This window comes from Pradoshia sp., assembly GCF_051873915.1.
GTDB lineage: Bacteria > Bacillota > Bacilli > Bacillales > Pradoshiaceae > Pradoshia.
The window spans coordinates 1-57,671 of the sequence record NZ_JBJEFJ010000065.1 but is presented as its reverse complement, the minus strand read 5'-3'; the positions used below and the strand labels follow the sequence as shown (position 1 = coordinate 57,671).

Annotated in this window: 57 protein-coding genes, 1 pseudogene and 1 riboswitch (1 of these 59 running past the window's edge); of the genes and pseudogenes, 19 read left to right on the top strand and 39 right to left on the bottom strand. The window is 42.0% G+C overall.

What is annotated here, in order from left to right; translation table 11 throughout:
* Nucleotides 1-599 carry the 3' portion of a nitroreductase family protein gene (locus ACI35L_RS06430; RefSeq protein ID WP_049671934.1) on the top strand. Its footprint begins 19 nt before the window's first position, so 599 of the gene's 618 nt are visible here — the last part of the coding sequence; its start codon lies off the left edge, out of view; the stop codon is at nucleotides 597-599.
* A 52-nt stretch (nucleotides 600-651) separates the two neighbouring features.
* On the opposite strand, the gene thiT is transcribed toward ACI35L_RS06430, so the two are convergent.
* The 3 genes from thiT to ACI35L_RS06415 form a co-directional block, all read right to left on the bottom strand.
* Entirely contained in the window at nucleotides 652-1,233 is a 582-nt protein-coding gene (gene thiT / locus ACI35L_RS06425) for an energy-coupled thiamine transporter ThiT (protein ID WP_049671935.1), read from the bottom strand.
* 110 nt (nucleotides 1,234-1,343) lie between these two features.
* Nucleotides 1,344-1,446: riboswitch (TPP riboswitch) on the bottom strand.
* Between the two features lie 68 nt (nucleotides 1,447-1,514).
* On the bottom strand, nucleotides 1,515-2,756 hold the full coding sequence (locus tag ACI35L_RS06420) for a dicarboxylate/amino acid:cation symporter (RefSeq protein WP_049671936.1): 1,242 nt from the start codon (nucleotides 2,754-2,756) through the stop codon (nucleotides 1,515-1,517).
* A 276-nt stretch (nucleotides 2,757-3,032) separates the two neighbouring features.
* Nucleotides 3,033-3,194 carry an Lmo0850 family protein gene (locus ACI35L_RS06415; protein WP_439802481.1) on the bottom strand — a complete coding sequence of 54 codons (162 nt, stop codon included), beginning with the start codon at nucleotides 3,192-3,194 and terminating at the stop codon, nucleotides 3,033-3,035.
* Nucleotides 3,195-3,771: 577 nt separating this feature from the next.
* Here ACI35L_RS06415 and ACI35L_RS06410 point away from each other — a divergent pair.
* A complete protein-coding gene (locus ACI35L_RS06410) occupies nucleotides 3,772-5,157 on the top strand; it encodes a hemolysin family protein (protein WP_049671937.1) in 1,386 nt (461 codons plus the stop codon).
* Between the two features lie 67 nt (nucleotides 5,158-5,224).
* On the opposite strand, the gene ACI35L_RS06405 is transcribed toward ACI35L_RS06410, so the two are convergent.
* The 7 genes from ACI35L_RS06405 to ACI35L_RS06375 form a co-directional block, all read right to left on the bottom strand.
* The gene (locus tag ACI35L_RS06405) at nucleotides 5,225-6,328 is read right to left on the bottom strand and encodes an AI-2E family transporter (RefSeq protein ID WP_439802480.1); all 1,104 of its coding nucleotides are present in this window, start codon (nucleotides 6,326-6,328) and stop codon (nucleotides 5,225-5,227) included.
* A gap of 132 nt (nucleotides 6,329-6,460) precedes the next feature.
* A complete protein-coding gene (locus tag ACI35L_RS06400; RefSeq protein ID WP_049671939.1) occupies nucleotides 6,461-7,687 on the bottom strand; it encodes an aminopeptidase in 1,227 nt (408 codons plus the stop codon).
* 102 nt (nucleotides 7,688-7,789) lie between these two features.
* A complete protein-coding gene (gene modB, locus ACI35L_RS06395) occupies nucleotides 7,790-8,458 on the bottom strand; it encodes a molybdate ABC transporter permease subunit (protein WP_049671940.1) in 669 nt (222 codons plus the stop codon).
* A gap of 3 nt (nucleotides 8,459-8,461) precedes the next feature.
* Nucleotides 8,462-9,241, bottom strand: a complete 780-nt coding sequence (gene modA, locus ACI35L_RS06390; protein WP_049671941.1) for a molybdate ABC transporter substrate-binding protein — start codon at nucleotides 9,239-9,241, stop codon at nucleotides 8,462-8,464.
* A 129-nt stretch (nucleotides 9,242-9,370) separates the two neighbouring features.
* Entirely contained in the window at nucleotides 9,371-10,261 is an 891-nt protein-coding gene (locus ACI35L_RS06385; RefSeq protein ID WP_049671942.1) for a cation diffusion facilitator family transporter, read from the bottom strand.
* A 161-nt stretch (nucleotides 10,262-10,422) separates the two neighbouring features.
* Nucleotides 10,423-11,361, bottom strand: a complete 939-nt coding sequence (locus ACI35L_RS06380) for a magnesium transporter CorA family protein (protein WP_049671943.1) — start codon at nucleotides 11,359-11,361, stop codon at nucleotides 10,423-10,425.
* A 286-nt stretch (nucleotides 11,362-11,647) separates the two neighbouring features.
* The gene (locus tag ACI35L_RS06375) at nucleotides 11,648-11,998 is read right to left on the bottom strand and encodes a KGG domain-containing protein (RefSeq protein WP_439802479.1); all 351 of its coding nucleotides are present in this window, start codon (nucleotides 11,996-11,998) and stop codon (nucleotides 11,648-11,650) included.
* Between the two features lie 165 nt (nucleotides 11,999-12,163).
* On the opposite strand from ACI35L_RS06375, the gene ACI35L_RS06370 reads away from it, so the two are divergent.
* Entirely contained in the window at nucleotides 12,164-15,502 is a 3,339-nt protein-coding gene (locus ACI35L_RS06370) for a hypothetical protein (protein ID WP_439802478.1), read from the top strand.
* 61 nt (nucleotides 15,503-15,563) lie between these two features.
* Here ACI35L_RS06370 and ACI35L_RS06365 read toward each other — a convergent pair whose 3' ends face one another.
* Nucleotides 15,564-16,067 (bottom strand): YusW family protein, encoded by a 504-nt coding sequence (locus tag ACI35L_RS06365; protein WP_049671945.1) that lies wholly within the window; start codon nucleotides 16,065-16,067, stop codon nucleotides 15,564-15,566.
* A gap of 207 nt (nucleotides 16,068-16,274) precedes the next feature.
* Here ACI35L_RS06365 and ACI35L_RS06360 point away from each other — a divergent pair, with 207 nt between their 5' ends.
* The 3 genes from ACI35L_RS06360 (at nucleotide 16,275) to ACI35L_RS06350 (ending at nucleotide 19,619) form a co-directional block, all read left to right on the top strand.
* Nucleotides 16,275-18,410 carry an MMPL family transporter gene (locus ACI35L_RS06360; RefSeq protein ID WP_439802477.1) on the top strand — a complete coding sequence of 712 codons (2,136 nt, stop codon included), beginning with the start codon at nucleotides 16,275-16,277 and terminating at the stop codon, nucleotides 18,408-18,410.
* A gap of 126 nt (nucleotides 18,411-18,536) precedes the next feature.
* Nucleotides 18,537-19,136 (top strand): tetratricopeptide repeat protein, encoded by a 600-nt coding sequence (locus tag ACI35L_RS06355; protein WP_049671947.1) that lies wholly within the window; start codon nucleotides 18,537-18,539, stop codon nucleotides 19,134-19,136.
* 105 nt (nucleotides 19,137-19,241) lie between these two features.
* Nucleotides 19,242-19,619, top strand: coding sequence for a GtrA family protein (locus ACI35L_RS06350; protein ID WP_049671948.1), 378 nt, complete (start codon nucleotides 19,242-19,244; stop codon nucleotides 19,617-19,619).
* A gap of 42 nt (nucleotides 19,620-19,661) precedes the next feature.
* On the opposite strand, the gene ACI35L_RS06345 is transcribed toward ACI35L_RS06350, so the two are convergent.
* The 3 genes from ACI35L_RS06345 to hpaB form a co-directional block, all read right to left on the bottom strand.
* Nucleotides 19,662-20,225, bottom strand: coding sequence for a GNAT family N-acetyltransferase (locus tag ACI35L_RS06345; RefSeq protein WP_049671949.1), 564 nt, complete (start codon nucleotides 20,223-20,225; stop codon nucleotides 19,662-19,664).
* A 133-nt stretch (nucleotides 20,226-20,358) separates the two neighbouring features.
* Nucleotides 20,359-21,333, bottom strand: coding sequence for a class II fructose-bisphosphatase (gene glpX / locus ACI35L_RS06340; RefSeq protein WP_082197175.1), 975 nt, complete (start codon nucleotides 21,331-21,333; stop codon nucleotides 20,359-20,361).
* A 226-nt stretch (nucleotides 21,334-21,559) separates the two neighbouring features.
* A complete protein-coding gene (gene hpaB, locus ACI35L_RS06335) occupies nucleotides 21,560-23,005 on the bottom strand; it encodes a 4-hydroxyphenylacetate 3-monooxygenase, oxygenase component (RefSeq protein WP_439802476.1) in 1,446 nt (481 codons plus the stop codon).
* 243 nt (nucleotides 23,006-23,248) lie between these two features.
* On the opposite strand from hpaB, the gene ACI35L_RS06330 reads away from it, so the two are divergent.
* The 3 genes from ACI35L_RS06330 (at nucleotide 23,249) to ACI35L_RS06320 (ending at nucleotide 26,970) form a co-directional block, all read left to right on the top strand.
* Nucleotides 23,249-24,499 carry an esterase/lipase family protein gene (locus tag ACI35L_RS06330; RefSeq protein WP_197089945.1) on the top strand — a complete coding sequence of 417 codons (1,251 nt, stop codon included), beginning with the start codon at nucleotides 23,249-23,251 and terminating at the stop codon, nucleotides 24,497-24,499.
* A 172-nt stretch (nucleotides 24,500-24,671) separates the two neighbouring features.
* Nucleotides 24,672-25,940, top strand: a complete 1,269-nt coding sequence (locus ACI35L_RS06325) for an MDR family MFS transporter (protein WP_049671951.1) — start codon at nucleotides 24,672-24,674, stop codon at nucleotides 25,938-25,940.
* A 595-nt stretch (nucleotides 25,941-26,535) separates the two neighbouring features.
* Entirely contained in the window at nucleotides 26,536-26,970 is a 435-nt protein-coding gene (locus tag ACI35L_RS06320) for a DMT family transporter (protein WP_231589543.1), read from the top strand.
* 54 nt (nucleotides 26,971-27,024) lie between these two features.
* Here the strand turns inward: ACI35L_RS06320 and ACI35L_RS06315 are convergent, their stop codons facing one another.
* From ACI35L_RS06315 to ACI35L_RS06300, 4 genes are all read right to left on the bottom strand, one after another.
* Entirely contained in the window at nucleotides 27,025-27,732 is a 708-nt protein-coding gene (locus tag ACI35L_RS06315; RefSeq protein WP_049671954.1) for a TVP38/TMEM64 family protein, read from the bottom strand.
* A gap of 200 nt (nucleotides 27,733-27,932) precedes the next feature.
* Entirely contained in the window at nucleotides 27,933-28,790 is an 858-nt protein-coding gene (locus ACI35L_RS06310; RefSeq protein WP_049671955.1) for a DUF421 domain-containing protein, read from the bottom strand.
* Between the two features lie 29 nt (nucleotides 28,791-28,819).
* Entirely contained in the window at nucleotides 28,820-28,999 is a 180-nt protein-coding gene (locus ACI35L_RS06305; protein ID WP_049671956.1) for a hypothetical protein, read from the bottom strand.
* 103 nt (nucleotides 29,000-29,102) lie between these two features.
* Entirely contained in the window at nucleotides 29,103-29,798 is a 696-nt protein-coding gene (locus tag ACI35L_RS06300; protein WP_049671957.1) for a Crp/Fnr family transcriptional regulator, read from the bottom strand.
* 254 nt (nucleotides 29,799-30,052) lie between these two features.
* On the opposite strand from ACI35L_RS06300, the gene ACI35L_RS06295 reads away from it, so the two are divergent.
* The 3 genes from ACI35L_RS06295 to ACI35L_RS06285 all read left to right on the top strand — a co-directional run bounded on the left by ACI35L_RS06295 (nucleotide 30,053) and on the right by ACI35L_RS06285 (nucleotide 31,860).
* Nucleotides 30,053-31,237: a NupC/NupG family nucleoside CNT transporter gene (locus tag ACI35L_RS06295; protein WP_049671958.1), complete on the top strand. Its 1,185-nt coding sequence runs from the start codon at nucleotides 30,053-30,055 to the stop codon at nucleotides 31,235-31,237.
* 94 nt (nucleotides 31,238-31,331) lie between these two features.
* Complete coding sequence (locus tag ACI35L_RS06290) at nucleotides 31,332-31,460, top strand: YpzI family protein (protein ID WP_439802475.1); 129 nt, start codon at nucleotides 31,332-31,334, stop codon at nucleotides 31,458-31,460.
* Nucleotides 31,450-31,860 (top strand): putative ABC transporter permease, encoded by a 411-nt coding sequence (locus ACI35L_RS06285; RefSeq protein ID WP_082197177.1) that lies wholly within the window; start codon nucleotides 31,450-31,452, stop codon nucleotides 31,858-31,860. The genes ACI35L_RS06290 and ACI35L_RS06285 overlap by 11 nt, the downstream gene beginning before the upstream one ends.
* 37 nt (nucleotides 31,861-31,897) lie before the next feature.
* Here the strand turns inward: ACI35L_RS06285 and ACI35L_RS06280 are convergent, their stop codons facing one another.
* The 7 genes from ACI35L_RS06280 to ACI35L_RS06250 form a co-directional block, all read right to left on the bottom strand.
* On the bottom strand, nucleotides 31,898-32,896 hold the full coding sequence (locus ACI35L_RS06280) for a BRCT domain-containing protein (protein WP_049671959.1): 999 nt from the start codon (nucleotides 32,894-32,896) through the stop codon (nucleotides 31,898-31,900).
* A 137-nt stretch (nucleotides 32,897-33,033) separates the two neighbouring features.
* Nucleotides 33,034-33,264, bottom strand: coding sequence for a hypothetical protein (locus ACI35L_RS06275; RefSeq protein ID WP_049671960.1), 231 nt, complete (start codon nucleotides 33,262-33,264; stop codon nucleotides 33,034-33,036).
* A 197-nt stretch (nucleotides 33,265-33,461) separates the two neighbouring features.
* On the bottom strand, nucleotides 33,462-33,884 hold the full coding sequence (locus tag ACI35L_RS06270; protein WP_049671961.1) for a VOC family protein: 423 nt from the start codon (nucleotides 33,882-33,884) through the stop codon (nucleotides 33,462-33,464).
* A 103-nt stretch (nucleotides 33,885-33,987) separates the two neighbouring features.
* Entirely contained in the window at nucleotides 33,988-36,123 is a 2,136-nt protein-coding gene (locus ACI35L_RS06265; protein WP_049671962.1) for a heavy metal translocating P-type ATPase, read from the bottom strand.
* A complete protein-coding gene (locus tag ACI35L_RS06260; RefSeq protein WP_049671963.1) occupies nucleotides 36,101-36,484 on the bottom strand; it encodes an ArsR/SmtB family transcription factor in 384 nt (127 codons plus the stop codon). The genes ACI35L_RS06265 and ACI35L_RS06260 overlap by 23 nt, the downstream gene beginning before the upstream one ends.
* A 521-nt stretch (nucleotides 36,485-37,005) precedes the next feature.
* Nucleotides 37,006-38,553, bottom strand: coding sequence for a class I adenylate-forming enzyme family protein (locus tag ACI35L_RS06255; RefSeq protein ID WP_439802474.1), 1,548 nt, complete (start codon nucleotides 38,551-38,553; stop codon nucleotides 37,006-37,008).
* Nucleotides 38,554-38,566: 13 nt separating this feature from the next.
* Nucleotides 38,567-39,745 carry an acyl-CoA dehydrogenase family protein gene (locus ACI35L_RS06250; RefSeq protein WP_049671964.1) on the bottom strand — a complete coding sequence of 393 codons (1,179 nt, stop codon included), beginning with the start codon at nucleotides 39,743-39,745 and terminating at the stop codon, nucleotides 38,567-38,569.
* A gap of 331 nt (nucleotides 39,746-40,076) precedes the next feature.
* On the opposite strand from ACI35L_RS06250, the gene ACI35L_RS06245 reads away from it, so the two are divergent.
* Nucleotides 40,077-40,415 carry a zinc ribbon domain-containing protein YjdM gene (locus tag ACI35L_RS06245; RefSeq protein ID WP_049671965.1) on the top strand — a complete coding sequence of 113 codons (339 nt, stop codon included), beginning with the start codon at nucleotides 40,077-40,079 and terminating at the stop codon, nucleotides 40,413-40,415.
* A gap of 59 nt (nucleotides 40,416-40,474) precedes the next feature.
* Here ACI35L_RS06245 and ACI35L_RS06240 read toward each other — a convergent pair whose 3' ends face one another.
* Together ACI35L_RS06240 and ACI35L_RS06235 are read right to left on the bottom strand one after the other, a co-directional pair.
* The gene (locus ACI35L_RS06240; RefSeq protein WP_231589545.1) at nucleotides 40,475-41,086 is read right to left on the bottom strand and encodes an MEDS domain-containing protein; all 612 of its coding nucleotides are present in this window, start codon (nucleotides 41,084-41,086) and stop codon (nucleotides 40,475-40,477) included.
* A 162-nt stretch (nucleotides 41,087-41,248) separates the two neighbouring features.
* Nucleotides 41,249-42,007 (bottom strand): SDR family oxidoreductase, encoded by a 759-nt coding sequence (locus ACI35L_RS06235; RefSeq protein ID WP_049671967.1) that lies wholly within the window; start codon nucleotides 42,005-42,007, stop codon nucleotides 41,249-41,251.
* A gap of 184 nt (nucleotides 42,008-42,191) precedes the next feature.
* Between ACI35L_RS06235 and ACI35L_RS06230 the strand changes: the two genes are divergently transcribed.
* A complete protein-coding gene (locus ACI35L_RS06230; protein ID WP_439802473.1) occupies nucleotides 42,192-42,770 on the top strand; it encodes a TetR/AcrR family transcriptional regulator in 579 nt (192 codons plus the stop codon).
* A gap of 30 nt (nucleotides 42,771-42,800) precedes the next feature.
* On the opposite strand, the gene ACI35L_RS06225 is transcribed toward ACI35L_RS06230, so the two are convergent.
* The 6 genes from ACI35L_RS06225 to ACI35L_RS06200 form a co-directional block, all read right to left on the bottom strand.
* Entirely contained in the window at nucleotides 42,801-43,538 is a 738-nt protein-coding gene (locus ACI35L_RS06225; RefSeq protein WP_439802472.1) for a DUF975 family protein, read from the bottom strand.
* A gap of 187 nt (nucleotides 43,539-43,725) precedes the next feature.
* On the bottom strand, nucleotides 43,726-44,442 hold the full coding sequence (locus tag ACI35L_RS06220; RefSeq protein WP_439802471.1) for a DsbA family oxidoreductase: 717 nt from the start codon (nucleotides 44,440-44,442) through the stop codon (nucleotides 43,726-43,728).
* Nucleotides 44,443-44,526: 84 nt separating this feature from the next.
* Nucleotides 44,527-45,309 carry a Cof-type HAD-IIB family hydrolase gene (locus tag ACI35L_RS06215; RefSeq protein WP_439802470.1) on the bottom strand — a complete coding sequence of 261 codons (783 nt, stop codon included), beginning with the start codon at nucleotides 45,307-45,309 and terminating at the stop codon, nucleotides 44,527-44,529.
* Between the two features lie 29 nt (nucleotides 45,310-45,338).
* Nucleotides 45,339-46,298, bottom strand: a complete 960-nt coding sequence (locus ACI35L_RS06210; protein WP_439802469.1) for a LacI family DNA-binding transcriptional regulator — start codon at nucleotides 46,296-46,298, stop codon at nucleotides 45,339-45,341.
* A 160-nt stretch (nucleotides 46,299-46,458) separates the two neighbouring features.
* Complete coding sequence (locus tag ACI35L_RS06205; protein ID WP_049671972.1) at nucleotides 46,459-46,803, bottom strand: hypothetical protein; 345 nt, start codon at nucleotides 46,801-46,803, stop codon at nucleotides 46,459-46,461.
* Nucleotides 46,804-46,868: 65 nt separating this feature from the next.
* On the bottom strand, nucleotides 46,869-47,333 hold the full coding sequence (locus ACI35L_RS06200) for an NUDIX hydrolase (RefSeq protein WP_049671973.1): 465 nt from the start codon (nucleotides 47,331-47,333) through the stop codon (nucleotides 46,869-46,871).
* A gap of 160 nt (nucleotides 47,334-47,493) precedes the next feature.
* Between ACI35L_RS06200 and ACI35L_RS06195 the strand changes: the two genes are divergently transcribed.
* The gene (locus ACI35L_RS06195; RefSeq protein WP_049671974.1) at nucleotides 47,494-47,715 is read left to right on the top strand and encodes a hypothetical protein; all 222 of its coding nucleotides are present in this window, start codon (nucleotides 47,494-47,496) and stop codon (nucleotides 47,713-47,715) included.
* 96 nt (nucleotides 47,716-47,811) lie between these two features.
* On the opposite strand, the gene ACI35L_RS06190 is transcribed toward ACI35L_RS06195, so the two are convergent.
* The 4 genes from ACI35L_RS06190 to ACI35L_RS06175 all read right to left on the bottom strand — a co-directional run bounded on the left by ACI35L_RS06190 (nucleotide 47,812) and on the right by ACI35L_RS06175 (nucleotide 53,318).
* Nucleotides 47,812-48,546 (bottom strand): glucose 1-dehydrogenase, encoded by a 735-nt coding sequence (locus tag ACI35L_RS06190; RefSeq protein WP_439802482.1) that lies wholly within the window; start codon nucleotides 48,544-48,546, stop codon nucleotides 47,812-47,814.
* A 263-nt stretch (nucleotides 48,547-48,809) separates the two neighbouring features.
* Complete coding sequence (locus ACI35L_RS06185) at nucleotides 48,810-49,604, bottom strand: acetamidase/formamidase family protein (protein ID WP_439802468.1); 795 nt, start codon at nucleotides 49,602-49,604, stop codon at nucleotides 48,810-48,812.
* A 131-nt stretch (nucleotides 49,605-49,735) separates the two neighbouring features.
* On the bottom strand, nucleotides 49,736-51,562 hold the full coding sequence (locus tag ACI35L_RS06180) for an ABC transporter ATP-binding protein (RefSeq protein ID WP_439802467.1): 1,827 nt from the start codon (nucleotides 51,560-51,562) through the stop codon (nucleotides 49,736-49,738).
* Nucleotides 51,552-53,318: an ABC transporter ATP-binding protein gene (locus tag ACI35L_RS06175; protein WP_049671977.1), complete on the bottom strand. Its 1,767-nt coding sequence runs from the start codon at nucleotides 53,316-53,318 to the stop codon at nucleotides 51,552-51,554. The genes ACI35L_RS06180 and ACI35L_RS06175 overlap by 11 nt, the downstream gene beginning before the upstream one ends.
* Nucleotides 53,319-53,478: 160 nt before the next feature.
* Between ACI35L_RS06175 and ACI35L_RS06170 the strand changes: the two genes are divergently transcribed.
* The gene (locus ACI35L_RS06170; protein ID WP_049671978.1) at nucleotides 53,479-54,012 is read left to right on the top strand and encodes a TetR/AcrR family transcriptional regulator; all 534 of its coding nucleotides are present in this window, start codon (nucleotides 53,479-53,481) and stop codon (nucleotides 54,010-54,012) included.
* 82 nt (nucleotides 54,013-54,094) lie between these two features.
* Complete coding sequence (locus ACI35L_RS06165; RefSeq protein ID WP_197089946.1) at nucleotides 54,095-54,247, top strand: hypothetical protein; 153 nt, start codon at nucleotides 54,095-54,097, stop codon at nucleotides 54,245-54,247.
* A gap of 33 nt (nucleotides 54,248-54,280) precedes the next feature.
* On the opposite strand, the gene ACI35L_RS06160 is transcribed toward ACI35L_RS06165, so the two are convergent.
* Complete coding sequence (locus ACI35L_RS06160) at nucleotides 54,281-55,174, bottom strand: patatin-like phospholipase family protein (RefSeq protein ID WP_049671979.1); 894 nt, start codon at nucleotides 55,172-55,174, stop codon at nucleotides 54,281-54,283.
* A gap of 158 nt (nucleotides 55,175-55,332) precedes the next feature.
* Here ACI35L_RS06160 and ACI35L_RS06155 point away from each other — a divergent pair.
* Nucleotides 55,333-55,797 (top strand): annotated as a pseudogene (locus ACI35L_RS06155) (cytochrome P450); the annotation flags it as partial.
* 35 nt (nucleotides 55,798-55,832) lie between these two features.
* Here ACI35L_RS06155 and ACI35L_RS06150 read toward each other — a convergent pair.
* Nucleotides 55,833-56,417 (bottom strand): TetR/AcrR family transcriptional regulator, encoded by a 585-nt coding sequence (locus tag ACI35L_RS06150; RefSeq protein ID WP_439802466.1) that lies wholly within the window; start codon nucleotides 56,415-56,417, stop codon nucleotides 55,833-55,835.
* A 156-nt stretch (nucleotides 56,418-56,573) separates the two neighbouring features.
* Between ACI35L_RS06150 and ACI35L_RS06145 the strand changes: the two genes are divergently transcribed.
* Complete coding sequence (locus ACI35L_RS06145; RefSeq protein WP_049671981.1) at nucleotides 56,574-57,308, top strand: glucose 1-dehydrogenase; 735 nt, start codon at nucleotides 56,574-56,576, stop codon at nucleotides 57,306-57,308.
* Nucleotides 57,309-57,671 lie beyond the last annotated feature (363 nt).

Genomic DNA, 57,671 nt, shown 5'->3' with positions numbered 1-57,671 from the left:
TAATCAAACAGCGTAAATCTGTCCGAAGCTATAATTCGGAATTCAAGATGGATAAAGAGGAAATTCTGGAACTATTAAGTCTGGCATCCGAGGCTCCATCTTCTAGCAATTTGCAGCCATGGCGCTTTATCGTCATCCACAATAAAGAGCTTCAAAAAGAAATAAGAGCACTTGGCTTCAATCAGGCACAGATTGAAGACTCCTCTGCTATCGTTGCTGTTATAGGTGATATTGAAGCATATAAGAACGTCGAAAAAATATACAGCCTTAATGTTGAGAAGGGTTATATGGACCAAAGCATTGCTGATCGTACGATTAAACAAACATTGAACGCATACCCATCCATGCCGAAGGAAGCATTAATGCAAATTGCAGCCTATGATGCTGGCTCCATTGCCATGCAATTCATGCTGCTTGCCAAGGAACGCGGCTACGATACTATCACAATGGGCGGTTTCGACAAAGCTGCTTTTGCTAAGCGCTTTGACTTGCCTGACAATCATTTCCCAATCACCCTGATTGCTATTGGTAAAGCTGCAGCACCGGCATTCAATACAACACGCCTGCCTATTGAAACATTGACAACATATATCGACTAACAAAAAGCCGCCCAACTACAAGTGGGGCGGCTTTTTTCTATTCTATCATACATTAATGGGCCGGCTTCTTTAAGACTAATTGCGGAGCCGAAGATGAAAGTAGAAGAATGACTCCTCCAGAAACAATCACGCTCGGCAGCAAATAGGATAAATTATAAAGCAAAGAAAACACGATAACAGACTGACCATCTGCCGCGCCAGACCCAAAGAATACGACTCCCGCAATAAAGTGAGCAAGAAACCGCAAAGAGCTTCCAAGGAGAATACCCCCAACAACAAACATCATATTCCTCTTTCGATTCTTTCCATTGTCTGTTTGAATCTGACTGAACAGGATGCCTGCCAGACCAACCGCCGAAAAGGCGACGATATAGTCAAGAAACCCTTGTACAGGCGTCAATATATAAGCTGTTCCTGATACGATTTGCAGTAAGCCTAATAGCAGCCCTGTCACAACACCGCCTTTTACACCCCAGCGGATTGCCATAAGAAAGATTGGCACCATCGCAATAGAAATACTGCCCCCTTGTGCCCATAAACTAAGCGACATAATATTCCCCAGAAAATCAAATACAAATGCCAATGCTGCAAAAATAGCCACCTCTACCAAATACAATAACCGGTTGTTTCTCATCTTTTTCCCCTTTCTTTTTGGAGGAGTACCGAAGTCTCTCGAGAAAGCGGGCTAAAAAAATGCAAAAAAGCAATGTGCGTCAAAAAATGGCACACATTGCTTTACACAATCGCATTTATCCGCCACATTCCTACGCTAGAATTAACTAACAGGTTCGAAGGGTCAGAATTCGAACATTCACTCTCAGCCTCACAGGCTCCCCTTGTGGAATAATCTATATTCATGTACTTTCATGTTACTAGAATGGCTTTCCAATAGCAAGGAAAGTATACATCTGTTTCTTATGCAATCATTTCGTTTGCTTCTTGGTTTACTTCACGTTTTTTCTCTGATTCAGCAATAATAACCGCACAGGAAGCGTCCCCTGTGATATTTACAGCTGTTCTTGCCATATCAAGCAAGCGGTCAATTCCGAGAATCAGGCCAATCCCTTCAACCGGCAACCCAACTTGCTCAAGCACCATCGCAAGCAAGATCAACCCTGCGCCTGGTACGCCTGCTGAACCAACGCTTGCCAAAACAGCCGTAAAAATAACGGAAATCAGCTGAGGTGTCGTTAAATCAACTCCGTACGTTTGGGCAATAAAGACTACAGCGACTCCTTGAAGGATTCCTGTTCCGTCCATATTTATGGTAGCACCAAGCGGCTGAACAAAGCTTGAGATATTTTTCGGAACATTTAAGGCTCTTTGGGCAGTATCCATCGCTACAGGAAGCGAAGCACTGCTTGAAGATGTACTAAATCCTACAGCCATTGCAGGAGCAAAGTTCTTAAAGAAATCAATTGGATTTCGGCGGCCAAGAACGGCAATCGCTCCTCCATATACAAATACGGTATGGATGATTAACGCTAGGATAACAACCACCATGTATAGGCCCATACTCTTAATAGCAGACACCCCTTGGCTTCCTACAGCTGTTGCTACCAAGGCAAATGTCGCATATGGTGCCGTCTTCATGATGAAGTTAACAAGGTAAACCAGCACTTCTTGACCCTGCTCCAATAAATGGACCAGACCTTTTGTTTTAGAACCAAGTGCACTAATTCCAATACCGAAGAATATAGACATAACAATTACTTGAAGCATATTGCCTTCAGCCATGGCTTGGATTGGGTTTTTAGGAATGATATTGATGAGAGTTTCAATTACTGAGGGGGCTTGACTTGCCGTATATTCAGCAGCAGATAAGTTAACATGAGCGCTCGCACCCGGCTTGATAAGCAAGGCAAGACCTAATCCGATGGTGATAGCAAAAGCAGTCGTAGCCAAGAAATACAGCATGGTTTTCCCGCCAATGCGTCCGAGCTTTTTCGGATCGCCGAGTCCAGCAGTTCCTAATGTGATGGATATCAATACAATCGGCACGACAAGCATCGTGATTGCATTAATAAATAATGAACCAATTGGATCGAAGATATACATATCAAAGATGCCAAATAGTTCAGGGGAAAATTGATTCAGACCTAAACCAACCAATACACCTGTAATTAAACCTATAATAATTCTTATGGTAAGCTTCATTGATGACCTCCTCTAAATTCAAGCAAACGATTGTTTCCCTAACTATTGCAAGCCATAAAAAATTCCTCAAACGAGGATAATAGAAAAGAAATATTCAATCTTTTTAGATATCAACAATTACTTTTCTAATATAATAATAGACAAGTTTTTAAGAAACAACAATGGTAAGAATTACACGCATCAATCAATTCACTTTATGTAGACACAAAAAAGACGCTTCAACAGGAGCGCCTTAGGTTATCACCTTATTTAAAAACATAGCTTGTATGTTTTACATTAATGACTCTTCACTTCTACTTGTTTCTTTAAAGAATATGGGTTCTGTAACAATTCGCTGAATGTTGACTCAGAACATACTAAGCTAGAGAAGATTTCATTACGGGATTTTGTTTTTTCAATCTTTACGCCCTGTATCTTAAATTTAGATACGATATCCATTCTCACATTCTCCACCTTCTGATTTTTTGCTAACCAGTATTTCATTTACCCGAAAATAATGCAGCGAAACATCGTTTGAGCAAAATACTTGACTGTTTCAAACGATGATGTTCTATTCGAGATTTCTAATAGCCAATTAGTCAAAGAGAGCTTTTATTGCTTGTCATCATGCGTTCAGGCACGAATTCACTTCAATGCCAATCATCCAAGGCGGTGGGGGAAACGCCTCATAAGTACATATGTATGTCAATCAATACGCACAAAACTCACAACATTTAAATTGTACTAAACTATAAAAAAAAATAAAGGGACTTTTTTCTTTTTTTCTCAAAAATTGATTTGTTTTTAAAAATGTACCTAAAACAAATGATATTCGGTTAGAAATTTAATATAATAAGAAGTAATAACCATTTTTACTACTTCTCTTTATTTTAAAGGGGGGATTTACATGGGAAGTTGATCGCCAGCTATCCAGTCGGACTATGCTTGCATTTGACGTTAAACCATACAGCTGTTAACAGCTTATTATCACAGGAGGTGACTCCTTTACCGTCTAATCACGGTTAAAGGAAAATTATTGGACATATGGAATTTGGTTTTTATAGCCATTTTGATTGCACTGACCGCATTCTTTGTTGCGTCAGAGTTCGCGATTGTCAAGATTCGCTCCTCGCGAATTGATCAGTTAATGGAGGAAGGAAACCGGCGGGCAATAAGCGCCAAAAACATCGTTACGAATCTGGATGAGTATTTATCCGCCTGCCAGCTTGGGATCACCATTACAGCCCTCGCTTTAGGATGGATTGGGGAGGAAACCTTTGAATCCCTTCTCGCTCCCTTATTCGCACTGTTTTCCCTGCCTGAGACTGTTACAACGCCACTCGTCGTCGTTATTGCTTTTCTGCTGATTACCTTCATCCACGTCGTAATCGGCGAATTAGCTCCAAAGACGATTGCTATTCAAAAAGCGGAAGCAATTGCTCTTTTATTCTCAAGACCTCTCATGGCATTCTACAAAATTATGTATCCATTTATCTGGCTGCTTAATGGTTCTGCCCGGTTGATCATCCGCATGCTCGGTCTTCATCCCGCTTCAGAACATGAAATTGCCCATACGGAAGAGGAATTGCAGATTATTCTTTCAGACAGTTATAAGAGCGGCGAAATTAACCAATCTGAATTTAAATATGTGAATAATATTTTTGAATTTGATAACCGAGTCGCTAAAGAAATCATGGTTCCTCGAACCGAAATGGTCTCCTTATCCAAGGTGGATTCCATCAAGGACTTTATTCAGATGTACCATGAAGAGAAATTCACTCGTTATCCGGTCATTGACGGTGACAAGGACCATATCGTCGGACTTGTCAACGTAAAAGAGGTATTGACCGATGTTGTCGTAGATGAGAGCATTTCAAATTCAACCATTCAAGAATATATAAGGCCAATCATCCATGTCATTGACACCATTCCAATCCATGATTTACTGGCGAGAATGCAATCTGAACGGATTCATATGGCAGTCCTGATGGATGAATACGGAGGCACTTCCGGATTAGTCACCATCGAAGACATCGTCGAAGAGATTGTTGGTGAGATACGAGATGAATTCGATAGTGATGAGATTCCGGAGATTCGGAAGAATACAGATGGATCTTACATCGTTGATTCTAAGGTACTTCTCAGTGAAATTAATGACCTGCTTGGCACGGCCCTCGATGATACCGATATTGACACAATCGGCGGATGGGTCCTGACCGAGAAGTATGAAGCAAAGCTTGGTGATATGCTTGAGATTGGCGATTATGAAATTACGATTATCGATATGGAGGAACATCATATCCGCTATCTCGAAATCCGCAAAAAACCGCGGGAAGCTCAGCCCCTCACCTCTCACAGCACAGCTGCAGAAGGAGAGAGCCAGCTGTTCACCCAGCCATTATCAAGCAGTACAATAGAATAAAGAAAAACACACGTGAAACCACGTGTGTTTTTCTTTTTTATTCTTCTTTCATCAATTCCTCTGCTTATCAAGCATCCTCTGTAATGACGGTATGCTTTGCCCGGTAAAGCTTAACAAGCCGGACGATATTCTTCGTAATCGTCTTAACAACCGCATAAGTTGGAACGGCAAGTATCATGCCAAGGATCCCAGCTAATGAACCAGCAACTAGCAAAATCATGATGATGGTCAGCGGATGAATATTCAATGACTTCCCGATAATCAATGGGGATATAAGATTACCGTCCAGCTGCTGCACGATCACAATAATCAGGATGACCAAAATGGCAACCAAAGGCGATTGGAATAGCCCGACAGCCACTGCTGGTGCAGCACCGATAAATGGACCAACATACGGGATGATATTCGTGACCGCAATCACGAGTCCAAGCGTCAAGGCATAAGGCAGATCAATCAGCAAAAAGCCAATGAAACAAGCCGTACCAACGAAGATACATACCGTAATCTGACCCTGTATATAATTGGCCAAGGTTTGAGAGGTCTCCTGAATAACAACAAGTCCTTCTTTCCTGAATGAGGCTGGGAGAAACTTCATCAATGCACCTGGCAATTTATGACCATCCTTCAGCATGTAGAAAAGAATAAATGGAACTGTAATAATAATCAGCGTCAAGCTGGTGATAAACGAAACAACAGCTGATATGCCGGTAGTAATATTGCTTGTAATATTAGTCGTAAACGCAAGCAAGCGGTCCTTTATTTCTTCAAATTCAATAAACTCCTGCTCTACCACGTAATTGAACCAATTAGATTTTGAGGCATCCTCAATGAATGCGACAACATCATCTACAAATTGCGGGGTATTCTTAGCGATATCTGTGATTTGTTCAGAAACAACAGGCACTACTTTTGTAATTCCAATTGTAATTAAACCGATAAGCGCTATGTATAAAATCAAGATTCCAACAATCTTTGGAACCTTCCACCTCATGAGCAGCTTTAAGACGGGATTTAACAAGTAAAATAAGAATCCCGAAATCAAAATCGGGAAAAACAGTGTTGAGATAAAGATTCCAATTGGATGGAATAGAAAAGAGATTTTCGTGCTCACATAAATAATAATCAGCAGCAACAGGATCTCCAAAGTCCAAAACTGTAATTTAGATTTCAACGGTTTCTTCCACTCCTTAACATTCTTCCATTTATTATAGCGTAAATTACCGGCGATAAACTACTCCTTTTAAAGGAGTAGAAGATAATGATAAAAGAAGGCCAAGGGTCCTTGACCCAAGGCCTAAATTAATTAAAATGCCCAGTTTCCGCCGCGGAAGATTGGTTCAAGTGTCCCGTCCGCAAGCTCACCGTCAATATCCATCTCCGCAGAGCCAATCATGAAATCTACATGGGTAATGCTATTGTTCACACCATTATCAATCAGCTCCTGCTCTGACATTTCCTTTCCACCTTTCAAGCAGAAGGCATAACCGGAGCCAATGGCTAAATGGTTAGAAGCATTCTCATCAAATAATGTATTATAGAACAACACATTCGTATCAGATATCGGCGAACGATGAGGCACTAACGCCACTTCTCCAAGATATCTAGATCCTTCATCTGTATCAAGAAGACTAAGAAGGACATCCTCTCCTGTCTCAGCCTTCGCACTAACCGCTTTTCCGTTCTCAAATGTCAAGGAGAAGCGGTCAATGACATTTCCGCCATAGCTGAGCGGCTTCGTGCTGGCCACCGTTCCATTGACCCCTTCTTTCAATGGGACTGTAAACACTTCCTCCGTCGGCATATTGGCCATGAAGGAGTGACCTTTGGCATTGATACTTCCCGCCCCGCACCATTCATGCTTGTCGGAAAGCTGAATAGTTAAGTCCGTTCCTGGCGCACGATAATGTAAGGCTTTATATTTCTTCTCGTTTAAGTAATCTGCCTTTGCACGCAGTGTATGATCATGCTCTATCCATGTTTGAACAGGATCGGCTGAATCAACGCGCACTGCTTTTAGAATAGCATCCCATAACATTTCAACGCTGTTTTCCGCATCTGGGAATACTTTATTTGCCCATTTTTGGCCGGCAGCAGCGATGACACTCCAGCTGAATTTATCTGCCTGCATGGCTTGACGGAATTTATTAAGTGCTGTGCCAGTAGCCTTTTGATAATTTGCGATACGTTTTGCTTCGATGCCCTTCAAGGCATCTGGGCTTTGCGATACGATTGATATGATTGCTCCGCCTTTTTCGATTAAATATTCTTTTTGAGCGACGAGCCATTCAGGCACTTCACTGAAGGCATCTTCCGGCGCAAGCTCAAATTTAGCACGAGTCACTTCTTCATCCGCCCAGTCCACATAAACATGACGTGCTCCTGCCTCATAGGCTTTGCGAACTACCTTGCGGGTAAATGGTGCGACCTCTACTGAGGATGATATGTATAATATTTGATCTTTCTGAATATTAACCCCGACTTTGACAGCTAGCTCAGCATATTTATCTAATCTTTGCTCCAAATTCATCATTCCAGCTCCCTTATTTCATTATCAATACCTATTTTACCATTAGTCAGCCCTATAACGCATTATCACATCTTGAGCTTTCAAAAAATTTAATCTTCTCGCCAATTAAGAATGCGTCCTTTGAAAAATTTGCACAACGACAAGCATGCCAATAGACATGAGAATCATCATGCCCACCCAAGCCCAGGCAAGTGTTGATTGGCCTGATTCAAATGCCATGTATATCGCAATCGGCATTGTTTGGGTCTTCCCAGGTATATTTCCGGCAAACATAAGCGTCGCTCCAAACTCTCCGAGCGCACGCGCAAATGTAAGAATGGCTCCAGCGAGCAGGGCTTTTGCCGAAAGCGGGATAGAAATCCTCCAAAAAACCTTCCATTCGCTTCCCCCGTCCACCCTGGCCGCATCCTCTATCTCCTGATCAACGGCAGCAAAGCCAGCCTTCGCGCTTTGATACATTAATGGAAATGCGACAACTGTGGAAGCAATCGCAGCCGCACTCCATGTGAAAATAATGGATTGATTAAATAAAGTATAAATCAGCTCTCCAACTGGGCTCCTCTGCCCAAAGATAACGACTAGAAGAAATCCGATTACGGTTGGCGGCAGCACAATCGGGAGAAGAAAAAAGGTTTCAATCAGCATCCTCCCCTTCATTGATTGCCGCTTGACCATTATTCTAGCCGACATGATACCCAAAAAGACAGCCAGCAGACCGGAGATGGCTGCTATTTCAATAGATAGTTTGATTGGTGCCCAAAAATCGATTTGCATTGTTTACTTCAACCCTTTAAACCCATACTTTTCAAATATCTTTTGCGCCTCATCTGATTGGAGATACCTATATAATTCTTCCGCATTCTCCTTTTCCTTGCTTGAAGAAATAACACCGGCCGGATAGATAATGGCCTCATGACTCTCATCAGGAACCGTATCAATGACCTTCACCTGACTAGAGTTTTTCGCATCTGTTGCATAAACAAAGCCAACCTCAACATTCCCTGTTTCCACATAGGTGAGAACCTGTGTGACATCCTTTGTGGGGACAAGCTTATCTTTAACTGTTTCCCACAGACCAAGTGCCTCAAGTGACTGCTTAGCATATTGTCCTGCTGGAACGGAATCAGGAGAGCCTATCGCAATCTTAGAGGCAGATTCAAGATTCTCTATTCCTCGCATCTCTGATTGATCACCCGCCACGAGCACCAGCTCATTGCTAAGAAGATTCGTTTGTGCCTCCTTATCAATCCATCCATTCTGAAGGAGAAGTTCAAAGGGTTCAATGGCAGCTGAGATAAACAAATCAGCCGGAGCTCCATTCTCTATTTGATGCTGAAGCGCACCTGAACCGCCGTAATTAAAAACGAGCGAGATATCTTCATTCTCTTCCTCATAAACCGTCTTAATTTCACCGAGTACATTCTGAAGACTTGCTGCAGCACTAATGATGAGTTCAACCTTCTCCTTACTCTCTCCTTCTGAAGACTGGCATCCAGCTAAAGTCAGAAGGAAAAGAAGGGCTAATACATACAGACAGTTCTTTCCTCTTTTCATCATTTCCCTTCTTCCTTCCCGTCACTATTATTTTCTACTATATCATTATCCAAAGGAAAAAATAGCAAAAAACATTCTGATGATTGGACATAAAAAAGCCAACTTGCACCCCGGGGCACAAATTGGCTTTTGTCATTCAGGAAAGTATGGATTAAGATGAATCAATACTTCCTCTATATGGTCAAATTTCTCCATTAATGTATGCTTAATATCACGCGAAAGATCATGTCCCTGCTTAATGGTCTTATCTTGATCAATGGAGATGCGGATATCCATTATAATATAATGTCCGTGCTCTCGCGCTCTGATTCTGTCAATGCGCCTGACATCCGGGAAAGCTGTCACAATGTCTCTGAATTGGTCCATAAGCTCTTGACTCACATTGCGCTCAATAAGGATATCAAAGGACTCCGTCAGCATTTCCTTGGCAATCTTGAATATTAGATAAGCGACGAATATACTGGCAATTTTATCCCCATATAGAAGGAACCCAATGCCAAACTTATCACCAAGATAGGATACGAGCACCCCTATCGCTGCGGCAAGTGATGCTACGATATCCGCTTTATGGTCATAGGCAATCGCTTCGATGGCCTTACTATTCATCCTCTTGCCCACACTCATTGAATAGCGGAACAAGCATTCTTTAGCGACATAAGAAAACAGTCCAACCCAAAACGCAATAAAGCTTGGAGCTTCCACTGGGTGGAAAAACCCTGCAATGCCTTCATAGACAATATAAAGAGACACAAGGAAGAGCAGTATCCCGATAATGCCAGATACAATAACCTCCGCTTTTCCATGTCCATATGGATGCTCCAGGTCTGCAGGCTTATTGGAGACCCTTATGACTAATAAGACAATAACAGAAGCAAACACATCAGCCGCCGAGTGAATACCATCCGCAAATAAAGCATCGCTGGCTGCCCATAAGCCGATGAACAGCTTTCCAAGCGTAAGAATAATATTGCTCCAAATACTGATCCAAGCAACCCGTTTAGCCGCACTTTCTCTAAATTCCACTGATGTATTCACCTCATCTAATTAAACAAATATTTCCTGCACAAACCTTAAGTGTAGCTCTATCTTATATCCCTTTCAACTAAGGACTACCACCATTCTTCTTACTTCAATAGCGAATAAGCTTAGTCTGCCCCAAAAAAAAAGATAGCGAACCGCTATCTTTAAAAGTACTTCTTCTTCCAAAATATGATAGTTGTGACAGATGATAACAAAAGTGCAACAAATATAACGCCTATAAAGGCATAAGGATTGTTTTGATAAGGCAGATCAACGTTCATTCCATATATACTGGCCACAATCGTCGGGAAAGACAAGATAATGGTGATGGAAGTCAGGAATTTCATGACGATATTTAAGTTATTTGAGATAACCGATGCGAATGTATTCATCATACTGGTAAGAATTGAGTGATACGTCTCAGCCATTTCAATCGCCTGGGTGTTTTCAATAATGACATCCTCCAGCAAATCCTTATCCTCTTCATACATTTTCAAATGATTGAGGCGCAGCATTTTCTGCAGCACAATTTTGTTGGATTTTAAGGATGTTGTAAAATAAACTAAACTCTTCTCCAAGGAGAGGAAGGCATATAATTCCTCATTCTTCATGGATTGATGGAGTTCTTTCTCTATGTCATCGGTCTTCCGGTTGATTTGCTTTAAGTATCGTAAATAGTAGGTGGAGATATGAAAGAGAATTTGCAAGGCAAAACGGGTTTTCTTATACGTAAAGAACCCTTTTATTTTCTTATTAATGAAGTCCATGATAATTGGATTCTCAATCAGTGAGATGGTGATAAAGCATTCTTCTGTCACAATCAAACCAATCGGGAGGGTTTCATAGACAGGGAAGCCTGAATCATCATAAATAATGTAGGGGAAGTCAACGATAATCAATACATGATTATCTTCCTTCTCCAAACGTGAGCGCTCCTCATCATCGAGCGGGTCTTTAATGAAGTCTTCCGGAATGTTCAAGCGTTCTGATATGAGCTTAATCTCTGATTCGCTCGGCGCGACCATATTCACCCAGCAGCCCTTTTGCAGGTCATCAATTTTTTTCAATGTATTTGCTGAGTCTGTAATGTAGTATTCCAACATGTAACAAAAACCTCCTCTTTTAGAGGGAAGCACCAACTCTTTTGACAGGATTGATTATTATCTTTCCCCACTTTTCAAAAAAAGCACCATTGGGTTCCCCAGTTTTACTCGTGTCCGGGTCTCCCGAGTCGTAGTTACTCAATAATATCAACTCCTTTTCATTCGTTATGCCTATTACATCTTATACCTAACTTTCATGAATGTGCAACGGGAAAAATCAGTATATAAAAAAGAAGCCCGCCTCATACTGAGGCAAACTTCTTAAAACCAGTCCCCTATAGGACATTTAGCCATTTCCGGCCTTCGCCTGGCCATTCCGGTTCTTAGCAGCTGTCTCTCCGCCCTTCTTCCCAATCTCTCGGTAGAAGTCCTTATCGAATTTCTTTGCTGTCGCACTTCCGCCCTTTTGGCCAATTTCTTTATAGAATTCACTTGTATGCTTTTCAGAGGTTGAGCTTCCGCCTTTTTGCCCGATTCCTTGATAGAATTCTTTATCATGCTTGTCTGCCGTTGATTTACCGCCTTTTTGTCCAATCTTTTTGTAGAAATCAGGGGTATGCTTCTTCGCGGTGGCAAGCCCGCCTTTTCTGCCCGCCTCGGCACGCGTCATTTTCAATTTCTCTTCTTTGTTGTCCACTCAGTTCCTCTCCTTATTCCAAGTTGTTACAATTCTTATAGCCATTTACTAATAAACTAAACAAATAAATAACTCGTTTAATCTTTTTGTAACGAGACTGATACAAAAAAAGGAGTTTACCAATACAGTCCGGAATATATTCCTAAAGGAAGGGAGGAATGCCCATTGGAACACGAGGATATTTTTATAACACATCTCAGAAAGCTTTATCGCTCCGGGCTTATTTCAGATAAGGCATTCAAGCAAGTCTATACAGCCCATGAACAATTCCAAATCGAGAAAAGCCAGGCACTGAATAACCGGCCGGCTGTTCATCAGCCAATCGAAAATCCGCCAAAATCCGCCGCAGCGGTTAAGCCGATCAAACAAAAAGCACCTAAATCTAAGGCAGAGCTTAGAGAAAGGAATATTACTTGGTCATTAATTGCGGGGGTCATTATGCTCTTGTTTGGAGGACTTATGTTCGCAACAAATAATTGGAGCTCCTATTCGCCTATTGCGAAAACCTTATGGGTTGCACTTATTTGTCTTTTCTTTTACGGGATTCACCTTGTGACAGATAAGATTTTCAAAATCACTAAGAGTTCCTTCAGCTTTCTCGTTTTAGCTGCATTGTTTTTCCCCGTTATATGGGTCAGCGCAGGCTATTTCCACCTGTTTGGCACTTGGCTTTCGATTGACGGTGGCGGAAGATACCTCTTCGGCTTTCTATCTTCCTTCATCACAACTGCCTTATACCTTTATTTCATGCGGAGGCATTTCTCCTTGTTTTTCACTTCTTTTGTTTATGCTGGGATTACCATTACAGTGGGTTTCTTGGTCAAATTCATCATTATATCAGAAGACCTGTTCTTCCTTTGCATGACCTTGATTAATTTTCTGCTTCTTATAGGAAGAGAGCGGTTAACAAGCTGGGTGAATCACACCTTGTTCACCAATCACTATCATTTATACATACAGGCCAATCTTGTACTCGTCTCACTTTTCACCCTTTTCCTCTTTGAAAGCAAGACAATTAACGGCTTTAGCATTCTTCTTTCAAGTGTACTGTACCTTTTGGTGAGCCAGTATCAGAATCGGAAGGAATATTACTATATCTTCCCGATTTTGCTGATTTACGGGGTGTATCAAACCTTTAATCACTTATCTCATGAGGCTGCTGTTCTTCTGATGGCTGCCTTAGGATTTGTATTTACCGCACTTCTCCATTTCCAGCAGGAACGCTCATCTGCCGATTGGAGCACTCTGTATCGATACACTGGCACAGCAGTGACATTTATTGCGTTTAGTTATGTCTCACTTGATACCTTCTTTGTACAGAACGGGGATGAATTTGTGACGTCCATTGCCTATTTCCTTATGTATGCAACCATCCTTGCACTCACAAAGAAGATCCAGCTTGTTCCAATCGCTGGATTTGGAATTGTCTATCTCTTTTTAGGCTGCTTCTCACTCGGCCTAGCCTTGTCTGATTGGACCCATATGAGTTTGACTTGGCCGTTCCTATTAATCAGCACGCTCATCATGTATGGTGTTGTTCTCTTTGCTCCTTTTTCTTACCTTCAGAAGTATAAAATGGTCTATTACAATGCGGTGCATCTCATTTTTCTCTTATTGGCAGGCTATGCAGCAGTTGATTCTGTCCCTTTTGGTATTTGGCTGGTTACCATCATTCAATCCATCCTCTTATATATAGAGAGACAGTCTCCCTTAGCGAAGGTCGTTCCATTCCTTTTAGCGGTTGGCTGGTATTCCTTTTTCAGCGAATTTTCTACTGTAGATGGGAAATGGATTCCCTTCTACCTGGCCATCATCCTATGGCTCACGGCCCTTGCTGCTTATAGAAAGCTGCCGAAGATCCGTCTAATGTTTGATTATCTATCAGGAGGATTATATGCCTTAGGTATTCTTCTCTGTTTTGTCCCGGCAATCAATGAGCCTGACAATTTATGGCCTGTTTTCCTCTTTGCTTTTGGCATGATTTTATTCAGCCATCTGGCTAAAATCAATTCCGTTCGTTACCTATGGATTGGAGCAGGGCTTGCCTTTTTGTTCACCTATTTTGCCGCAATCCGGCTCTTTGATACCGGCAGTTGGGCTTCATTCCTCTGTCTCTTAGGTCCTGTCCTTTTGGCTGCAGCAGAATATTACCTCAAGAGAAGAATAGCTATCTTTCCATTCTTCCTCTATACCGCACTCATTAGCTTCCTCGTAGCCTGCATGATACTTGAGATAACAGGCATGAGTGCTGATTGGGAATACATCCTTGGGATTGGTCTCTTCTATTACGCCGGCAGGCTGGTTCATATGGAATGGATGAAAAAGCTGACACTGTACCTTTCTATGAGCTTCGTTCCCTTAATGATTGGAGAATGGGGGCTTAAGATGGATTGGTCGTTATCCACCCTAGCGCTTGTGCCTTTTATTTCAGCCCTGACCTATTTCTTTTATTGGCTGCTGGCTAATCCAGCTACTAAGAAACGCCTCATGTATTTCATCGTGCTGTTCATGTCTCTTGGCCTGCCCTCCTCCTTCTTTATGGATGAAGGCTATTCCATCATTTTTGTGCTCATTTATTCTGGGTTACTGATATTTTTCATCCATCAAACAAGGCTGTTTTTCATCCTGCTTTGGCCGATGCTCACCTTTATCCTGATATGGAAAGGATATGTGAGTACCTATTTATCAGACTCCATGTACCTGGAACTTGCGGGAGCTATGACAGCGATTCTTCTATTCACTGTTATGGGAACTTCGACATTCAAGCAGCCATTTCAGCATTCAGGAAAATGGATAAAGAGTGAGCCCATTTTGGATTGGTACTTGGTCGGTTCTTTTATTTACCTAGTTGCTTTTCCCGTGCCACATGATGCATTCCTTTTCTTAAAGATGCTGCCGGGTCTTGTGGCTGCTGGTCTATTTTATGTCCAGATTCAGCGATTCGAAAATCAAAAATGGCGCAGAATCATGATGACCGTTACAATAATGGCGTTGCTTCAACCATATTATGTTCTAATAAGCAATATTGGCCTCCCTTCATATGTAGAAATGGAAGCTTATCTATTGCCGCTCATTTTCGTTCTTTTGATTTTGGAAAAGAAGGTCTGGAGATACAATGGAACACTCAGTCAGCTTCATAAGATTGCACTCGTTCTGACCTCAGCACTGATTGTGTATGACGCGATTCTTGAAAATAGCGTTGAAGAAGCTATTACCGTCGGCTCTCTTTCCTTAGCGGCTGCCATCTACGGCTTTTATGGCAAACGCCTATTGTATTTCTCGACAGGCATAAGCATGATTCTATTAAATGTATTCCTTCAGACAAGACCGTATTGGGGGAATCTCCCTTGGTGGTGGTATCTCTTTATTGGAGGAGCAATCTTGATTACGGTCGCTGCATTAAATGAATGGAAGGCTAAGAAAAATGAACAGAATGGGAAGAAGGAAAATCTCTTTCAAGAGATATCGAGAAGAATTAAGCTATACTTCAGAGGATGGAAATAGGCAAACTGATCGCTGTTTCCATACAAAAAGCGCAGAATCAAAATCTGCGCTTTTTACTTTCTTATTTTGTTTTACGATACTCTTTCTCAGTTCCATCTGTGAAGGTAATGTCTACATCAATTTCTTGATAATCGTCTGCTACATCAAAGCTTGAGATCACCTTAGAGATTACATCATCCTCAGAGGTTTGAGCATCGATGTCCAGTGACTTCAAGATATCACGTAATTGACTTTCGGCATCATCACCGGTTACCCGTTTGTTGTTCAAATCATCCTCAATGGATGCATCCACGGTATTGTTTTCATATTCATAATCCGCTTCATATTCTTTGTTGTTTGGATATTTTACTTCTAAGCTGAATTCATTGAATGGAATATCATTTTTTGTTTCAGTGGCGTTTGTATTTGTTTCGTTATTGGTATCCTGATCTGAATTGCTCGTGTTATTGGATGATTCCTCATTTGCCGTATTGTCATTCGTTTGACCACTGCTATTATCATCATTACAGCCAGCCGCCATGAATGCCATACAAAAAATAGTCAGAATGGATAATAATTTTTTCATTTATAATGTTCCTCCTTTGTTGTCTGTACTAAGTTGTACTATTCACTTATTCCCCTCATTTTATTCTCTGTACACATATTTTAATAATTACCAATTGTCGCATAATTGAATCAACAAGGAAAATACAGGACAATAGGGATAGGAGAGCTTATTTACTATCAATAGGGTATATATCAATAGTCGTTTAATTCTCGAAGGGAGGACATTATGTATACATATCGAAGAGGACTTGTACTATTTTGGATTATCTTCACCATCACCATGGGATTCTTTGCTTTGAAAATGCCGGGAATCCTTCAAGGCAGCGGCTTTGAAATGAAGGATTCTTCCTATGATCAAGCAAATCAACTGCTTGAAGATCATTTCGGTCAATCTTCATCACCTTATATCGTTTTATTTGAAAACAGCGAGAAGTTAAGCGAGGAAGAATTTGAGACGCACATTCAAGATACTTTAAAGAAGCTTGAATCCATTGATGGAATCACATCTGTATCATCACCGCTTGAAAATCCCTCTCAAATTAAAGAGGACGTTGCCTATGCCTCCATTTCCTTTGAGGAAGAGAGAGAGCCTGCGGACAACATCGATGCGCTGAATGCAAAGTTAAAAAATGACGCCATTTCGCTTTCGTTAACTGGCGGTGATGTAATTGAGGAAGAAATGAATAAGGCCTCTCAAAAGGACTTAAAAAATGCCGAATTGATTGGTGTCCCAGTTGCCATGATTGTTCTCCTATTAGCATTCGGGGGATTGATTGCAGCCTTCATTCCTTTATTGACCGGAGCAGTCGCTGTTGTTACCGCGATGGGAATTATTTATTTCCTTGGACAAATCATCAATTTATCGGTTTTCGTCCTAAATGTGGCACCAATGATTGGACTTGCCGTCAGCATTGACTTCGCCTTGCTTTACATTAATCGCTTCAGGGAGGAATTGAAGCATCATAGCGTAAAGGAGGCTGTCTCGATTACGACAAAGACAGCTGGTCGAGCCATTGGCTTTTCCGGGATTTGTGTAATCTTAGGCTTAACTGGTATGCTTTTCATTCAAATTGATATCTTTAGAAGTGTAGCTGTTGGAGGAATTGTCGTCGTATTGGTTTCTGTCATTTCCGCTTTAACCTTTCTGCCAGGACTTCTCTCCATCCTTGGAGAGAATATCAATAAAGCGATGATTCTAAAGAATCGGGATGAGGATGCCTCTACTTGGCGAAAATTTGCTGGATATGTTATGAAGAAGCCAATATTGACAGCCTTAGCAGCTTTAGCTATTTTACTTCTCATCGCGACACCAATCCGTCATATCGAGCTTGAGATTCCAGATGCTGAATCATTACCGGCTGACAGTGAAACACGGATTGCCTATGAAACCTTTGAGGAAAACTTCCAGCCCGAGGACCATACCAATATGCCTATTGTCCTTCAGGCAGATGATAGCATTCTGTCCACAAGCTCATTGAAACAGGTGGAAGGATTCATAAAGGAACTAAAAGAAAATCCTCTCGTGACAAATATCGATTCAATTTTCTCCATCACGGACACGGGTTCAGCCGACCGATTAAACCAAGCCTTGCAAGCTGAACAAATGCGGACACAGCTTGAACCGGCATTAGAAACCATGGTTAATGAGGATACAACCTATATCATGCTTGAGCTTGATGCTCCTTATGATTCGACAGAAGCAAAGGAATATGTCCGAGACCTAGAAGAGGACAGTATTGATACGGAGCTGACCTACACAGCAGGCGGACGGGCGAAATTTAACCAGGAAATATACGATGAGATTGGTTCACAAACACCTAAAGGCTTAATCTTAATTGTGTGTGCAACGTTCTTGATTCTAATGGTCGCCTTCCGCTCCATTCTGATTCCGCTTAAGGCAATTTTGATGAATATTTTATCTCTTGGGGCTGCATTCGGTCTGATCGTCTGGATTTTCCAAGAGGGACATCTCGGGGTAGATCCCAATCCGATCGCCCTCATGATTCCTATCTTCATCTTTGCAATTGTCTTTGGGCTGAGCATGGACTATGAAGTCTTCCTGATTTCCCGTATTCGTGAGATATACCTGGAGACCGGGGATAATGATAAGGCGACCCTTGAGGGCTTGACGACTACAAGCCGAATTATCACATCAGCCGCTGCCATCATGATCGCTGTCACTGGTGCCTTTGCCTTCACAGATATCGTCCCCGTCAAGCAGGTAGGAGTTGGGGTAGCGCTCGCCATCTTCATTGATGCCACGCTCATCCGAATGGTCCTTGTACCCGCCCTGATGAGACTGCTGGGGAAATGGAACTGGTGGTTCCCAGGGAAAGTCACGAAAGAACAAGAGAAACAGTAAGACAAAAACCCGTTCAAGGACAGAACGGGTTTTTAATCAAATATAATTTTCAAAATCTTGCAACATTTGTACGTTTTGTATGTTATAATTATATTGATATACGATTTTGTGAAAGAGGTGATTTATATGCAAAAACTAAATTTTTTCAACACCTCCAATCAGTCAGAAGATTACTTGCAAAAGGCTATTAAGGCAGATGAAAACAATCATATTGACGAAGCCATCGTCAATTTTGAAAAAGGGCTGAACTCTATAACAGACAAAACACCGAGAAGAGTCAGAAAGATGATTCTCCCTTCAACCATATTATTAGCAGAAAATTATACAAAAAAGCAGGAATTCCAAAAGGCGCTCGACACATACAGATCCGCGATTCAGCTTGCTAAAACCGATATGGAAAAAATGAATGTGTACGAAGCAGCTGGGAAACTCGCCTATCTAACAGGAAATTACGAAGAAGCAGCAAGTCATTATTTGCAGTCTTTGCACTATGCCGCGAAGAATACACCAAGAGATAAAATACTAGTTGTCCATTCACAAATTCTGCATGAACTCGGACATGTTGTTCTCGACAATCATCCAAGCTTGACCGAGGATCAACGAAAACAGGCAGAGGAATTTCGCAGCTATTTAATTGGACAGCCGAATCAGTATGATCTAACCCAGTTGCCCTATTATCGGGATATTGGAATGGATTTATTAAAAGAATATAATGTTTGGACGTAAAACCGGAATTCTTTTTTGAATTCCGGTTTTTTATTATGTGTTTTTAGCCCTCTCTCATATGTGCATACTATTCCATAATGACCATACAGAAGGCTGGTAATACACATGATGTTTACGGACAAGGAATTTTGGAAGTTTAATCTTGTTGGAATAATGAATACCATTAATTATTATATCTTTTATTTACTCTTTAAAAATATTCTTGAATTCAATTATTTAGGAGCTCATTTTATTAGTTTTTTCATCAGTATTATTGGCTCCTTCTTCATGAATACCTACTTTACCTATCGAACGAAGCCTACCTTAAAGAAGTTTCTGCAGTTCCCGCTCACCTACTTGGTCAATATCGCCATCAGCACTGGTACGATTTTCATTTCCGTTCAAATGCTTCAGCTGCCCGACACGATTGCTCCGCTCGTGGCATCCATTTTCTCTATACCCTTTACCTTTCTCGCATCAAGAATGGTACTGGCCAAGCCTTAAAAATTCACAAGCGGGTATGCTTTAGGAGGTGCATGCACGCCCTTAAGTCGTTTGGAACGAGGAACACCGCATCCACTCATCTGCCAATAAACTAAACGTAACCAGGTCCTCATAATGATCATACAGCCAGTGCGCCTGCCGCTTGATGCCCTCTTGCACAAAACCTAATCGTGCTGGAACAGCCAAGCTTCTATCGTTTGAAAGATCACACTCAATCTCTACACGATGAAGAGCTAAAACAGAGAATATGTACTCCAGCAAAGCATGGAGGGTTTTCGTCATGATTCCTCTCCCCTGGGCGCTTTCTGCTAAAAAATACCCTATGCTTGTCGTACGATTCGTCCAATCAATATAGTGAAGGGCAACCATCCCAACCAATTGGCCCTTATAGCGAATTCCTGCATCAAACCCATTATTCTCCCCATAGTTTTGGAGCCACGCCTTTATAATCGGCTCGAAATCCTCTGGGGATTGTCTTTTGTCGACCCATTGCAGCCATTTGCGTAGATGGTCCCGATTTGTATCTATTAAATCATAGAGCTCATACCTATGATGCTGCTGCAATAATTCAAGAGACAGCTCCTCATTCACCTTGTATAAAAACATTTCCAATCCCTCCTTCATCCACTTTCCTTTTTAGCGAGACTACGTAATACGGATTATCTTGATATGATTTTATCATCCGGTTGGAGATTTTTGACAACAAAAAAAAAGCCGGACTCTTTAGTCCGACTCATAATCAGCTATGGAAGCCTTCAATAAGCTCATATCTCTTTGCATTGGCACCGACCAACAGCAAGGAATGAGTGTACATCTTTCCGCTCTTTCTTTGCTTGACTCCATTAAGGAATAAACCATCCGTTATGCCAGTGGCACAGAAGAGAATATCATCACCTTGAACGATGTCATTCATTTGAAGCACCTTATAGGGATCTTCTATTCCCATCCCGCGACAGCGATTATATTCCATCTTATTTTGCGGGACAAGCTGTCCTTGGAAATCTCCTCCGAGGCATTTAAGCGCAACCGCTGTGACAACACCTTCAGGAGCTCCCCCTGTTCCAACGAGCATATCAATCTCGATATTATCCATCGCAGCTCCGATAGCCCCAGTAATATCAACATCTGAAAACAATTTAAGCTTAGCACCGGCTTGAAGAACCTCGTTAATTAATTCCCTATGCCTGTCCCTTTCTTGAATCATGATGGTCAATTCTCGGATATCCTTGCCTTGAGCCTTTGCGACTGCCTTCATATTGTCTGTCAAAGGAGCATTTATGTCTATTTTGCCTTTTGCTTCAGGTCCAACAGCTAATTTTCTCATATACATATCCGGGGCATGTAATAAGCAGCCGCTCCTGGCAGCAGCCAAAACCGCCAATGAATTATCCTTCCCCGTAGCCATCAGATTGGTCCCCTCAATTGGGTCGACGGCAATATCTACTGCAATACCCTTCCCTGTACCGACCTCTTCATTTATATAAAGCATAGGCGCTTCATCCATTTCTCCCTCGCCTATCACGATTCTGCCGTACATATCAACATTATTGAGATGATACCTCATTGCCTTTGTCCCCGCATCATCCGCGCGCAATTTATCACATTTCCCTATAAGAGGATAGGCAGCAATAGCAGCCTGCTGGGTCACATTCAGCAGCTCTTCCGCTATTCCCTTCATGCCATTGTCCTTGCTGGTATCATTGGTATATTCCATACATCTACTTCCTTCATTACATGGTTTAAACACATAATGATATTCTATGATTATATTCCTATTCTTAACAGGTTTTTCTGATAGGTATTATATTCCAAGTGGGCAGTAGAGAAATTAGACAGAGATTAGAAAATCATCAGCAAAAATAACCCCTGATTATTGCTCAGAGGTTAAAAACAGGGTGACGGACAAAAATTGAACATGAGATGCAGCTTTTGATTATATTCTACTCCTCATACCCATCCAGGAATTGGTCCACAATCTCTGTCGCACTATTGTCTATATTATAATAATGCCCAGAGGCAAGACGAATGGCATCTCCAAAGAAAAACCTCTCGTAGAGTGTCTGCCGTGAACCAAATGCACTCATCGTCAAATCCCAAGCAAGCCGGAAGATCTTCACTCTCTCCTTAGCTCCAACGGTTGCTGCTTGCATATACAATTCTAAATCATCCTTAATCTCAGAAGAGAAGTCAGCTGCGGTCGGTAAGGATGCGAGCCCGCTAGCGCCAATCAGCTGAATAATTTCTACGCAACGGGGATATAGCTTTGGAAATAACATGACGGCTGCGTCCATTGCGTTTTGCTCTGGGACCATCACCCCCCATTGATCAAGTGATGCGTTTCTTTCACCCGCAATCACCAATGCTTTTAAGGACTCGATTCCGACCTTCATTTCACTAATTTTTTCATGGATATGCGGATACTCTCCAACTTGTATTGTATTTATCAGTTTCTTGGCAACCCCAAGCATAAATGACAATTTCACGATTCTTCTGCTTGTTACCTGGTGAACCGCCAGGAGATGAAAGCTGCTTTCTCGATAAGCTTTTAAGGCAATTTCAGGATTCTGATAAAAGAATACTCTCTCCCATGGTACGAGTACATGATCAAAGACAACAATCATATCTAGCTCATCAAAACGTGAACTCAACGGGTGGTCAAAAACCGATTCACGATAGCTATAGGGTTCACGGCTGATAAATTTCAACCCTGGTGTATTGCTCGGAATGGAGAAACCATAGGCCATATCTGAATTACCTGCCGCTCCGCCTGAAGGATAAACAAGTATTTCATCCGTAATTCCCCCTTGAGTCGCAAGCAGGCGGGCGCCGTGAATAACGATGCCATCCTTTTTTATATCAACCGTTTGGGCAGCGATTGTTTCGGTGACATTCTCAATATAATAAGAGGAACGATTCACTTGCGGATTGATAAAGGTATGTGTGAAACATAAATCCTTCTCACGTGCCTGTTCGAATAAGGTATTCATATTCTGTGTGAAACGAGAATCTTGCAGAGAGAAAATCTCACTCGAAGAAGCAAAAGCCATCATCACTGTATTCATATAATCCGGTGAGCGTCCTAAAAGCCCACCGCTTTCCTTTGCCCAAAGCTGTGTGGATAAACGCCGCTTTTCAAGATCCTCCTTGCTTTCAGGCTTCAAAAACGAGGTTCCCACCAGTTTACCTGAAGAAGGGGAACGAAAAGTCATAATGTCTTGATTTTCTTTACGCAATTGAACATCATACAGTTTTGCAGTGCTTTTGATGACCCCTTTCAGCGCAGGATGGTCGGATATATTCCCGGAAATCTTGTTCCCGTCAATCCATACATTTGCTTTCAACCGATTAATGGCCTGCACATACTGCTTTCCCGACCTAGCTGCCATAAAGAAGTCCTCCCCATTGTCATTGTCTTATTATATAGATTATGAATCATGCTCTTCGCTTTATGATTGTTTAACAAATACTTTCTATGCCCTATGACTGCAGACATGTGCCTGATTAGGAGTTTCCTCTCATTTTCAGCAGGCCGCCTAATTATCACTTGTCCAAATGAAAGCGTTGCCATAATATGTTTAATAGACAGAATTATCAGACATTGTAAACGATATTTAGAGGAGGAAAGGTATTTGAAGGAAGGTAAATTGTTGATAGCTGTCATAATCCTGCTGCTCATGATACCGCTTTATCCATCTCAAGGAAAGGCGGCTGATAACGAGGGGAATAACTATCCCATTGTTTTTGTTCATGGTCTCGGCGGCTGGGGTGAAGGTGAATTCGCTGGATACCCTTATTGGGGAGGAACAAAGGATGTTATCGGCCACTTGAATAATATGGGCTATGAAGCTTATCAGGCAACCGTCAGCCCTGTCGCTAGTAATTATGACCGTTCCGTAGAGCTTTATTATTATATTAAAGGCGGAACGATTGATTACGGAGCAGCTCACGCAGAGGAGCACGGCCATGCCAGATACGGCCGCACCTACGCAGGCATCTACCCTGAATGGGATGAGAACCATCCTATCCATTTAGTCGGGCATAGTATGGGAGGCCTGACAATCCGCAGTGTCATTGACCTCCTAGAGGATGGCAGCGAAGCAGAACAAGCCTATCAGGACACACATCCAGAAGGAACAATCGCTTCATTATTCGAAGGCGGGAAATCCTGGGTACACAGCGCGACAAGCATAGCGACCCCTCATAACGGTTCGACCTTTGCCGATAATGAAAATAACCTCATTAACTTCATCAAGAATCTTGTGCTTAACCTATCTACCGTGACAGGCATCAGCAAAGAAAACCTTCTCTACGATTTCAAATTGGACCACTGGGGTATTCGCAGACAAGCAGGCGAGACCTTCACCTCCTATATGACCCGAGTCATGAACAGCAAGGTATGGGATAGCGAAGATATCAGCGCCTATGACTTAAGCACGCTAGGAGCGGCCATCTTGAATGAGGAGGTTGATACGAAACCTAATGTCTATTATTTCTCATATACTGGTCAGGCCTCTAAAGCTTCCTTGTTAACAGGGCATCATCTCCCTATTGTATCTTCTCATCCAATTGTATTGGCATCGACAGGCTTCATTGGCAAATTTACACGAGACAATCCGGCCGAAGGACCAATCATTGATGAAAGCTGGTGGCCAAATGACGGGCTTGTCAGCACTGTATCCTCCTTCTATCCATCGGGTCAGCCGCATAAAGCCTATAGCGGTTCCCCTGAAAAGGGCGTATGGAACTATCATCCTATCAAAAATACGTGGGATCATCTCGATTTTATCGGAATTTTAAGCCTGAGCAGCCATACAAAACCGTTTAATGTATACCCGCTATATGAGGAAATCGCTGCAAACGTTACAGCGTTACAAGAATAATAGATTGATTGTGAGGAACCGGGTCTCTACATCAAAAGGATGACAGCGGCTCGGTCCTTTTTCTGATTCCCCTCATGACGAAAAGAAATATAATGAGTTCATCAATTACCATCTTCCCACGGGTGGAAAATAATACTAAGATGGAAGATAGAACATAGAGAGGGAGAATAAGATGAACTTCTTTCAGTTTCACCGAACCATTAAAATACGAATTATTGAAACTTTCTTAAGCTCGGCAGTTGGGAGTATGGTCTTTCCTTTCATGGCCATTTATTTATCCTTTCATTTCGGGTTGAAAACAGCTGGCCTCTTATTATTGATCAATGTATTTGTCGGGATTGCCATCAATTTCTTTGGCGGTTATTTTTCAGACACGTTTGGGCGCAAAAAGATTATTGTGGTTGCGGAATCCATGCGCTTTCTTGCCTTTTCAACCATGATGATTTGCAACTCACCATGGCTTACCGCACCCCTTATCACCTTTTTCATGATGACAGTCAATAGTGTTTGCTGGGGTCTTGCCGGTCCAGCTAATCAAGCGATGCTTATTGATGTGAGCAAACCTGAAGAACGAAAGACAATCTATACCATTATCTACTGGGCTAATAATCTATCCATCGCCATCGGCGGTATTGCTGGCGGCTTCTTGTTTAAAGAGCACTTATTTGAGCTATTGCTCGCATTATCGGTTACGACACTTATAACCTGGTTCCTTATCACCTTTGTCATTCATGAATCCTACATCCCTGCCTCAACAAAAGAAGTAAGACCGGCAGACCATGCACGAAAGCTTATCAGCAATTATAAAGAGGTGTTCAGCGACAGGGTATTTGTCCTCTTCGTACTGGCAGGCGTTCTCGTATTATCCATGGAATTTCAGCTGACGAACTATATCGGAGTTCGTCTTGCAGATGATTTTCCTCTACAAAGCTTGTTCGGATTTGAATTCAGCGGAATTGAAATGACCGGTTTTCTCCGCACAGAAAACACAATTCTCGTTGTTTTCCTAGCCTTATTTGCCACCAGAATGATTGCCAATTTAAATGACCGGACCGTATTACTGACTAGCTGCCTAGTATTCGTAGCAGGCTATACGATTATTTCCTATACGAATAATCTTTGGCTATTATTCGCAGCGATGCTGTTTGCAACGATTGGCGAAGTCCTGCGGGTGCCAGTTCAGCAAAATTATCTCGCTAATCTACCGCCAGAGCATGCGCGCAGCTCCTATTTGGCCGTCAATGGGTTAACGTATAATATCGGCAATCTCATTTGCTCAATTACAATTACCATAAGTGCTTATCTGCCTAAACTTGGCACGACTATCTTTATCGCGATTATCGGGTTCCTGGGCGTCCTCATATTTGCGCGAATCCTCCCTGCCCTTGATGAACGAACTAAGGTGAATCAGTCAATAAACGAAAAAGCACGGCTCGGGTAAATGAGTTGTGCTTCTTGTTATTGAGAAGTAAAGACCATTCGCATTTTGCATGTACACCTACGCCCCATCTCTATTTAGTAGGTGATTTCTATTTCAATGCTCTCGGAGAAGATGACTAGTTATTTCATCCCTTTTGAAACAAGAATGATTGAAATATAATAGATGATAACCTGATTGTTGAAGGAGCTTATATATGAAAACAACCCACATCCAAAGAATCATCTTCATCTGTCTGGTCCTCAGTACAGCCGGCCTTTTTCTCCCATGGTTTTATACAGATATGGATATAAGCCATGTGAATGGATGGCAAACGTTGCAGAGCTTTCCGCTGCTTGGATTTTCCCTTTTTGGCTCTATCATTCTTTTATATATGTCAAAGCTGCGAGGATTACTTACCTTATGCTTAATACTTACACCCCTGTTTTGCATCTATGTTTTTCTCACATGGCCGATTCTGCCGGGAGTAACATCGATCAGTCTCATCAATAGCTTTCTCAGCGCTCATGCCGGTTTTTACATAACTTTGAATGCTTCATTCATAGGCACCTTGCTTTATCTATATAAACTATATGCACGATAATGATTGGAGTTTATAATGATGAAATATTTATTATCCTTATTAGCCCTTTTAGCCGGCAGCGGCGTTGCCATGCAGAGCCAAATCAATGGCGAGCTCGGAAAAAGAATTGGTCCTTTAGAGGCATCTCTCATCTCCTTTACCGCCGGAACCATTGTCTTAATTATTCTTGTCCTCCTGTTCGGAAAAGGCGGTTTTCCACCAATCACAACGGTGCCAAAATGGCAATTAACCGGGGGATTATTCGGAGCCTTCTTTGTGGCGGCCATTACTCTCTGTGTGCCAAGAATCGGGGTCTCCTTAACACTCCTTATCGCTATTACCGGCCAGATTATCATTGGAGCAGTCATTAATCATTATGGGCTGTTTGGAGCTGCCGCAGCGCCCATCAGCATGCAAAAGCTCGCAGCCATTGGCTTAATGCTTGCTGCCATTGCTATTTATAACGCATAAAGAAATAGGCTGGAAAACAAAATTTCTGTCTCCCAGCCTATTATTCATTCCTTGTCACCTGTTAAACCATACAGATTTCATTGTCATCTTTATTTTCTTTCTTCCATTGAATCTTCTCAGCCAAATCAAGAAGGCAAGTACAGCAGCTGTCAATCCATAGAACATAAAATCATTTATCCCACTGGACATTAATCCTGCTGGCACTAAGGCAAGCAAAAAGAAATAAATAAAATTGCCCAATGCGGTTCCAATAGTAAAACCCTTAAGCCCAATAGTGCTTAAGCCGCCCAGGATATTAATGAGACTGGTAGGAATAAAAGGAAGCACCCTCGCTGAAAAGACAAACATAAAGCCCCTCTCTTCCATTCTTCTCAGCTGCTTGGCACTGATTCTCTTTGAAACAAAGTCACTGAATAAATAACGAACGGCCAAAAAGATAATAACAGCGGCAATCACACTTGTGAACCAGCTCCATAAAAAGCCGTTCAAAAAACCAAAAAGAGCAATATTTATGGTAATCACCAAAATCAGCGGAATCACCGTAAAAGAATTCTGAATGACCATTATGACAAGCATCAAGCTGTATGCATAAAGCCATGAATCTGCCAATGAGGCGCGAATATATTGAATGTCACCAGCCTTAACGGCTTTAAAGAGGAGACTTTTAGTGATGGAATCAAAAAAGCTGACAAAGAGGATAACAGCTATGGCAAGAAAAAGGACCTTCCAATTGATATATTTATCGATCTTAAGTCTGTTCATTCATCACCATTTCTTTCCCGCCTTGCGAGGAAGTATTGTCATATACGAGGAAATCTCCATCTCAATGCATATAACAGTTTAACATGGTGTCCTACATAATTAGGCACGTATATATTTCCCAATATGATTATTCCATACCTTTTATACTCATAATAATCCCATTTTTACCAATACCCCTTCGACAATCCTTTTTAAACCTTTTATTTTTGCAATAGATTACTTACCTTATCAATTACCTGTTCCAGCTTTTCAGCATTTTTCCTGTATGCCTTCTTTACCTCATCCTCTTTTTCAGAAAGGGAGAACCACTCAAAATCATTCCGGCATTTATGCATGGCAGCTAATAATACTTGCTTATCCTCTGAATGTCCCTTTTGGGAATCATCATATAAATCAGCCTTAAACTCACCAGATGCATTCACCTGTCCAATAAATACATCTTCATCTGATACACCTTGAGCCTTTAGCTGCTTCTTTAGCCATGCCTTGCTTTTCCCCGCACGCTCTAATGATTCATCCAAAATAACGCCATCCATGATCACCGTGTGAGACTTCCCCTCGTTCGTTACATATAACTGAATGTCCTTCGGTGTCAACGGACGATTTTCTTTTTTAAGCAAGACACTTAAAGATCCATTTGCTTCAAGAACGGCATACTCAACCTCAGAAAGGTCGAAGACACCTTCCTTTCTCATCATTTCGAGGAATTCATCAATGGTTACTTTCTCTTTTCTCAAGTTTTCCTCAAGTACCTTGCCTTTTTCGATAAAGGCAGTCCCTCTCCCGTCAAGGAAATTGCGCATGGATTTGCTTTTCATCGTAATGAAGCTGGAGGCATAGGGAATAGATGCAGTAGCCAGCATAGCGATAACCCCCAGATAAAATTTTTCACGTAAGTTAATAACGAGCTCAGCGCCTATATTTCCGATTGTAATCCCTGTCACATATTCAAACATCGATAATTGAGCAATCTGCTTTTTGCCCAGTATCTTTGTAATAATAAACAGAATAATCATAAAGAGAATTGATCTTAATACTACATGAATCCAATCCGGCATCTTCTCACATCCTTATGAGACGCATTGGGTCACCCAAGCGTCTCCAGTCTTTTTTTCGTATCTTCACGAATATCACTAATCATCCGCATGGCATCCCGATAGGTCCTCGCGTCTTCTGCATTGTCGGCACGCTCTGCTTCCTTCTGCAGCCCTGTCTCAATTGCCTTTAATTTGGCCAGACAAATGCTCAACTCATATTTCAATGTCATATCAAGGCTCCTTTGTCATTTAGTATGGAACGGATTGATTAAGCTATTCATCATAAAAAACAGCATACAAAAAAAGCCCTCCTATGCTAGGAGAGCTTTCCACTTATTCATATATATTATGTTCAGCAATTCTTGCCAAAGCATCCATGTCTTTCACGAATAATTTTCCGCCGGTCCGGTCAATAACACCGTCCATACATAATTTCTTGAGTACCCTGTTCAAATGACGATAGCTCGTACCAATCATATCAGCAATATCTGTCAGACTGGATCCATGAGTAATGTCATGAAAAAAGGACTTATCTTCATACGGATTGGTGATGGACAATAAATAACTAGCTACCCTGACCTCCACTGGATATAGAAGATTAAAGGTTACAGCATTCGTTTTATCACTGAATTTCCTTGTGACTGCCTTAAGCATGAAATGAAGAAATGCGGGGTCATCCCCAATCTTTCTTCTGATTGTCTCATAGGATACCTTCAGAGCTTTGCAATCAGTGACCGCTTCCACCGTATGATGAACAATTGGATTATGCACATATTCGATATCTCCAATAATTTCCAAAGCCTTTTGAAAGCGGAGAATCAATCTCTTGTCATCTGAAGTCGCGGCATAAATCTTCACTTTCCCTTCGACAATCAGATACATATATTTCATTTCCTCGCCCTTCAAACATAGGATATCTCCTTTAGGGATATAAACCTGCTCGAAATCATCCTCATTCAAACCTGAAAATATCTTTTCTAATCCAAATTTCTCCAAGTATGACGAAATCTCTATTTCTGCTGCATTCATGCTGTCTATTCACCTATTCCTGCTTCACTAATTATAGTCAGTATAAAGGGAATACCCTCGAAGGGTAAACGGACAACTATTGCCAAATGAATTGCGTGACTTTTCATGTTAATTTTACTTTTTATAAATAGCTCCATATAGGACATATGTCCTTGTTCGACATCGGGGTTTGCCATTATTATTCATAAGGGCCATCAAACATGGACTTAAATGGCTTCAAATAAAATAAAGAAAATGAGAGGAAAGATACAACCGTGAGTGTAATTATATCATTAATTGGCATAATTCTTTTATTAGGTACTGCATACCTAATGTCAAATGATAAAAAGAACGTTAATGTCAAGGCTGTCGGTGTTATGTTCGTTATTCAAGCTGTGTTTACTTGGTTGCTTCTAGGTACATCAGGAGGCTTAAAGGTAATTGATGTCATTTCATCCGGCTTCAATAAATTATTAGGATATGCCACTGAAGGCGTTGACTTTGTTATTGGAGGCTGGATTCCTGAAGGTGGTTCACCTTTCTTCGTGAATGTCTTGCTGCCAGTTATTTTTACATCTGCATTATTATCCTTGTTAACTCACTTGAAAGTACTTCCATATTTAATTAAATACATTGGGGGTCTCATTTCTAAAGTAACTGGGTTACCCCAAATCGAGAGTTTCAATGCAGTCAATTCCATGTTCTTTGGTCAATCAGAGTCTATCCTTGCTATTAAATCATCCATTAACAACTTAAATAAAAATCGTTTGTTTATCGTTTCAACATCTGCTATGGCAAGTGTATCGGCTGCGCTTATCGCTTCATATATGACAATGCTTCCAGCTAAGTATGTATTGATTGCCGTAGTTCTAAACGTGTTCAGTGCTTTGATTCTTTCATCTATCATCGCTCCAGTAATCGTTTCAAAAGAAGAGAACGAAATTGTTATTGAAGACATGATTCATTCTAAAAACATCTTTGATGCCATCGGTATGGGCGCCCTTGATGGAGGTCGAGTTGTCCTTGTCGTAAGTGCAATGCTGATTGGGTATTTAAGTTTGCTTGCCTTATTAAATGGCATTTTTGACGGACTTATTGGCATCGACCTTACAACAATTGTAGGATACATCTTCTCTCCAATCGCCTTCTTAATGGGTGTTCCAGCGGATGAGATGCTTCAAGCAGGGTCAATTATGGGTACAAAATTAATCTCGAATGAGTTTGTTGCAATCCTTGACTTCCAACCAATTATGGGGGAACTTTCTGATAAAACAGTAAGTATCTTATCCACATTCTTAATGTCCTTCGCAAACTTCAGCTCAATTGGAATCGTCGCTGGCGCTGTACAAGCCGTCAACGGTTTCAAAGCAAAAGAAGTTAGCTCTTTCGGATTGAAAATGTTATTAGTTGCGACAATGGCTTCCATCTTGTCTGCAACACTTGTAGGTTTGTTCAACTAATATCTATTTATTAAGCTGGCGGGAATTTCCCGCCAGCTTTTTTTCATGAAAAGGACATAACAAGGTTACCCTACAAACAAAAGAGGTGAGAACAATGGGCAAAGACAGACAAGAGAAAAAACTGCGGTCTTCGAAAAGAGTAGAATCTGACCGTGATCAAGCATTAAATAAAAAAGGAGCCACAAGGCTCGACACACCGGAAGAAGCACGTGATGATCAATAAACTGTTTCAAAGCATACTATTCATGATCATCGGCGGCAGTGCTTATATGGGCATCGAATGGCTTTGGAGGGGATACTCACATTGGTCTATGGGGGTACTAGGCGGCATTTGCTTCATCATTGTCGGAAGCATGCACATCTTACGGCTCCCTCTACTCGGCCAAGCTATCGCAGGCTGCCTGATGATTACACTGCTAGAGCTCATCACAGGCCTCATTCTGAATGTATGGCTTCAATGGGGGATTTGGGATTACAGCCACCTTCCTTACAATCTATTCGGGCAAATCTGTTTACGATATGCCTTTCTTTGGCTGCCTTTATCATTGGCCGCCATCCCGCTTTATCACGAGCTGCGCTGCCTGCTTTTCCGCCTGGAAAGACCAAAATACCGCATCATTTAAAATAGGAGTCTTTAATCGGCTAGCCGATCAAAGACTCCTACTCCACACAAAAAGTCTCCTTGAATTGTTCTTCCGTCATAATGGGAATACCCAGCTTTATCGCTTTCTGATATTTTGTCGTTCCAACTCCATTCTTACCCATTAACAAAAAATCAACCGTCTTTGTCACTGTGCCGGCCAAAGTTCCTCCCAAAGCTTCTATATCCTTTCTGAAATCATATCTTCTCTTAGACAATACGCCTGTAATGACAACCGTTTTGCCATCTAATCGGCTTTTGCCAAGAAAAGGATTGTATAGAAGTTCCTTTCCTCCAGTCTGAAGAAGCACTCCTTCTATCTCGTAGCCTGTATCATAAGCTAACAATGCCTCACACTCAGGGATAATCTCCTGAAAGGTATCAACAGTATATACACGATGGTATGGAACAAGAAAACCAAGCTTCCTAAGAAACGGCAGCTCCACACAGGCAGAATGGCCCCATTTCACCATGAGCCTTCTATTCTGCCGTATCTCTCGATTGCTCTCATCATTTAGCAAATCGGCCTCTGGATGTTTCTCTTGAAAAGATGCCGTAAAAAATAAACAGCCCTTCACCGACAACGGCTCTTCAAAGGCAATAAAACGCGGCACATCAAAGCTTAATGCGAGTTGGGAAGTAATCTCCTTCACTCCCATCAATTCATCAGCCATACAAGCATATTGAAAACATCCCTGTTCATAATGCAGTTCTGCCTCTATTCCTTTTGGCAGCAGCTGCATTATGACCGGCTCGTTTATAGACGTTAACTCATTCAAGAGCACCTCTTGTTCTTGGATTAAAAAAGGGGGGTTATTCTCAGAATAAATCATCTCTCCGGTAAATCGCCTCATGTCCTTTTCGGCTGGTGAATCATCAAGAATAAACTCAGGATAGGATTTCTCCCATTTAGCGAGCTCTTGGTTCAATCTGATATAAGCTGCATCCATAGGGCTGCTTGCCTTCATCTGTTCCCGTATGCTGAATATCCGCCCCTTTATCTCCTTCATTCGTTCCATAAAATCTATATCCTCATTTCAACATAGTGTTTATCTTATTGTACAAGGAAAAGGAATGGATACAGCCTAATAAAAATTGGCAGGAAACAAAGACAGACAGATTAGCCCCATCTAAAAGAGCCCATCTGCCTGTCATCTCACGAGATATATTCACCATCCGGCGTTGGTTTCATCTTCACTAAATAGTATAGCTGCACAAACACTAAAATCCCATTCAACAGCCATATACTCAAGGCATCAATCGACATCCCGTAAATAACAAACAAAACCGCTCCAAAAATATTGACCATCCGAATCTTCCGTTCGCCTGTTAATACAAACGAGAGCAGCACCAATATTCCTGCAAGGATTCCAATTAATTCGACCATTCTCGATTGCCTCCCTCTCTATGTGAGCATATGAATATCAGGGCATAAGGCCCCCTTAAGTTATGTTTAATGTCGCCTATCAGCCATAAACTATACATTCTAGATTATGAACTCGGTCCTTAATATATAGCTGGCTAAAGCATTCCATTCTGTCGCACAAAAAGGGACGCAGATCGCCCGCGTCCCGATTAAAGTATTCATTCGTTACTCAATAATGGTGTTTTTCTATAGGCTGGGCTTAACTCACTCCACACGTCGAAAAGATTACCGTCCAGATCAGCAAAAACAAAATTTCTGCCAGCATGTCCCCTGTCCTCAATCTCACCGACAGGCATTTTCCGTCGGATGAAATCCTCCCGAAGATCCGTAAGCGCTCTCTCCCCATCAACTTCAAAGGTGAGGATAAAACGCTTTTCCCCATTAATATCAGTGAAATTTACGCTTTGTCCAGCACTTGCCTTCAACAGGAAGAAACTTAATCCTGCCAGATTTACAATGGCTTTTTCTTTATCAAGATACTTTAATTCAGCCCCAAGGTGATTAACATACCACTTCTGCGAACGGTCTGGATCTGTTACAGGAATATAGATTGTACCTACTCTGTTTAGTTTTTCGTTCATGCTTATTCATCCCCTTATTCTCTGTTCTACTATAATAATTCTCTCCTTTACTCAAATATTCCTTCCCATAAGTAAAAAAAATGAAGCAGTGGAAAAACCCGCTTCATTTCACTTTCACCCGTAATAATCGCATGCTATTAAGCGTTACAATCAAAGTCGCACCCATATCGGCAAAAATGGCAATCCAAAGGGTAAGCCAGCCTGGTATGACAAGAACTAGCGCCAATGCCTTTATAGCAAGTGAGAAGGTGATATTCTGTTTAATAATTTTGAGTGCTTTCCGGCTCAGCTTGATCGTGTAAGGAAGCTTATCAAGATCATCTGCCATTAAGGCAATGTCCGCAGTTTCAAGTGCTGTATCTGTTCCAGCTCCCCCCATGGCAACACCGACACTTGCGGCAGCTAAGGCGGGGGCATCATTAACACCATCGCCAATCATGGCCACATGTTCATAATCCTTTCGCAGGTCCTTGATAAAGTTTAATTTTTCTTCCGGAAGCAATTCAGCACGGACATCTGTTACACCAACTTGTTTAGCAACAGCCTCCGCCGTACGTGTATTATCACCAGTCAGCATGACCGTTTTTTCAATACCGGCTCGATGCAGCCTATCAATGGCCAATCCTGCCGATTCCCTTACACGGTCAGAAACGGCGATTAACAGCATAACTGCATCATCGGATGCCAAGATCATGACTGTCTTGCCTTCAGCTTGCAGTCCGCTGATTTGACTGTTTACTTCATCTGAAAGGAAAACGGACATCTTTTCCTTAAAGAGACCAGGACTGCCGACGTAATAACGGTTTCCGTTAATGACAGCAGAAATCCCCTTGCCTGTAATGGATTGCACATCATCTGTCTTATGAATATCGATATCCAGATTTAACGCTTTTGCTTTTTCGACAATTGCGGCAGCTAAGGGATGCGCAGAGCCTTTTTCGATTGCAGCCGCGATAGAAAGAGCTTGTTCTTCATCACTATCATAAGCAATAATATCTGTAACTGCCGGCTTGCCTTCTGTAAGTGTACCTGTCTTGTCAAACGCAATCACCTTTAAATGCCCTGCTTCCTCTAAATGAATGCCACCCTTAATGAGCACGCCGTTTCTTGCCGCATTGCCAATTGCTGTCACGACAGCGACCGGAGTAGAAACAATAAGCGCACACGGGCATCCGACTACCAATGCAGCGAGCCCTTGGTAAATCCATACACCCCACTCGCCGTCCATTAGGAGGGGCGGGACAATCATAATCAGAAAAGCTGCAGCCATAATAGCTGGTGTATAGTACTTCGCAAATTTATCCACAAAAGCCTGTGAAGGAGCTTTTTCTGCCTGCGCATCCTCAACTAATTGGATAATCTTCGCGATTGTTGTGTCTTCAACGCGTTTGGTAACCTCAATTTCCAATAATCCTTCTTCATTTAAGGTCCCAGCATAAACCTCATCCCCAACACTCTTATGGACGGCAATGCTTTCTCCGGTTATTGCTGCCTGGTTTAAAGAAGAGCTTCCCTTCTTCACCACTCCATCCATCGCAACCTTCTGTCCTGGTTTAACAATCATGACATCGTGAAGCTCAATATCATCAACTGGCAGGATCATTTCCTGATTCCCACGGCGGATTAGCGCCTCACTCGGCGCTAGATTCATTAGAAGCTCAATAGATTGACGCGCCTTATCCATGGAATAACGCTCCATCGCCTCACTGATGGCAAAGAGAATGACAACAATCCCTCCTTCTCTCCACTCTCCAATAATGGCAGCCCCGATAATCGCAATTGTCATCAGCGTATTCATATCAAAGATTAGCTTGCTTAAATTCTTCAATCCTGTCCAGAACAAGGAGGATCCGCCAAGGGCTATCGCGATGAAAAAGCCAATTGTTGGGTAGATATGCCCCTCACCATATTTAGCTGATAATACAAGGCTTATGAGTAAGATAAAGGCAGAAGCATATACCTTCCAATTCTCTTTCTGTTTCCAAAACGGTACACGTTCAATTCGTTTTTCTTTTTCATCCCTTATTTTCAGATGCTCAAATGCGCCTGCCCTTTCAATTTCCTCGACAGTGGCTGCTCCTTCTACATAAATCTTTGATGCGCCAAAATTGATTTTAGCATCTGTTACGCCATCGATATTCTTCACATTATCCTCAAATATCTTGGCACAGTTTGCACAGCTTAGCCCTTCGATTCGAAATGTTTTCCCTTTAGGATTATTTAGTTGATGCTCTGCCATTTTCCTTCACCTCTTTTTTATGCGCAAGCGCCACCATCATGATTTGCTTAATATGCTCATCATCCAACGAATAGAAGACAAGCTTCTTCTCTTTGCGGTACTTTACAATCCCTTGCTTATAGAGGTTCCTCAAATGGTGGGATGTATTCGCAACCGTTGCCCCAATAATATTGGAAAGGTCGCATACACATAATTCATCCTCACAGCAAAGTGCATAAACAATCTTTGCCCGATTCTCATCAGCAAGTGCCTTAAACAATTGCTTTACACCGGCTATATTCTCTTGCTGTATTTTCTGCTGTACTTGAATAACCTTCGGCTCACTATAACAATATATCTCACACGCATCCTTCTCGTTCATAAAATATCACTCATTTCATTCAAGCATCTATTTGATTATATGTATATTATATCATTGCTCGGCTTAGTCATTCAAATGTTTACTTGAATGTTAAAAAGTATAGAGGCTGGGAAAAAACGAAATAAATGATCCTCAGAAACGAATGGTTGTCACTTATTCTTCCAATTCAATAGCAGTTGGGAATATACGATCGTTCCATTCCGCAAAATGCACTCGCTTTCCGCGGGGAGGAAGGCTTGAGCCTCCTCGTCGCTTACGCCTGCAGGGTCTCAGCCTTTCCTCTACTTCCCGCTGGAGTCGAGTGCTTTTTGCTCCAGTCCACTAGTCACTAATAGTAGAAAGCCACAATCAATTCATGCATGAAAAACCACAAATAAAGACCCGAATAATTTGACGATAAATTTATTCCTTTATCGTCTAATTATTCGAGTCTATCACTGACTGAAATCCTTTTTTCCCAGCCTCTTTTCCTCTCTGAATAACTCCTATGTTTAGCATCCAAGAGGCTTGTTTCAGCACCTTTACTCTTTTGCGTAGTCCCCCTGCCGAAGCGCCGTCTTCAGGATCTTTCCAGAAGCATTTTTTGGCAAGGTCTCAATAAATTCTACATACCGAGGCTTTTTATAAGAAGAGACGCATAACCGGCAATGGTCAATTACATTTTGCTCTGATAATTCATATCCAGGCTTCAGGACAATAAAGGCTTTTACGCTTTCTCCCCAATCAGCATCCGGTACTCCGATAACGGCAGCTTCTAAGACTGCTTCATGCTGATAGAGAGCTTCCTCAATTTCTTTTGGATAAATATTTTCGCCGCCGCTAATAATCATATCCTTCTTGCGATCAACGATATAGATGAAACCCTCCTCATCCATCCTGACCAAATCACCACTATGAAACCAGCCGCCCCTGAAGGCTTCCTTTGTTCCTTCCAGGTTGCGGTAATACTCTTTCATCATTGTCGGGCCCTGATAAACAATTTCTCCGACTTCTCCAATAGGTACATCGTTCATCTCTTCATCCACAATTCGTATCCGGACGTTGATTGACGGTCTCCCGACTGAATCAGTCTTTCGAAGCGTATCTTCACCAGTTAGGTAAGTGGTCGTCGGGCTCATCTCCGTTTGACCGAATGCTTCATTTAATTGAGCGTTTGGGAAGGCGTTCATGATTCCTTTCTTAATCTCAAGCGGGCAGATTGCACCTCCAATTGCACAGACCTTCATGGACGAGACATCATAATCGTTGAAGTTGGGCACTTGAAGCAGGAAATTCCACATCGAAGGCACAAGAAACATCGAATTGATGCCTTCTCTTTCAATCGTTTCAAGAATTTGTACAGGCTGATATTCACGCTGGATATGCATCGTTCCTTGCATCAAACATGTAATCGCAATATGGGCCAGTCCAGCTACATGAAATAAAGGCGGGACAATTAGAAGCTTTGTTCCCAAAGGCGAAGGGGAATGATACATTTTATTTTGTGCATTCATATAAAGGTTTTTATGACTTAGGACAGCTCCCTTCGGCTTCCCCGTCGTGCCTGAGGTATAGATGATAACATGGGCGTCATCATCCCTGAGGTCCACAGGAAGCTCCGCCGCCATACCAATTTGATTGTAGGAAATCCAGCCTTTCGGCAAGCTTGCTGTACCATTGACAATATAATGCTCTACCATTGGCAGCTGCTCGCTGATAGAATGAATCATTTCTACATACTCCGCCTCTATAAAGAGCATCCGTGCCTCCGATTGATTGATAATAAAGATGAGCTCATTCGGCACAAGACGGAAATTAACAGGCACAAGCACCGTCCCGCTTAGGCTGGCACCAAAATAGACATCAATGAATTCAAGGTTATTCTTGAACAAGCAAGCAATATGATCACCCTTACGGATACCCTGTGATAGAATCCATCCAGCAGCAGAGCTTGCCTTTTTGAGTGTCTCCTCATAGGTCAACCGTTTCTCTTCAAAGACAAATGCCTCTTGCTTTGGCACATTGTGAGCCGCACATTTTAATGCCTCGCCGATTAATAATTGCTGACTGAGTGAGGAATATTCATTCATGGCTTTCACATCCTTATAGTCCCATTCTCTTTGCAATAATCACCTTCATTATTTCATTTGTGCCTGCAAAAATTGGAGAAACAGCAATATCACGGTATCGGCGCGCAATTTTATATTCCTCCATATATCCATACCCACCATGAAGCTGCATGCATTTCGGCGCATTTCTCCTCGCCATATCTGTGATCCACCACTTGGCCATTGAAACCTCTGTTTCAATTTGATCGCCATTGATATGCCGTGCAATTAACTGATTAAGGAAGTTCCTTCCGAGCTGAACCTCTGTTGCGATTTCAGCCAGAACGAATTGTGTGTTTTGAAATTTCGCTATTGACCTTCCAAATGCTTCCCGCTCCTTTACGTAGGAAAGCGTTAATTCCAGCATATCTTCAGCAGCCACTTGGCCCCCAATGGCTGCAAGCAGCCGTTCCTGCTGGAGATTCTCCATTAGGTATTTAAAGCCATCCCCTTCATTGCCAAGCAAATTCTCCGCTGGAACCCTGACATTCTCGAAGACGAGCTCTGCGGTATCCTGTGCATGCATTCCAACCTTGCGAAGCTTGCGCCCACGGGAGAAACCCGGAATATTCTTCTCAACAATCAGCAGGCTGATGCCTTTGTGAGCAGGCTTGATGTTCACATCTGTTTTACATGCGACTATAATAAGATCTGCATGTATTCCATTGGTGATGAATGTTTTCTGACCGTTGATGACATATTCATCGCCATCCTTCACAGCAGTTGTCTTAATGCCAGCCAAATCCGATCCTGTCCCAGGCTCCGTCATCGCAATCGCTGTGATGATTTCTCCGCTTACACAGCCAGGCAGGTATTTTTTCTTTTGCTTTTCTGTTCCGAAAGATTCGATATAAGGAACCATGATACCACTATGGGCACCAGGTCCTGCCATACCTCCGCCAATTCTTCCTGTTTCCTCGGACAGAATGGCAGAGAATCCAAAATCACCGCCTGCTCCGCCATATTCTTCACTGACAGAAGGGCATAGAAATCCATTTTCCCCCATCATCAGCCAGAATTCTCTCGGTACAAGCCGTTCTTCCTCCCACTGTTCGAAATAGGGCAGACATTCCTTTTCCAAGAACCTCCGCAAGGAATCACGAAACATCACATGCTCATCTGTATAATACGGCCGCTCTTTCTTCTGCTTGTCTGATACCGCTGCTTTTGCCATAGCATCTTCCTCCTTTTCTTTCTATACTCAGTCAAGAGACGTCATTCAATTATTTAAAGCCTCCTTCGGCTATTACCTAAGATAAATGCAATATTCATGCCAAAGTATAAACAAGGAAGAGTGCAGGACCCTCCTGCAGAGAGTTTCTTGATTTCCATACATTCCGCTATAAGTCTGTCTGATACTAAAACACTTGTGTATCCATTTTTTACATGCACTTGAAATATTGTCTTTCCGGAAAGACTATGACAGTATAAAGGCAGAGAAAACATAGAGAATGAAAGGCGGCATCGAATGCCGCTTGTCTCGAAACAGTAACGGAGGAATTACGATGGAAAACTTACCAAATTGCCCGAAATGCGGCTCAGAATACACATACGAAGACGGAAATATGCTTGTATGTCCGGTTTGCGCACATGAATGGACACTTGAATCCGAGGAAAGCAATGAAGATGTAAAAATCATCAAAGATGCAAACGGCAATGTTCTTAATGACGGTGACACTGTATCTGTCATTAAAGACTTGAAGGTAAAGGGCAGCTCCTCTGTCATCAAAATCGGCACGAAAGTGAAAAATATTCGTCTCGTTGACGGCGATCATGATATTGATTGCAAGATCGAAGGTTTTGGTGCTATGAAGCTCAAATCAGAATTCGTGAAGAAAATCTAAAAAAAACACCTGCCAGCAATCAAGCTGACAGGTGTTTTTTTACATCAATTATAAAACAATCATCCCTCTTTAAAGGTGCGGCTTGATTCATTTACTTGATCGTAAAGCTCGGACATAACGATATCATTATCCATCAAGACATAACCATGACACTTCATCAATCTATCTTCAAGCGTTTCAGGGAGACGGTCCTCGTCGTAAGAGCAGACTAAATATAAACCGAGTTCACTGACAATCTTATCTGCCTCACATTCAAATTCTTCAAGAATCGGGATAATCCCCTCCTGATGTCCCCACTCTACATGAGCCCATATCCTAAACGAAATTCTTTCATCAAAAAACGGCTGCAATGTTCTTGATAAATGGTCAAAGATAACAGCCGGCTGAAAACTGCCCGTTGAAACATAATAGCTGAAATTATTGATCATATGAATACAGCCAAGCTGCTCACTCGTCAATCTTCTCTTAAGTTCCGTACGGAGCTTCATCATAATCCGTTCACTTTCAATTAACAGCACATGATCCCCTTGTTCTAAGGCAGAATCAATAAAAGCGATTAAATTGCATAAGTACGTATCTTGTTCTTGAATTTTATAAAAAATGTGAACACCATTCTCTTCGTGAATCTTCTTGTTCAGCTTCGAGAATTTCCGTTTTAGCAGATTAATCACGTCCTTAATATCCATTAGGATATTTTTATAACAATAGTGTAACATTTCCAATTAGCAATATGTTCTTTTTCAAGGAAAAAGATTGAACATCCGGCAAATTTTCTTACACATAAAAAATGGATATACCCGTTGCAGGTATATCCATTTGAATCTATTTCATTCTTAATAGGCTGTCCATCCGCCGTCTACTGCCAAAACGGTACCATTCACAAAGCTTGAATCATCTGATCCAAGGAACAAAGCGGCTTGGGCAATTTCTTCTGGTTGGCCTGCACGAGGATTAATTCCCATACCTGCCTGCTGTCTAGATGCCCCAAATTTATCAATATTGGTCATGGAAGCCTGAATATTTGTCATAACAGCCCCCGGAGCAATTGCGTTGCAGCGGATTCCTTTTTGAGCGTACATATAGCCAGTATTTTTCGTAAAGCCGATAACAGCATGCTTAGAGGCTGTATAAGCTGCACCCGCTCTTCCTCCGTATAGACCTCCGGCAGATGCCACGTTTACAATGACACCGCTTTCTTTCTCAAGGAAAATTGGAATGACCTTTCTTGTCGCACGCATAACACTTGTCGTGTTAACGGCAAAGATACGTTCCCATCTATCATCAACAATATCCCCAGCTGGTTCAAATCCGTCCATGATTCCCGCATTATTCACAAGAATATCAACCGTTCCGTATTTATCTACTGCTGTATCTACAAGTGTCTGAATATCCTCTTCCACAGCTACATTTGTTTTGATCGCTAGAGCTTCCCCGCCTGCTGCCTTAATTTCTTCAACCGTTGCATTTGCTCCATCCAAATTCAAGTCAGAAACGACTACTTTTGCACCCTCTTTTGCATACAACATAGCGATTTGTTTCCCCATGCCTGATGCAGCGCCAGTAACTATTGCTACTTTCCCTTGAAGTTTCATCGTCGATTTCCCCTTTTCACATAAGTATACAAATGTTGAAAAATATACATCTGTCTCTTTTTAGTATAGAATTTAACCAAATAATCTTCAATATTCAAAAAACTCCTGTTTGTTGACTAATAGACAGAAGATATAATTTTGTTGATTATTTTTACAATTTTCTACAAAAGGAGGCATATTCTCTATGACTGTTGACAGAAGGGTTTCTAAATCAAAGCATGCATTAAAACAAGCTCTCATTACTTTAATGGATCAAAAGCCGTTTAAACGGATTACCATCTCAGAAATAGTTGAATTAGCCGATTTAAACCGGGGCACGTTCTACAAGCATTATCAAGACAAGGAAGATTTATTAAATGACTTGATTAATGATGTCTTTTCAGATTTGACGGATTCCTATCGAGCGCCGTATCATAATCAATCAACCTTCTATTATGATCGTCTTAGTGCATCAGCTATCAAAATCTTTGATCATGTCGCCAAGTATTCGACCTTCTACACTATTGTCATCCACGATGATGCCCTTCCTGGTTTTCTGAACAAGATTGGCGAATTGCTCAAGGATTTATCCATCTCTGATCATATAAAGGATTTTGACGATCCTGTCATTGACCATGAGTTAATGGCAAGCTATCAATCTTATGCTATTTTGGGATTAATTGTTGAATGGGTGAAAGGAGGGTTTAAGTATACTCCCTCCTATATGGCTACCCAGCTGTTATACATCCTGGCAAAGGAATCTCCCATTAAGCCAAAAACATGAGGGCAGGGAAAACCCTGCCCCATGAAAGCCTCATTCCTCTGGTGTGACAACAGATGTAGTCACATATTTATCATAGAAGGCTGCGAGCGATGTTAAGATATATGGTGTTAAGTAAATATTTATCGCAAAGAATAAGGCAAGCCCAATCAACGCCAGTATCGTTCCACTCGCTATACCTATAGCCATGAGCCCGGCTGATTCCACAATCCCTGCTATACCTACTTGAGCGATCATCAAAACAATTCCAGCTCCGATAAGCACCCATGGAAGAATGACATATCCTATAAAGGATAAGATCAATTTAAACAAATCAAATTTCTTGCCGTACATCAATCGTTGGCTTTCCTTTATCGCTTCACTTGCGGTCATTTCCGGATGATCGCGCAGCACGAACATCGTCATCGAATAAGATAAACCTTTCACTATCCCAGGAATGATCAATAATAATGACCAGAGAAATGTATAAAGGTAAACAAGCAGCATGGCCGTCAATGTACGGACATAGTCTTTTCTAAAAGTGTCAAATAAATGGGAGTAGGTCAATGTTTCGCCTCTTTCCACATCCTGAAAGAACCATAATTGCCCTACAGACAATGGAACGGAAATAAAGAGCAAGAGAATCCAATAAACATAGTAGTTATCCTGCGCTAATGCATCAATAGCTGACGTAATTAAAGCAACGGTAAAGAAAACCCCAATTGCTAAACCCCAATGACCTTTTAGTTTATTTCTTGCAATCTGTCTATAATCCTTAGCAGCAAATTCCATCTTCCTTCCTCCTCCTTTCTATGGTATGATTATATATTAAAATAATATTTTGATATTTTCAAATATAGTGTCTACTCTTTGAAAATCAACTTTTAAAATAATATAAATATACTAATTCCTTTTGGATACATGTAAAGCACATAACAAAAAAACCCGGAGATTCTGCCTCCGGGCCTGTTACGCTCACTTATTCCTTTTCTCCTACTTCGCAGCCATCACCTGTACAAACATCACCATTTGGTTCTATCTCGTATTCAGAAGGGAGATGATTTTCTTCCTTCCACACACGGTCAAGTGTTTCCTGGAACAGCTCAAGCGGCTGTGCACCACTAATGGCATATTTGCGATTAAAGACAAAAAACGGAACCCCTCTGACTCCAAGGGTCTGTCCCTCCAGTTGATCGCGGCGCACTTCATCTAGATAGGCATCACTTGATAGAACCTGCTCTGCCTGTACACGATTTAATCCCGCTTCCTCTGCAAGCCGTAACAGATTTTCCTTTTTGCCGATGAATACTGACTCGGTAAAATGAGCCTTAAAAAGACGCTCTGTATAAGCCGATGCCAATCCTGCTGTTTCTGCATATTTCAGCAGGCGATGAGCATCAAGGGTATTTGTTTGTTTCATAGAATCAAATTGATAATCAAGGCCAACCGAAGCAGCATGTGCCTTCACACGCTCATTCATGGCTGAGGCTTCCTCGACTGAAACCCCCATTTTGCCAGCAAGCATTTCATGTACAGCAATTCTTTCGTCACTTTCCACATCAGGATGCAATTCATAGCTTTTGTAAATAACCTCAATCTGTTCTTTATGGTTAAAAGCTGCAATTGCTTGGTCAAGCAGGCGTTTCCCAATATAACAAAACGGACAAATAAAGTCTGACCATATTTCTATCTTCATTTCGATATCCCACCTGTCTATCTAGCATTATCTGGTATCTACTCTCACAATAGTAGAGATATCAAAAAGAATCAATTGTTTAGCTTAAAGCAGCCCGACCATCTGAAGACCGTGCAGAATCCCCTCTTCATCAACCGGCTTTGTGATGTATTTTGCTACAGCCTTCACACGCTCTACAGCATTGCCCATGGCTACGCTATTTTCAATACGTGTGAGCATCTCGATATCGTTCAGTCCGTCTCCAAAGGCATATTGACGTTCTTTTGCAAAGCCAAGCCGTTCTGTTATTTTCTCAATCCCTCTCGCTTTGGAGCCTCCTTGTGGAAGAATATCTACAGAGAATGGGTGCCATCTAATGAAATCGAAATCCTTAAAGGTCTCCTCATAGAATCGTTCCTCACCCTCTGGACAAAAGAGAAGTGATTGATACAATTCCCTGCCCTGGTAGTAGTGCGGGTCATGGGTTGGAAAGACATCAAGCTTAAGCTCGCTGATGCTCTCTGTAATATAATTATGCTCTGGCGGAACATTTGCTTTCATGTCCTCATGGTCCATATAAACGATCGGATGCTCCCGCTCAAGCGCACTTTTCGTCAATTGTTCAAGTGCTGAGATCTTCAATGGATTCGCATAAATTACTTCATTCTGAAGAACGACATACTGTCCGTTATAGCTGACATATGTCTCAATTTCGAGTTCCCGGCGCAAGCTCTCAAACATGAACGGAGCTCGGCCCGTCGCAATCGCCACTTCATGTCCCTTCTCCTTCAATGCGAAGACAGCCTTCTTAGTCGAAAGCGGCAATTCCTTTTCATGGTCTAATAATGTACCATCAATATCAAAAAATATGACACTTTTTTCTTTCATCCTTATTCCTACTTTCTACAGCGATTCTGTTAAACTGTGCCCCGTTCAATCAAGGATACAGTTATTTCCTTGCTGTCTATTTTTCCGCTTAGCGCTTGTTTAAACAAATTCTGTCCCATTTGCTCAAGCGGTATTTCCATTGTAGTGATATTCATCATCTGCGCAATCGGCTGATTATCAAAGCCGATAATCGCCAAGTCGTCCGGCACCTTAATCTTTTCATGGTGACAACAAAGCATGACACCCGCAGCCACTTGATCACTAGTTGCAAGCAAGGCTGTCGGCGGCTCCGGCATGGACTGAATACACTCTATCACACGCCTGCCGTCCTCGAAATAAAGGCATTGGTCAATGATATAGTCAGGCCGATACGCCAAACCATGCTGACGGATAAAATCCTTATAAGCCTGTTCACGATCACGGCTGCTTGTTCCGTTCGTTCGGCTGATGGTGTAGCCGATTTTCCGGTGCCCTTTTTTATATAAATAATCCAAGGCAGCTGTAAAAGCAGCATAATGATTCACATAGGTCAAGGATACCCGCGGGTCATCCCGCTTCTCTGCTACAACAATTGGACCGTACTGCATATGCTCTTCAATGACGGACCATTCGCAACCCCTTGAGCAAATGATTAAGGAATCAATCTGCTTCGTCTTCAGCATTTGTAAAGCTTCCAGCTCAACCCGTTTTTGATAATTTGTTTGGTATAATACGAGCTTATAATTATGCTCAAGTGCCATACTGGCGATTCCTTTCAGAAGAAGCCCAAAATACGGATGGTCTGTATAAGGGAGAACCACGCCCATTGCTTGTGTTTTCCCTTTACTTAAGTGCACAGCGTTGATATTCGGATAATAATTCATTTCATCAATAGCTGCGAGCACAGCCTCCCTTTTCTGAGCGCTTACATAAGGGTGATTATTCAATACTCGAGAGACTGTTGTTACCGATACTCCGGCCCTTGCTGCCACATCTTTAATATTTGTCATGTTTATTCACCTGAATATGGTTATTGGCTTGGAATAAGTGTAAAGTATGAAACGCGTTTCATGTCAACGAAAGAAATAAAATAATTTTATGACCTGTGGAAAACAAAGAAGGCAAAGCAGAAACTGCTCGCCTGATAAAAGCCGTTTTGATTGATGCTGCTCAAGCCTTCAAAATGCTGATTTCCATATACTTAGCCACATCTCCAACCGTTTGGAAATTCTCAATTAGACTGGCTCGATTCATCGAATGCTCCGGCAGATGAAAATGCCTGTACATATGGTCCACCGCATGATAAAAGGCCTTTGAATCCATTCCATATAAATCTTGGATGGATGATTGAATAGAGAGCTCTCGCGCGTGCAGCTTCGCTGACGGAGGCATACAGTGAAGCAGCCATTTCATCGTGCCCATAAGCACATTGTATTCGAATTCATTCATCCCTAACTGCTTGCGATGCTGGCGTTTCAGCAAGCACATCTGAAAATCAATTATGTTATCATTCATATGGTGTACTCCCTCATAGATAGTCCTATCTATAAGGTTTGCAAAGCGAATACTCCTTATGCATCTTACCGGCTTAGATCCTGTTTAGACAAATATTCCTCAATAATCATCCGATGACTTTTCACCATTCGTTCAGGGAGCTGATCAGGATCAAAGAAACGAACCTGACAGGATTCTGTCAAATCCACCTTCAGTTCGCCCCTATAGCTGTCTGTATAGTAAGCACAGGTCACCATATAAAATTCATCTCCGTTCTCTGCCACCGCGAAATGCTCAGGACCAGAGTAGACATTCATCATCGTTAACGATTCTACCTCTAGGCCTGTTTCCTCCAAAACCTCTCTCTTAGCGGTATCCTCCGCACGTTCACCAAGCTCCATCAATCCGCCTGCTAATCCCCAAGTTCCTTTCGGGTAGACTCGCTCTTGAAGCAGGAGCCGGCCTCTTTCATCCAGAATCACGACCACACAGCCAACCAAAATCAGTGGTCGATGTCCAACCAGCTTCCTTATATCCTCTATATACCCCATACTCCCGCTCCTCCCTTATAAGACAAACTTATTAGAAAATCAAAAATTATGCGATAACTCACAAAGGATTTTCCTAGTCTAACAGGTTCGTTAGTTATACTGTATACGGCATAATTTGATGTTATCATACTTACATATTCAAGAATATGAGGTGCATAGAATGGAACAGCTAACAAAAGACAGCTTAAAGTATATGATTGATTTAGAAATTCTAAAAGCCGAAGAGGCAGTGAACTCCTCTAATACTATCAGAAACTATTCACGTAAACTTGTTGAATATAAGAAAGCAAAACAACTCAAACAGCTCGTTAACGAATTTGAAAAGGGCCAAGAGCATGTAATCGCCCTTCTTGAGGAAATTACAAACGAAGCTATTATATAAGCCATTATTCAAGATGCCTTCATGGCATCTTTTTTTTGCAAACAAAAAAGGGCCTCTGGATAAAAGACTTATCCGGAAAGACCCTATCACAAATGGTTACATGGCAGATAATCCGCCATCAACAATGAATTCTGAGCCAGTAGAATAGCCGGATTCATCAGATGCTAAATAGGTGACTAAATCCGTTACTTCTTCTGGTTTTGCTACACGTTTCAGCGGGATATGTTTAGCAAATTCCTTAATGACCCCCACGGCATCCCCTTGGGTCACCATTGGTGTTTCAATAACACCTGGATGGACGGAGTTTACACGGATGCCAAGGCCGGCCACTTGAAGGGCTGCCGCTTTCGTTAAACCACGAACCGCAAACTTCGTATCTGTGTACCCAATCGCTCCGCCGACGAGCCCATTCAAGGAGGAAATGTTCACGATAGAACCATTTCCTGTCTTCTGCATAGACGGAAGAATGTGCTTAATTCCCAAGAAGACGGACACTTGATTGATTTCCACAATTTTGCGGTACTGTTCTTCTGTAATCTCAAAAATAGTCTTATTCATGCTGATGCCTGCATTATTAACGAGTACATTCACAGGACCGAATGCTTCTTCTGCTTCTTTAACGACATGTTCCCAATCAGCTGCTTTCGTCACATCTTGCTTAACAAATAACGCATTTTCCCCTAATTCATTTGCAAGAGCCATGCCGCCTTCCTCATTCAGATCTGTGATGACAACCTTTGCACCTTCTTTCACAAATCTACGAACATGAGAGGCCCCCATACCCCTTGCTCCTCCAGTAATGACAGCAACTTTTCCATCTAATCTGCCCATCATAATCCCTCCTATTTGTTCCAAAAGCGATAACGCTTTCACTATATATATACCACCTTTTTCTTATATCAAAATATTATATTTTTATGAACATTTTCCACATCCAACACAATAAAAACAGGCCTGTCTCTTACAACACGCCTGCTTACATTTTCTATTAGAATAAATTAATTTCATATGAATGGAATACTCTCGCTGGGATGAAAAATCTAGCCGTCATCAAAGGATCAACAATCTGCGAAACTTGCACATGACCGCTGACACTAAGGCAGCATAGACAAGTCAGCTGCTGATAAACCTGTAAGCGGCTGCATGATATCAACAAAGCATTCTACAGCCTCTTTTGCCGCTTCATCCAGCGTCGGCTTGGAGACAATAATGGCAGCTCCATCTTCATTTACGACAATCGGATGAGGAATAGACCTTCCTTTCAGGATATCCAAGGTAACCGTTACCCTCCCGGCAACCTCTATACCAGAAACCCCTATTTCTCCATCTCCCATGGCGGCATGTAAATCACCTAAACCAAAAAGGGCTCCATCGTGAAAGACCGGTAAATAAAGCTCAGCTCCTTTGGTGATCAACGTGGTATCCATATTTCCACCATGCTCACCTGGTGTCCCGCATGAGACTCCCTCCTGCGCCGGAGCCACTCCAATGACGCCAATCATCGGATTGATCGGCAGTCTCAGCCGATCATTAAATACGTATGTATTGTCTACGATATCGACCTTCTTAACTGCGAACCCCTCGAGCCGATGCCCCATAACTCCAAGATTCTTGCCTGTCGCGATAATGCCTGTTGGTGCAATCTCCAAATCGTCTATCTTCACCTTCAGGATATCGCCCGCCTTAGCTTCCTCTATATAGATTGGGCCTGTGGCTGGATTGATATGATTCCAGTCAATTGCCTCATAGGCGGTCTCCTCCGAATCAATTTGACCTAGGAAACAATCGTGTGTTTCAATAACTACTTTCGCACCGGCCGATACCTTCAGGGCTGGCTTATGTTCTTTATCAAAGGAATAAATATAGTTCTGCTTTTCGAGTATAACCATGCCATTCCCTCCGTTCATTTTTTATAAGAAAATTCAGTAATTTTATCCATCATACTGAACTGAAAGAGAATTCACAAGACAATCAGCCAGAACAATCAAAAAAACCAGGAGACCATTCTCCTGGTTTAAACTTAGATTGCATATTCTTCTTCCACGACAGCCTCTTCACTGAACTGGCTGTTATACAATTCTGCGTAGAACCCTTCTTTATCAAGAAGGTCATCATGTGTTCCGCTTTCGATAATGTCTCCGTCCTTCATGACAAGAATCATATCGGCGTTCTTAATGGTGGATAAACGGTGCGCAATCACAAATGATGTACGGCCGGCCGTTAATTTATCCATCGCTTCCTGTATCAAGATTTCTGTCCGGGTATCAACTGAGCTTGTGGCTTCATCCAAGATAAGAAGCGGAGCATTTTCCACCATGGCACGCGCAATGGTTAAGAGCTGCTTTTGGCCGGCAGAAAGGCTGATTTGGTCATTTAGCACAGTATCATATCCATTCGGCAATGACTGAATGAAGTGATGGATGCCAACCGCCTCACATGCGGTCGTAATCTCTTCATCTGTTACACCGTTCTTGTTATAAACGATATTTTCTCGAATCGTTCCCTCAAAGAGCCAAGTATCCTGCAATACCATACAGAATTGCTCATGAACATTCTCTCTCGTTAATGTATGGATTGGCACACCGTCAATCAAAATTTCACCAGCATTGACCTCATAGAAGCGCATAAGCAGGTTAACCATAGTTGACTTCCCTGCACCGGTCGGTCCAACAATGGCGACCTTCTCGCCTGCTTTAACTGACACGGAGAAATTATGAATGATGGTCTTATCCTCATTGTAGCCGAAGCGGACATTCTTGAACTCAACATCCCCTTTGACATTTTGCAGAATGGCCTCTTTATGGCTCTCATCTTCAAGCTCTGCTTCATCCAGGAAGTCAAAGACACGCTTGCTTGCCGCTGCTGTTGATTGTAGGTTCGTGACCGCTTGGGCCATTTGGGCAAGCGGCTGCGTGAACAAACGGATGTAGACCATGAAAGCAACGATAACCCCAAAGGAAATCTTGCCGTTCATCGCTAAGGATGCACCGACAACACAGACCGCCACATAACCGAAGTTTCCGATGAAGGTCATGATTGGCATCATCATTCCGGAAAGGAATTGGGCACGCCAAGCACTGTTATACAGACGCTTATTGATGGCTTCAAATGTTTCCTTCGCCTCTTCTTCTCCGTTATATACCTTAACAATAGAATGTCCTGCATATATTTCTTCCACATAGCCGTTAATGGCTCCAAGCTCACGCTGCTGATTGGAGAAATGTTTCTGCGAATTCTTGACAATCAATCCCATCAGCATAAAACCGATAACGGTGGACGCAACAGCTGTTAAGGCCATTATGACATTCGTCGTCAGCATCATGATGAGCGAGCCGATAAATAATGTCACTGCAGACACAAGCGTCCCGATGCTTTGATTCATCGTTTGCCCAAGCGTATCGATATCGTTCGTAATACGGCTTAAGACATCTCCATAGCTGTTAGAATCAAAATACCTTAATGGCAGCTTATTGATCTTTTCAGAAAGGGCCGTCCGCAGAGTTTTTGATACCTTCTGTGTAACTGTCGCCATAATGAACCCTTGAAGATACGAAAACAGGGAGCTTAACACATATAAGGCAGCCAAGAAGAACCCGATTTTCTTAATCGCCTCTAAATCAATTTCCGTCATCAAGCCTTCCATGATGATGTCGGTTAATTCACTTAAGTAATCAGGACCGATAATGGTAAAGATTGTTCCGATGAATGCCAGTGTAATGGCAAGAATAATCATTGTCATATATGGTTTACAGTAGGCAATCAGCTTGCCCCAAGACTGCTTAAAGCCGGCTTTCTCTCCTTTTTCAAGAGAGCGAGCATGTTTTTTAGGCTGTAACTTATTGGGCATTTTCGAGCTCCTCCTTTGAAAGTTGAGAATAGGCAATTTCCTGATAAACCTTGCAAGAACGCAATAGTTCTTCATGCTTGCCGCAGCCGACCATTTTTCCTTCATCCAGGACGATAATTTTATCAGCATCCATGATTGTACCAATACGCTGTGCGACAATCAGGCTCGTTGCACCCGACGTCTCTTCTTTGAGTGCAGCACGCAGCATCCGGTCAGTCCTATAGTCAAGTGCCGAGAAGGAATCATCAAATAGATAGATTTCAGGGTTGCGGCTGATTGCACGTGCAATTGTCATCCGCTGTTTTTGGCCGCCAGATAGATTGCTTCCACCTTGAGCGATGTGGGCCTTATATTGCCCGTCCATTCTCTCGACAAAGTCCGTCCCTTGTGCAATCGCAACCGCCCGTTTCACCTCTGCCTCCGATATCGGCCCTTTTCCATTATTGCCATAGGCTACATTTGAAGTTACGTCGCCGCTGAACAAAATATTTCGCTGCGGTACAAGACCAAGCTTATTATGCAAATTCTTCACTTTATAATCCTTCACGTTCATATCATTAACGAGCACTTCACCTATTGTCGCATCATAGAATCGAGGAATTAAATTGATGAGACTGCTCTTTCCGCAGCCCGTTGCACCGATAAAGGCGACCGTTTCACCTGGATTGGCGGTGAAACTGATATTTTTCAGTACATACTCATTGGAATCAGGATACTTAAAGCTGACATTGCGAAATTCCACTTTGCCTTTATGACCAAATCCACACTCCCCCATTTCCCCATCAAGGATGGATAATGGTGTAGAAAGCACCTCATTGACACGTCCTGCTGCAACAGCTGCCCGTGGAAGCAGGATAAACACGACAGTCAGCATGATAAAGGCCATAATGACCTGCATGGCATAAGAAGAGAACACGACCATGTCACTAAATAGGCTTATTTTATCCATCATGCCTGCCTCATTGATTAAGTAAGCCCCAATCCAATAGACAGCAAGACTTAGGCCGCTCATAATCAACATCATAGTTGGCATAAAGCTCGCCATCATACGGTTTGTAAATAGATTTGTCTTAGTCAGTTCTTCATTCGCACCCTCGAATTTCTCTTCTTGGTAATTCTCTGCATTATAGGCACGAATCACACGCAGCCCAGTCAAGTTCTCCCTTGACACACGATTGAGATTATCAGTAAGAGACTGGATGCGTTTGAATTTCGGCAAGGTTAAGCTTCCTATGATGGCAATCATCACAAGCAGGAACAATACAGCAAACCCCGTCGCACTCGTCCACTGCCAGCTCTTGCCGGAAATCTTTACAATTGCCCAAACAGCTAAGATCGGCGCCTTAATCAGCACTTGCAGACCAATCGCAATAATCATCTGAATTTGCGTAATATCATTCGTTGAACGAGTAATTAAGCTCGCCGTTGAAAACCGATTAATTTCTTCCATAGAAAAGGATTCAACCTTCTCAAAGAGTAAAGATCTTAAACGTGCGGAGAATGACGCAGCCACACGTGCGGCAAAAAAGCCGACAATCACAGAAGCAGCCAGGCTTCCTAAAGCACATAAAAGCATATAGCTTCCGGCTTCCCAAATCTGGCTCATTTCACTGCCAGGCGTTTGGGTGTATGTCGTTATGTCAGACATATAATCAGGAAGCTTTAAATCAAGCCATACCTGCGTGACGATGAACAGCACACTCACAAGAATGAGCATCCATTCCTTCGTCTTCAGATACTTGAATATTTTAATCATCTGAATTTATACTCCCTTTCCTATTACTGCTGAATGCAGCTAGTTAATTCATACATCACTTGATACATTCAATGATATTTATTATATTAAAATAATATGTAGACACAATCGTTTTTCGGGAATTTAATCGCAGGTGTAACAAGTGAGGAGGTTTTGTAACTTGAGAGAGGAAAGGAATCCCACAAATGTATTTGCAAGGGATTGTATTACAACGGCATTGATTCAGCTGATGGGGGAGAAAGCTTACAAGGATATTACCATCACAGAAATCGCCAGAAAGGCCGGAGTCTCACGAGTGACTTATTACCGTAACTTCTCATCTAAAGAAGATATTATTATTCAGCACTTCGAAGATATCCATAAAGAATTTCATAAGACAGTAAAGAATTTGGATCCAAATAAACATAGGTATGAATGTCTAGTGAAGTACTTTCAAACATGGTTGAAGCATAATGAGTTTCTGATTTGTCTTTCAAAAGCAAATCTTTCCCCTCTATTGCTCGAATCAGTCAATGATTTCACTCGCCTATCACTATCTTCTGCATATAAATACCAAGCCTTCTTCTTCACTGGCTCCATTCATAATGTTCTTTTTGAATGGGCAAAGGAAGGAACAAAGGAAAGCGCCGAAGAAATGGCGGCTTTCCTAGTCGATATGATTAAACCGCCTCCTCTTCCTCTTGCATTAGGATAAAAAAAGGACGATGCTTTAAGTCAGCAGTCATCCTCATTTTTTATTCATTATCGGCACTTGGATAGGGATGCGGGAAATCACCATGTATCCAATCGAGAACTTCTTCTATATTTGGCCGCGCAACTTCTGCATCGCTTTTTGGGTTGAGGCTCTGATCGCCCAGCCAATTGCCCGTCAGGCCATGAAGAAATTACACAAACGCCAAGACCGAAAAGCTCAAGCTATTAGCAGCTAAAACAAAAGAACCCATAATATATGGGTTCTTTTGTCATTGTGACAGTTTGATTTGTTTTCCTACATAGCAATCCCCAAGAAAGTCAAGCAATTCTGATTCCCGGTCATAGAAATGCTCAAGCCCCTTCTTATGTGATTCCCACATAACATCCGTGTTCTTCTCAAAGCTTTTCAGCGCATAGGGCGGACGGTAGACAAATGCCTTTCCTTCCCTCTCCAGCTTCTCAATCAACTCCATCGTTTGATTATAATTGTCCGCTCGCTTCTCCATCGCACGTACCATTTGCGGATATTTCTTTCGAAAAAGCTTCATAGCCCATTTCGTCTGGCCGTCGAGCACCTTCCGATAGCCCTGCTCCCGGGTCAGAATAATGACATGCTTATCATAACCGTCAGCGATGGCCTTTTGGATAGGAATCGGATCAGCTAAACCACCGTCATAATAAGGAACATCATTCAATTTAATCTCAGGGAAAAGCACCGGGATGGCACAGGTTGCCCGGAGAATTGTTGCTCCCTTATCCATTGTTTTCGCATCAATGTATTCTACTTCTCCTGTATAAGCATTCGTCACGCCAAACAAAAGGCTCCCCTTATATCCTTGATAGGTTTCCCAATCAAAGAAATCCAATTGATTGGGAATGGTATCATACGCAAAAGTAAGCCCGAACAGACTTCTCTCCGTAAGGAAATTCCGCATACCTATATATCGTTTGTCATTTCGATACGTAGAAATAAAACGGATTGTCCGATTCTTCTGCTCAGACACATAGGAACAGGCACTGATTGCCCCAGCTGAGATTCCCAATATGTATGGAAACATGATTTCTTTCTCTAGGAAACCATCCAAGATTCCCGCTGTATAAACGGTACGGAACGTGCCGCCCTCTAATATTAAGCTTGTATTCTTGACATTGATTGAAATCATGCGTTCAGGCCTCCTTTATTCTGTGATTATTATATATGTATCACCATTAGTTGTAAGTCATAATGCCTCTCAAACAAAAAAGGGACTGACCATTCAGCTCCAAACTACAGTTCTCCTGCACGGATGCGTTCCGCTAATGTATCAATCCAGTACAGTCTTTCATCCTTTTCATGGGGAATATAGGAACTCTATATGAGGAATTGCACCAGGATCCGGCGTTATCTGCAAAAGCTGTTGAAGAAATGCTTCGCTATCGTTTCCATCTGTCAAGGAGGGTCCGAACCGTGAAACAGGATAATGACTTGCTCGGTGCCCCCTTAATAAAGGGCGATGTGGTCGTTACAGGGATGAGCGCTTCCAATATGGACGGTGATATGTTTGCGGACCCGTTCATCCTGAATATCCACCGCAAGAATAACCGAAAGCACCTGACAGTCAGGAATGGTCCCCACTTTTGCTTAGACACCCCTCTTGCCCGTTTGGAAATGAAAGTCATCTTAGAAGCCTTCCTCCACAGATTTTCACAGATTGAGCCTGTAGCTGGATTTGATCTTGAGGGCCATTTAACCCCCTCTGCCACTGGGCAATCCTTAACCTATTTGCCAATGAAGGTGTACCGCTAATAACAATGGGCAACAGCTGTTTAAGCTGGTGCCTTTTATTTGTCGCGGACCGTGGCTTCTACGAACATTTTCCCTTGAAGATAGGCTAATTTCTGTGCCATAACCTCAGGAGGCTCCTTGAAATCAGTCATAGCCCAGTAAAGAAAGAAGCCAAGACTGCCATAAGTTGAAAAATAATTTAACACCGGGATTTCTACCGCAGTTTTATCCTTCAGCTCCAGCTCCGATCCAGAAACCTTCACCAGACTCTCACAAAACTGATTCTGGGAACCTGGCAGTACCTCTCCTTTCAGAATCAAGGAGAAAACAAATTGATTCTCATAAATATATTCGAAGATTGGCACCTGTCTGCTTACATCGTTCGCTGTGATGCTTTTTCGATTTTGAAAGCTTCTTCGAAAGTTCGCGACAAGGCCATCTAAATACTCATCCACAATAGCCGATAATAACGACTGTAAATCCTTATAATGCGAGTAAAAGGTTACTCGATTACATCCGGCAAACTGGGCGACCTCCGTAATCGTCAAATCGAGTAAATCCTTTTCTTCAAGTAAGGTCAACAACGCCTTCTTTAGCTTCTTCTTCGTCCGCACTGCTCGGCGATCTTCATTGCCAGCCATATTCTCCCTCCTTATTAACTAGAAATTATCATTATTTTGTCACATTTATTATGACATCAATCCTATTATTGGACAAACATCCACTTTTTCTGTTAATTTACAGATGTAAATTAATTTTACCAAAATTATATAAGGAAAATTAAGGGGGATATATTCATGGCTCGATTAGAAGGTAAAGTTGCAATTATTACTGGTGCTGCTCAAGGCATGGGCGCTTCACATGCACGCAAATTCATTGAAGAAGGTGCAAAGGTCGTTCTTACAGACTTAAATAAAGAAAAAGGCGAGGCACTTTCTGCAGAATTAGGAGAAAACGCTTTATTTGTCAGTCAAAATGTAACAAGTACTGAAGATTGGGAAAGGGTTGTCATTGAAGCTGAGAAAGCATTTGGGAGAGTCGATGTATTAGTCAACAATGCAGGTATCACGATGGCGAAATCCATCCTGCAAACAACAGAGGAAGAATACCGCCGCATCGTCGATATTAACCAGCTTTCTGTCTTCCTAGGCATGAAAACAGTTATTCCTGCCATGCAAAAAGCAGGAGGCGGCTCTATCGTCAATATCTCATCTATGAATGGCCTAGTGGCAGGAGCAATTGGCTACACAGATACGAAATTCGCTGTGCGCGGTATGACGAAAGCAGCAGCTGTAGAATGCGCCAATTACGGCATACGTGTGAACTCTGTCCACCCTGGTGTCATTGCGACCCCAATGGTAGTACAGGAGGATACAAAAGCAGCTGTAGAAGCCTTCTCTAAACATATCCCGCTCAAACGCGTCGCTAAACCAGAAGAGGTTTCTAACTTAGTTGTATACTTAGCATCTGATGAATCCTCTTACTCTACAGGATCTGAGTTCGTCATAGACGGTGGTTTGACTGCAATGTAATAAAGTGAAAGGATGGGAATTCCCCGTCTTCATGTATAAACGAAGAAAAGCTGATTCAATGCCCGCTTAGGAGGGCCATTGGATCAGCTTTTTGAGATTGAGGAATTTATTTATGCTGAACTTGGTTCTTGCATATCAGGGTGCTAATTTTTCCGCCCATAACTCCAGGAAAGCGCCCTTACAGGATTTTTCTCGCCCACACTTCTTAGACTGCTCTCGTACCTGTCATTTTTCGCCCTTCAAATCATCCGTTCGCCCATAAATGAATAAAAGGATATGATATCTTTCAAAAAATGTCGCTCTCGATTCTATGACAAACAATAAAAGACTAACTAGGAATGATTTTGGTTGAAAATCTAGATT

Bases quoted from the DNA above. Each gene is read 5' to 3' on its own strand.
- thiT (WP_049671935.1), bottom strand. From the start codon at position 1,233: ATGAGAAACAACCGGTTATTGTATTTGGTAGAGGTGGCTATTTTTGCA.
- ACI35L_RS06420 (WP_049671936.1), bottom strand. From the start codon at position 2,756: ATGAAGCTTACCATAAGAATTATTATAGGTTTAATTACAGGTGTATTG.
- ACI35L_RS06415 (WP_439802481.1), bottom strand. From the start codon at position 3,194: ATGGATATCGTATCTAAATTTAAGATACAGGGCGTAAAGATTGAAAAA.
- ACI35L_RS06400 (WP_049671939.1), bottom strand. From the start codon at position 7,687: ATGATGAATTTGGAGCAAAGATTAGATAAATATGCTGAGCTAGCTGTC.
- modB (WP_049671940.1), bottom strand. From the start codon at position 8,458: ATGCAAATCGATTTTTGGGCACCAATCAAACTATCTATTGAAATAGCA.
- modA (WP_049671941.1), bottom strand. From the start codon at position 9,241: ATGATGAAAAGAGGAAAGAACTGTCTGTATGTATTAGCCCTTCTTTTC.
- ACI35L_RS06380 (WP_049671943.1), bottom strand. From the start codon at position 11,361: ATGTTGGAATACTACATTACAGACTCAGCAAATACATTGAAAAAAATT.
- ACI35L_RS06365 (WP_049671945.1), bottom strand. From the start codon at position 16,067: ATGAAAAAATTATTATCCATTCTGACTATTTTTTGTATGGCATTCATG.
- ACI35L_RS06360 (WP_439802477.1), top strand. From the start codon at position 16,275: ATGTATACATATCGAAGAGGACTTGTACTATTTTGGATTATCTTCACC.
- ACI35L_RS06355 (WP_049671947.1), top strand. From the start codon at position 18,537: ATGCAAAAACTAAATTTTTTCAACACCTCCAATCAGTCAGAAGATTAC.
- ACI35L_RS06350 (WP_049671948.1), top strand. From the start codon at position 19,242: ATGATGTTTACGGACAAGGAATTTTGGAAGTTTAATCTTGTTGGAATA.
- ACI35L_RS06345 (WP_049671949.1), bottom strand. From the start codon at position 20,225: ATGTTTTTATACAAGGTGAATGAGGAGCTGTCTCTTGAATTATTGCAG.
- glpX (WP_082197175.1), bottom strand. From the start codon at position 21,333: ATGGAATATACCAATGATACCAGCAAGGACAATGGCATGAAGGGAATA.
- hpaB (WP_439802476.1), bottom strand. From the start codon at position 23,005: ATGGCAGCTAGGTCGGGAAAGCAGTATGTGCAGGCCATTAATCGGTTG.
- ACI35L_RS06325 (WP_049671951.1), top strand. From the start codon at position 24,672: ATGAACTTCTTTCAGTTTCACCGAACCATTAAAATACGAATTATTGAA.
- ACI35L_RS06320 (WP_231589543.1), top strand. From the start codon at position 26,536: ATGATGAAATATTTATTATCCTTATTAGCCCTTTTAGCCGGCAGCGGC.
- ACI35L_RS06315 (WP_049671954.1), bottom strand. From the start codon at position 27,732: ATGAACAGACTTAAGATCGATAAATATATCAATTGGAAGGTCCTTTTT.
- ACI35L_RS06310 (WP_049671955.1), bottom strand. From the start codon at position 28,790: ATGCCGGATTGGATTCATGTAGTATTAAGATCAATTCTCTTTATGATT.
- ACI35L_RS06305 (WP_049671956.1), bottom strand. From the start codon at position 28,999: ATGACATTGAAATATGAGTTGAGCATTTGTCTGGCCAAATTAAAGGCA.
- ACI35L_RS06300 (WP_049671957.1), bottom strand. From the start codon at position 29,798: ATGAATGCAGCAGAAATAGAGATTTCGTCATACTTGGAGAAATTTGGA.
- ACI35L_RS06290 (WP_439802475.1), top strand. From the start codon at position 31,332: ATGGGCAAAGACAGACAAGAGAAAAAACTGCGGTCTTCGAAAAGAGTA.
- ACI35L_RS06285 (WP_082197177.1), top strand. From the start codon at position 31,450: ATGATCAATAAACTGTTTCAAAGCATACTATTCATGATCATCGGCGGC.
- ACI35L_RS06280 (WP_049671959.1), bottom strand. From the start codon at position 32,896: ATGGAACGAATGAAGGAGATAAAGGGGCGGATATTCAGCATACGGGAA.
- ACI35L_RS06275 (WP_049671960.1), bottom strand. From the start codon at position 33,264: ATGGTCGAATTAATTGGAATCCTTGCAGGAATATTGGTGCTGCTCTCG.
- ACI35L_RS06270 (WP_049671961.1), bottom strand. From the start codon at position 33,884: ATGAACGAAAAACTAAACAGAGTAGGTACAATCTATATTCCTGTAACA.
- ACI35L_RS06265 (WP_049671962.1), bottom strand. From the start codon at position 36,123: ATGGCAGAGCATCAACTAAATAATCCTAAAGGGAAAACATTTCGAATC.
- ACI35L_RS06260 (WP_049671963.1), bottom strand. From the start codon at position 36,484: ATGAACGAGAAGGATGCGTGTGAGATATATTGTTATAGTGAGCCGAAG.
- ACI35L_RS06255 (WP_439802474.1), bottom strand. From the start codon at position 38,553: ATGAATGAATATTCCTCACTCAGTCAGCAATTATTAATCGGCGAGGCA.
- ACI35L_RS06250 (WP_049671964.1), bottom strand. From the start codon at position 39,745: ATGGCAAAAGCAGCGGTATCAGACAAGCAGAAGAAAGAGCGGCCGTAT.
- ACI35L_RS06245 (WP_049671965.1), top strand. From the start codon at position 40,077: ATGGAAAACTTACCAAATTGCCCGAAATGCGGCTCAGAATACACATAC.
- ACI35L_RS06235 (WP_049671967.1), bottom strand. From the start codon at position 42,007: ATGAAACTTCAAGGGAAAGTAGCAATAGTTACTGGCGCTGCATCAGGC.
- ACI35L_RS06230 (WP_439802473.1), top strand. From the start codon at position 42,192: ATGACTGTTGACAGAAGGGTTTCTAAATCAAAGCATGCATTAAAACAA.
- ACI35L_RS06225 (WP_439802472.1), bottom strand. From the start codon at position 43,538: ATGGAATTTGCTGCTAAGGATTATAGACAGATTGCAAGAAATAAACTA.
- ACI35L_RS06220 (WP_439802471.1), bottom strand. From the start codon at position 44,442: ATGAAGATAGAAATATGGTCAGACTTTATTTGTCCGTTTTGTTATATT.
- ACI35L_RS06215 (WP_439802470.1), bottom strand. From the start codon at position 45,309: ATGAAAGAAAAAAGTGTCATATTTTTTGATATTGATGGTACATTATTA.
- ACI35L_RS06210 (WP_439802469.1), bottom strand. From the start codon at position 46,298: ATGACAAATATTAAAGATGTGGCAGCAAGGGCCGGAGTATCGGTAACA.
- ACI35L_RS06205 (WP_049671972.1), bottom strand. From the start codon at position 46,803: ATGAATGATAACATAATTGATTTTCAGATGTGCTTGCTGAAACGCCAG.
- ACI35L_RS06200 (WP_049671973.1), bottom strand. From the start codon at position 47,333: ATGGGGTATATAGAGGATATAAGGAAGCTGGTTGGACATCGACCACTG.
- ACI35L_RS06195 (WP_049671974.1), top strand. From the start codon at position 47,494: ATGGAACAGCTAACAAAAGACAGCTTAAAGTATATGATTGATTTAGAA.
- ACI35L_RS06190 (WP_439802482.1), bottom strand. From the start codon at position 48,546: ATGGGCAGATTAGATGGAAAAGTTGCTGTCATTACTGGAGGAGCAAGG.
- ACI35L_RS06185 (WP_439802468.1), bottom strand. From the start codon at position 49,604: ATGGTTATACTCGAAAAGCAGAACTATATTTATTCCTTTGATAAAGAA.
- ACI35L_RS06180 (WP_439802467.1), bottom strand. From the start codon at position 51,562: ATGCCCAATAAGTTACAGCCTAAAAAACATGCTCGCTCTCTTGAAAAA.
- ACI35L_RS06175 (WP_049671977.1), bottom strand. From the start codon at position 53,318: ATGATTAAAATATTCAAGTATCTGAAGACGAAGGAATGGATGCTCATT.
- ACI35L_RS06165 (WP_197089946.1), top strand. From the start codon at position 54,095: ATGTATCCAATCGAGAACTTCTTCTATATTTGGCCGCGCAACTTCTGC.
- ACI35L_RS06160 (WP_049671979.1), bottom strand. From the start codon at position 55,174: ATGATTTCAATCAATGTCAAGAATACAAGCTTAATATTAGAGGGCGGC.
- ACI35L_RS06150 (WP_439802466.1), bottom strand. From the start codon at position 56,417: ATGGCTGGCAATGAAGATCGCCGAGCAGTGCGGACGAAGAAGAAGCTA.
- ACI35L_RS06145 (WP_049671981.1), top strand. From the start codon at position 56,574: ATGGCTCGATTAGAAGGTAAAGTTGCAATTATTACTGGTGCTGCTCAA.